The organism is Flavobacterium keumense (assembly GCF_029866485.1).
Lineage (GTDB): Bacteria > Bacteroidota > Bacteroidia > Flavobacteriales > Flavobacteriaceae > Flavobacterium > Flavobacterium keumense.
Genome location: NZ_CP092332.1, coordinates 2,479,870 through 2,537,540, shown reverse-complemented (window position 1 = coordinate 2,537,540; position 57,671 = coordinate 2,479,870). Strand labels below are relative to the sequence as shown.

At 35.2% G+C, this 57,671-nt stretch carries 48 protein-coding genes (2 of these 48 only partly in view); 27 read left to right on the top strand and 21 right to left on the bottom strand.

The features are described from left to right. The 3 genes in view from MG292_RS11295 to ribD are tightly spaced (at most 15 nt apart) and all read right to left on the bottom strand, a layout consistent with a single transcriptional unit that may run on beyond the window. Positions 1-427: the 5' portion of an IMPACT family protein gene (locus tag MG292_RS11295; protein WP_264532622.1), read on the bottom strand. Its footprint begins 200 nt before the window's first position; only the first 427 of its 627 coding nucleotides appear in the window; the start codon lies at positions 425-427; the stop codon falls past the left edge of the window. A 15-nt stretch (positions 428-442) separates the two neighbouring features. After that, positions 443-1,045: an HAD family hydrolase gene (locus tag MG292_RS11290; RefSeq protein WP_264532623.1), complete on the bottom strand. Its 603-nt coding sequence runs from the start codon at positions 1,043-1,045 to the stop codon at positions 443-445. Next, positions 1,038-2,081, bottom strand: a complete 1,044-nt coding sequence (gene ribD, locus MG292_RS11285) for a bifunctional diaminohydroxyphosphoribosylaminopyrimidine deaminase/5-amino-6-(5-phosphoribosylamino)uracil reductase RibD (RefSeq protein ID WP_264532624.1) — start codon at positions 2,079-2,081, stop codon at positions 1,038-1,040. Before ribD ends, MG292_RS11290 begins: the two co-directional genes overlap by 8 nt. Positions 2,082-2,183: 102 nt before the next feature. On the opposite strand from ribD, the gene MG292_RS11280 reads away from it, so the two are divergent. Together MG292_RS11280 and prmC are read left to right on the top strand one after the other, a co-directional pair. Next, a complete protein-coding gene (locus MG292_RS11280; RefSeq protein ID WP_264532625.1) occupies positions 2,184-2,669 on the top strand; it encodes a GNAT family N-acetyltransferase in 486 nt (161 codons plus the stop codon). Positions 2,670-2,690: 21 nt separating this feature from the next. After that, the gene (gene prmC, locus MG292_RS11275; RefSeq protein WP_264532626.1) at positions 2,691-3,545 is read left to right on the top strand and encodes a peptide chain release factor N(5)-glutamine methyltransferase; all 855 of its coding nucleotides are present in this window, start codon (positions 2,691-2,693) and stop codon (positions 3,543-3,545) included. 53 nt (positions 3,546-3,598) lie between these two features. Here the strand turns inward: prmC and MG292_RS11270 are convergent, their stop codons facing one another. Continuing rightward, positions 3,599-4,840, bottom strand: a complete 1,242-nt coding sequence (locus MG292_RS11270) for an ABC transporter permease (RefSeq protein WP_264532627.1) — start codon at positions 4,838-4,840, stop codon at positions 3,599-3,601. A 160-nt stretch (positions 4,841-5,000) separates the two neighbouring features. Between MG292_RS11270 and hisS the strand changes: the two genes are divergently transcribed. From hisS to MG292_RS11200, 14 genes are all read left to right on the top strand, one after another. After that, positions 5,001-6,371, top strand: coding sequence for a histidine--tRNA ligase (gene hisS / locus MG292_RS11265; RefSeq protein ID WP_264532628.1), 1,371 nt, complete (start codon positions 5,001-5,003; stop codon positions 6,369-6,371). 310 nt (positions 6,372-6,681) lie between these two features. After that, the gene (locus tag MG292_RS11260; protein ID WP_264532629.1) at positions 6,682-7,260 is read left to right on the top strand and encodes a nucleotide exchange factor GrpE; all 579 of its coding nucleotides are present in this window, start codon (positions 6,682-6,684) and stop codon (positions 7,258-7,260) included. 16 nt (positions 7,261-7,276) lie between these two features. Beyond that, on the top strand, positions 7,277-8,389 hold the full coding sequence (dnaJ, locus tag MG292_RS11255) for a molecular chaperone DnaJ (RefSeq protein WP_264532630.1): 1,113 nt from the start codon (positions 7,277-7,279) through the stop codon (positions 8,387-8,389). Positions 8,390-8,536: 147 nt separating this feature from the next. Further along, positions 8,537-9,460 (top strand): ABC transporter ATP-binding protein, encoded by a 924-nt coding sequence (locus MG292_RS11250; protein ID WP_264532631.1) that lies wholly within the window; start codon positions 8,537-8,539, stop codon positions 9,458-9,460. A 7-nt stretch (positions 9,461-9,467) separates the two neighbouring features. After that, positions 9,468-10,784: an ABC transporter permease gene (locus MG292_RS11245; protein WP_264532632.1), complete on the top strand. Its 1,317-nt coding sequence runs from the start codon at positions 9,468-9,470 to the stop codon at positions 10,782-10,784. 74 nt (positions 10,785-10,858) lie between these two features. Continuing rightward, positions 10,859-12,022 (top strand): sigma-54-dependent transcriptional regulator, encoded by a 1,164-nt coding sequence (locus MG292_RS11240; RefSeq protein WP_264532633.1) that lies wholly within the window; start codon positions 10,859-10,861, stop codon positions 12,020-12,022. Between the two features lie 15 nt (positions 12,023-12,037). Beyond that, complete coding sequence (locus MG292_RS11235) at positions 12,038-12,670, top strand: DEAD/DEAH box helicase (protein ID WP_264532634.1); 633 nt, start codon at positions 12,038-12,040, stop codon at positions 12,668-12,670. A gap of 16 nt (positions 12,671-12,686) precedes the next feature. Continuing rightward, positions 12,687-12,905 (top strand): DUF2007 domain-containing protein, encoded by a 219-nt coding sequence (locus MG292_RS11230; RefSeq protein WP_264532635.1) that lies wholly within the window; start codon positions 12,687-12,689, stop codon positions 12,903-12,905. Positions 12,906-12,923: 18 nt separating this feature from the next. Beyond that, entirely contained in the window at positions 12,924-13,721 is a 798-nt protein-coding gene (locus MG292_RS11225) for a Cof-type HAD-IIB family hydrolase (protein WP_264532636.1), read from the top strand. Between the two features lie 67 nt (positions 13,722-13,788). Beyond that, the gene (locus MG292_RS11220; RefSeq protein ID WP_264532637.1) at positions 13,789-14,916 is read left to right on the top strand and encodes an acyltransferase family protein; all 1,128 of its coding nucleotides are present in this window, start codon (positions 13,789-13,791) and stop codon (positions 14,914-14,916) included. A gap of 198 nt (positions 14,917-15,114) precedes the next feature. Further along, a complete protein-coding gene (mtaB, locus tag MG292_RS11215; RefSeq protein WP_264532638.1) occupies positions 15,115-16,443 on the top strand; it encodes a tRNA (N(6)-L-threonylcarbamoyladenosine(37)-C(2))-methylthiotransferase MtaB in 1,329 nt (442 codons plus the stop codon). Positions 16,444-16,486: 43 nt separating this feature from the next. Continuing rightward, positions 16,487-17,866, top strand: coding sequence for an MATE family efflux transporter (locus MG292_RS11210; protein WP_264532639.1), 1,380 nt, complete (start codon positions 16,487-16,489; stop codon positions 17,864-17,866). 57 nt (positions 17,867-17,923) lie between these two features. After that, positions 17,924-18,832 carry a prohibitin family protein gene (locus MG292_RS11205; RefSeq protein WP_264532640.1) on the top strand — a complete coding sequence of 303 codons (909 nt, stop codon included), beginning with the start codon at positions 17,924-17,926 and terminating at the stop codon, positions 18,830-18,832. A gap of 24 nt (positions 18,833-18,856) precedes the next feature. Then, positions 18,857-19,084, top strand: a complete 228-nt coding sequence (locus MG292_RS11200) for a hypothetical protein (RefSeq protein WP_264532641.1) — start codon at positions 18,857-18,859, stop codon at positions 19,082-19,084. A gap of 1 nt (position 19,085) precedes the next feature. Here the strand turns inward: MG292_RS11200 and meaB are convergent, their stop codons facing one another. From meaB to MG292_RS11160, 8 genes are all read right to left on the bottom strand, one after another. Further along, positions 19,086-20,174 (bottom strand): methylmalonyl Co-A mutase-associated GTPase MeaB, encoded by a 1,089-nt coding sequence (gene meaB / locus MG292_RS11195; protein WP_264532642.1) that lies wholly within the window; start codon positions 20,172-20,174, stop codon positions 19,086-19,088. A 49-nt stretch (positions 20,175-20,223) separates the two neighbouring features. Continuing rightward, positions 20,224-20,805, bottom strand: coding sequence for an NUDIX domain-containing protein (locus MG292_RS11190; RefSeq protein ID WP_264534584.1), 582 nt, complete (start codon positions 20,803-20,805; stop codon positions 20,224-20,226). A 5-nt stretch (positions 20,806-20,810) separates the two neighbouring features. Next, entirely contained in the window at positions 20,811-21,830 is a 1,020-nt protein-coding gene (locus MG292_RS11185) for a glycoside hydrolase family 5 protein (protein ID WP_264532643.1), read from the bottom strand. A gap of 75 nt (positions 21,831-21,905) precedes the next feature. Further along, positions 21,906-23,177, bottom strand: coding sequence for an adenylosuccinate synthase (locus MG292_RS11180; RefSeq protein WP_264532644.1), 1,272 nt, complete (start codon positions 23,175-23,177; stop codon positions 21,906-21,908). Between the two features lie 48 nt (positions 23,178-23,225). Further along, a complete protein-coding gene (locus MG292_RS11175; RefSeq protein WP_264532645.1) occupies positions 23,226-23,684 on the bottom strand; it encodes a Fur family transcriptional regulator in 459 nt (152 codons plus the stop codon). A 74-nt stretch (positions 23,685-23,758) separates the two neighbouring features. Beyond that, positions 23,759-25,978 carry a RelA/SpoT family protein gene (locus MG292_RS11170; RefSeq protein ID WP_264532646.1) on the bottom strand — a complete coding sequence of 740 codons (2,220 nt, stop codon included), beginning with the start codon at positions 25,976-25,978 and terminating at the stop codon, positions 23,759-23,761. 82 nt (positions 25,979-26,060) lie between these two features. Further along, on the bottom strand, positions 26,061-26,846 hold the full coding sequence (locus tag MG292_RS11165) for a TrmH family RNA methyltransferase (protein ID WP_264532647.1): 786 nt from the start codon (positions 26,844-26,846) through the stop codon (positions 26,061-26,063). Positions 26,847-26,851: 5 nt separating this feature from the next. Further along, positions 26,852-27,535, bottom strand: a complete 684-nt coding sequence (locus tag MG292_RS11160) for a cell division ATP-binding protein FtsE (RefSeq protein ID WP_264532648.1) — start codon at positions 27,533-27,535, stop codon at positions 26,852-26,854. 167 nt (positions 27,536-27,702) lie between these two features. On the opposite strand from MG292_RS11160, the gene MG292_RS11155 reads away from it, so the two are divergent. The 9 genes from MG292_RS11155 (at position 27,703) to secDF (ending at position 43,972) form a co-directional block, all read left to right on the top strand. Continuing rightward, the gene (locus MG292_RS11155) at positions 27,703-30,711 is read left to right on the top strand and encodes a tetratricopeptide repeat protein (protein WP_264532649.1); all 3,009 of its coding nucleotides are present in this window, start codon (positions 27,703-27,705) and stop codon (positions 30,709-30,711) included. A gap of 4 nt (positions 30,712-30,715) precedes the next feature. Beyond that, the gene (locus tag MG292_RS11150; protein WP_264532650.1) at positions 30,716-31,579 is read left to right on the top strand and encodes a PhzF family phenazine biosynthesis protein; all 864 of its coding nucleotides are present in this window, start codon (positions 30,716-30,718) and stop codon (positions 31,577-31,579) included. Between the two features lie 46 nt (positions 31,580-31,625). After that, on the top strand, positions 31,626-33,392 hold the full coding sequence (locus MG292_RS11145) for a TonB-dependent receptor (protein WP_264532651.1): 1,767 nt from the start codon (positions 31,626-31,628) through the stop codon (positions 33,390-33,392). A gap of 12 nt (positions 33,393-33,404) precedes the next feature. After that, complete coding sequence (locus MG292_RS11140) at positions 33,405-33,857, top strand: hypothetical protein (protein WP_264532652.1); 453 nt, start codon at positions 33,405-33,407, stop codon at positions 33,855-33,857. Between the two features lie 378 nt (positions 33,858-34,235). Next, complete coding sequence (locus MG292_RS11135; protein WP_264532653.1) at positions 34,236-34,604, top strand: hypothetical protein; 369 nt, start codon at positions 34,236-34,238, stop codon at positions 34,602-34,604. A 1,461-nt stretch (positions 34,605-36,065) separates the two neighbouring features. Continuing rightward, entirely contained in the window at positions 36,066-37,667 is a 1,602-nt protein-coding gene (asnB, locus tag MG292_RS11130; protein ID WP_264532654.1) for an asparagine synthase B, read from the top strand. 181 nt (positions 37,668-37,848) lie between these two features. Beyond that, positions 37,849-39,792, top strand: a complete 1,944-nt coding sequence (gene gyrB / locus MG292_RS11125; protein WP_264532655.1) for a DNA topoisomerase (ATP-hydrolyzing) subunit B — start codon at positions 37,849-37,851, stop codon at positions 39,790-39,792. A 50-nt stretch (positions 39,793-39,842) separates the two neighbouring features. After that, entirely contained in the window at positions 39,843-40,778 is a 936-nt protein-coding gene (gene mdh / locus MG292_RS11120; RefSeq protein WP_264532656.1) for a malate dehydrogenase, read from the top strand. 221 nt (positions 40,779-40,999) lie between these two features. After that, positions 41,000-43,972: a protein translocase subunit SecDF gene (gene secDF, locus MG292_RS11115; protein ID WP_264532657.1), complete on the top strand. Its 2,973-nt coding sequence runs from the start codon at positions 41,000-41,002 to the stop codon at positions 43,970-43,972. 348 nt (positions 43,973-44,320) lie between these two features. On the opposite strand, the gene lgt is transcribed toward secDF, so the two are convergent. The 6 genes from lgt to MG292_RS11085 form a co-directional block, all read right to left on the bottom strand. Next, positions 44,321-45,238, bottom strand: coding sequence for a prolipoprotein diacylglyceryl transferase (lgt, locus tag MG292_RS11110; RefSeq protein ID WP_264532658.1), 918 nt, complete (start codon positions 45,236-45,238; stop codon positions 44,321-44,323). A gap of 37 nt (positions 45,239-45,275) precedes the next feature. Continuing rightward, complete coding sequence (gene yidD / locus MG292_RS11105; RefSeq protein WP_264532659.1) at positions 45,276-45,524, bottom strand: membrane protein insertion efficiency factor YidD; 249 nt, start codon at positions 45,522-45,524, stop codon at positions 45,276-45,278. Positions 45,525-45,561: 37 nt separating this feature from the next. Further along, complete coding sequence (gene cysS, locus MG292_RS11100; RefSeq protein ID WP_264532660.1) at positions 45,562-47,040, bottom strand: cysteine--tRNA ligase; 1,479 nt, start codon at positions 47,038-47,040, stop codon at positions 45,562-45,564. Positions 47,041-47,159: 119 nt separating this feature from the next. Further along, positions 47,160-47,831 carry a GTP cyclohydrolase I FolE gene (gene folE / locus MG292_RS11095; RefSeq protein ID WP_264532661.1) on the bottom strand — a complete coding sequence of 224 codons (672 nt, stop codon included), beginning with the start codon at positions 47,829-47,831 and terminating at the stop codon, positions 47,160-47,162. A 162-nt stretch (positions 47,832-47,993) separates the two neighbouring features. Next, the gene (locus tag MG292_RS11090) at positions 47,994-49,202 is read right to left on the bottom strand and encodes a pyridoxal phosphate-dependent aminotransferase (protein ID WP_264532662.1); all 1,209 of its coding nucleotides are present in this window, start codon (positions 49,200-49,202) and stop codon (positions 47,994-47,996) included. Positions 49,203-49,384: 182 nt separating this feature from the next. Next, positions 49,385-49,768, bottom strand: coding sequence for a DUF1573 domain-containing protein (locus MG292_RS11085; protein ID WP_264532663.1), 384 nt, complete (start codon positions 49,766-49,768; stop codon positions 49,385-49,387). Positions 49,769-49,985: 217 nt separating this feature from the next. Here MG292_RS11085 and MG292_RS11080 point away from each other — a divergent pair, with 217 nt between their 5' ends. Beyond that, positions 49,986-52,619 carry a valine--tRNA ligase gene (locus tag MG292_RS11080; protein ID WP_264532664.1) on the top strand — a complete coding sequence of 878 codons (2,634 nt, stop codon included), beginning with the start codon at positions 49,986-49,988 and terminating at the stop codon, positions 52,617-52,619. A gap of 68 nt (positions 52,620-52,687) precedes the next feature. Here the strand turns inward: MG292_RS11080 and MG292_RS11075 are convergent, their stop codons facing one another. From MG292_RS11075 to MG292_RS11065, 3 genes are all read right to left on the bottom strand, one after another. Next, on the bottom strand, positions 52,688-53,236 hold the full coding sequence (locus MG292_RS11075; RefSeq protein WP_264532665.1) for a PepSY-associated TM helix domain-containing protein: 549 nt from the start codon (positions 53,234-53,236) through the stop codon (positions 52,688-52,690). A 53-nt stretch (positions 53,237-53,289) separates the two neighbouring features. Beyond that, positions 53,290-55,695, bottom strand: coding sequence for a TonB-dependent siderophore receptor (locus MG292_RS11070; RefSeq protein WP_264532666.1), 2,406 nt, complete (start codon positions 55,693-55,695; stop codon positions 53,290-53,292). A gap of 197 nt (positions 55,696-55,892) precedes the next feature. Next, positions 55,893-56,366, bottom strand: coding sequence for a DUF6265 family protein (locus MG292_RS11065; RefSeq protein WP_264532667.1), 474 nt, complete (start codon positions 56,364-56,366; stop codon positions 55,893-55,895). Positions 56,367-56,600: 234 nt separating this feature from the next. Here MG292_RS11065 and prfA point away from each other — a divergent pair, with 234 nt between their 5' ends. Further along, positions 56,601-57,671, top strand: partial view of a peptide chain release factor 1 gene (gene prfA / locus MG292_RS11060; RefSeq protein WP_264532668.1) — the 5' portion only. 3 nt of this gene lie beyond the right edge of the window; the window shows 1,071 of its 1,074 coding nt (coding positions 1-1,071); the start codon lies at positions 56,601-56,603; its stop codon lies beyond the right edge, outside the window.

Below are 57,671 nucleotides of genomic sequence, written 5' to 3'. Positions count from 1 at the left end.
TCAAAAAATGCATATCGATTGTTTTTTCAATGATTTCAGCTTCCTCTAAAACCAATTGTGCGGTGGTTTTGTACGCAGTAATTAAGCCGCCTACTCCTAATTTGATTCCGCCAAAGATGCGAACCACGACCAAAAGTACGTTGGTCAAACCAAAAGATTGAATTTGTCCGTAAATGGGAGCTCCTGCGGTATTGCTGGGTTCGCCATCATCATTCGCTCTATAACTTATTTTTTCTGTACCAATTTGGTACGCATAGCAATAATGAACTGCATGGGGATGTAGCTTTCGCAATTGGTCAATGATAGGTTTTACCTCTTCTTCTGATTGAATAGGAAAAGCGTAACCAAAAAATTTACTGCTTTTTTCTTTGAACAGAATTTCTTCTGTAGCCTGAGCTATGGTAGTATAGGTGTCTTTGATTTCCAAAAGGCAGTTTGTAGTCTAAATTATTTTTTTGTCCAAAAGGTCAATTACATCTTCTTGACCCACTTGAAGATTCCAAACGTGTAGCCCTAAAGCTTTGGCTGCATCCGTATTGTCTTTTTTATCATCAACAAATAAGGTACGTTTTGGTGAAAGTTCGTGTTGACGAATTAGAGCATGGTAGATTTCGGCATCGGGTTTTCTCATTCCCATTTCGTATGAAAAATATACTTTTTCAAAACATTGGTAAAAATCACCGTAAAATGAAGCGCCTTCTCTTTGTTCAAAATAGTCAATATGAATTGCATCGGTATTACTTAATAAAAAGAGGCGGTATTTTTGAGATAATAGTTGTAAAAATTCCAAACGGTGTAAAGGAAAATCCAATAAGACAGCATTCCAAGCTGCTAAAATATCCTCTATTGTTGCATTAGGAATGTGTTTCTGAATTCCTAATAAAAAGTTATCTCTTGAAATTTGCCCTTTTTCAAACGAAATATTCAATCGGTCTAAATCTTCATTCCAAGAAGATAAACCTAATTTTTTTAGTCCATCAACTGTAGCCTGTTTGTCCAAATTGATGAAAATATCTCCAAAATCAAAAATAATAGTATCAATCATAATTGCTAATTATTAGTAATTCATCTGTTCCAATTTTTTCTTTTTTAGAAGGTGTCTTATTCAATACTGGCGCTTTTATTCCGGTGCCGAATTTACTATTTCCAATAAATACTCGTGCTTCATCCCAAAGGGCGGCATCTATAAAAGTTTGTATTATTTGAGCGCCTCCTTCAATAATTACGGATTGGATTTGGTGTTGGTACAATCGTTCAACAATTTGTTGCGCTATATTCTCTTGAAAATCAATTACTTCAAAGATAGTGTTTTCAGATGAAACGGTAGTTTTATTTTTGGAAAAAACGATAGTTTTTGTCTGATTATCAAGGACATGTGCATTTTTTGGAATACGATTGTTTTGGTCAATGACTACTCGAATAGGATTGTTGCCTTCCCAATCTCGAGCATTTAATTTTGGATTATCATCTATCACGGTTTGTGTTCCTACTAAAATTGCTTGTTCCTCGGTGCGCCATTTGTGTACCAATTGTCTGGAATAGGAATTAGTAATCCAAACGGGTTTTTGTTCTTTTTTTGTTAAAGGAGCAATAAAACCATCTTGTGTTTCCGCCCACTTCAATATTATATAAGGTCTTTTCTTTTCGTGAAACGTAAAAAAACGTTGGTTGAGTTCGTAACATTCTTTTTCTAATACTCCAACAATGACATTCGCGCCAGCTTCTCTCAATCGCTTAATACCATTCCCAGCTACTTTTATATTAGAATCGACTGTGCCAATAACGACATTCGGAATTTTATTTTTGATAATCAAATCGCAACAGGGAGGTGTTTTTCCAAAATGACTACAAGGTTCTAAACTCACATAGATAGTTGCTTTGTTTAATAAAGATGGGTCTTTTACTGAACGGATGGCGTTGACTTCGGCATGAGGTTCTCCTGCTTTTTGGTGCCAACCTTCCCCAATGATTTGACCATTATATACAATCACGCTGCCTACCATTGGATTGGGATACGTAGTTCCAAAACCATTTTTGGCAAGTTCGATGCAACGAGCGATATAGTATTCGTGATTGTTCATGTTACAAAAGTACTACTTTTTAGCTTTCCGATTTAAGGGATAACTTTCGAAAATTGTAACAAACAATAGTTACTTTTGTGATTCAAATTAGCATTTATACAAATGGAGAATTGGCTCATTAGAAAAATAGAGAAGAAAGACAATGCAGCAGTAGCACAACTAATACGCGCTGTTTTTGACGAATTGAATATTCCAAAAGTTGGAACCGCATACGAAGACCCGTATTTGGATTTGATGTATGAGGAATACAACAAACCAAGATCGGTGTATTATGTGGTAGAACATGAAGGAAAAATTAAGGGCGTTGCCGGAATTGCTCCTTTGGAAAATGAAGCTCCAAGTATTTGCGAATTGCAAAAAATGTACTTTTTACCAGAAACTCGTGGGAAAGGCATTGGAAGCAAAATGATGGCTATTTGTCTGCAGTCGGCAAGGGAATTTGGTTTTGAAAAATGTTATTTAGAGACCATGCCATTTATGCATGCGGCACAGAAATTATATAAAAAATCAGGTTTTGAATACATTGATGCGCCCATGGGTTGCACAGGACATACCAGTTGCCCAGTTTGGATGTTACAAGATTTGTAGAATTACTTTGATTTTCAAAACATGACTATAAAACACTACCGAGACCAATTTATTCAAGAACTTACCCCTCTATATGATCCAGGAGAAGCAGAGCGTTTTTTCTATCTCATTTTGGAGGCCAAACATCAGTTGAAGCGGATAGATATTGCCTTGCAGCTTGAATTAGTATTGTCGGTTTCAGAAATGGAAACTTGGAATTCGATTTTGGAAGAACTTAAAAGAGAAATTCCAATACAATATATTTTAGGTACAACTCATTTTTACGGATTGGAATTTGAGGTGAATTCAGCCGTTTTGATTCCGAGACCTGAAACAGAAGAGTTGGTGGATTGGATCGTCCAAAAATCAAAAATCAAAAATCAAAAATCAAAAATCAAAATTCTAGATATTGGAACGGGAAGTGGTTGTATTGCCATTTCGTTAGCTAAGAATTTACCTGATGCGGAGGTTTTTGCTTTGGATATTTCTGAACAAGCTTTGGCTACCGCCCAAAAAAATGCTGAGTTGAATCAAGTGCAAGTACAGTTTATCTGTCAAAGTATTTTGGAAACCGAAGATTTGGGACAGCAATTCGATATTATTGTTTCCAATCCGCCTTATGTGCGCCATTTGGAAAAACAAGAAATCAAGAAAAATGTATTGGATAATGAACCGCATTTGGCACTTTTTGTAGCCGATGATGATGCTTTGATTTTTTATCGAAAAATTGCCCAATTGGCACTGAAAAATCTAAATCAGACAGGTCAATTGTATTTTGAAATTAACCAATATTTAGGACAAGAAATGTTGGATTTACTTCAAGAAATGAATTTCAAAGATACAGTACTTAGAAAAGATATTTACGGTAACAATAGAATGACGAAAAGTACGAGGTAAGATATACGAATTACGATTTTTCGTAAATCTAATATCCTAAATCGTAAATGGCTTTATTCGTAACGTAACGCTTCAATTGGGTCTAATACTGCCGCTTTAATAGCTGGATATAGACCTGAAACAATGGCTACAATAAAGCTGGTGATAAAGGCAGCAATAATAGCACCCCAAGGAATAACAAAGGCAAAGTCTATAGCAGTTGCAATTCCAAAACCAATCAAAATCCCGAAAATAATACCAACTAATCCACCCAATTGACCTATTAATAAAGTTTCAATAAAAAACTGAAAAGCAATGGTCGATTTTTTAGCTCCTAACGCTTTTCGAACGCCAATTTCTCGAGTACGTTCGGTTACTGAAACAATCATGATATTCATCAAAGCAATAGACGATCCTAAAACAGTAATTACTCCAATGAGCCATGAAGCCAATCCAAGGTATTTGGTAATTCCAAGGATTCGGTTAATCAAATCATCGGAACGTACCACGCCAAAATTATTATCTTTTACAGGGCTTAATTTTCTAACACGTCGCATCGTACTCGTTGCATTGTCAATGGCTTGGTCTAGTAATTCTTTCTTGCCCACCATGACGCTTACGGTATAGTTTATTTTTGGTGCTGTAAATAAAGAACGAGCTACTTGAATTGGGATTAAAACACGTAAATCTTGGCTGTTGCCAAAAGTAGAGCCTTTTTCTTTTAGCACTCCAATGACTTTAAACTTGGCGCCACGAATAGAAATGATTTTATTAATTGGATTTACATCTTTCAGTAATCCTTTTTCAAAATCAGAACCTACGACACACATATATGTATTGTTGTCAATATCAAATCCGTTAAAATTGCGACCTAAACTAGTTTCTAAACCAGAATTAGGAATGAAATTTTCATCGACTCCCACAATGGTTATTTCAGGATCGGTTTTAGTCGCACCAAATTTCACTTCTGCTTTGGAAGTAGCTGTAAATGAAAGCGAAGTTTCTGTAAATGGGTATTTGAATTTATTTTGAAAAGCTACGGCTTCAGGGTAAGAAATAATAGGATTGATTATTTCTCGTTCCTCATTTCCACGTCGTCTGGTTGTATTTTCGTATTGGTTGATGTTGAAGGTATTGGCTCCCATCGAAGCAAAATCAGCCGAAATGGTGTTTTCTAAAGCAGCTACAACGGTTAGGATTCCTACCAAAGCAGTAATACCAATAGCAATAATTAATACGGTTAATATGGTACGTAACAACTGGGTTCGAACTGAACCAATTGCAATCTTAACGTTTTCTTTGAATAAATTTAGCATAGTACCAATTTGTCACGAAAATACAATTTTTGTTACAAGTTTGCTCCAGAAGAGCGGATATTTATTTTAAAAATAAGATATTTGCACTGCATTTCTGTATATAGAATTCAAATTATAAATTGCACATCTAATATCGTATATCGTAAATCGTATATTCAAAATGGCATCAAAACCAAGTATTCCAAAAGGGACCCGAGATTTTTCACCTGCAGAGGTAGCAAAACGTCAGTATATTATCCAAGTAATCAAAAGCAATTTTGAGAAATTTGGGTTTCAACCGATTGAAACACCTTCGTTTGAAAATTCAGAGACCTTAATGGGAAAATATGGTGAAGAAGGTGATCGCTTGATTTTTAAGATTTTGAATTCGGGAGATTATTTGGCGAAAGCCAATGCGACTCATTTAGAAGCTAAAGATAGTACTAAATTGACGGCAAGTATTTCCGAAAAAGCCTTGCGTTATGATCTAACGGTGCCTTTTGCCCGTTATGTGGTGCAACATCAAAACGAAATAGAATTCCCTTTTAAAAGATACCAAATCCAACCGGTTTGGAGAGCCGATCGTCCTCAAAAAGGGCGTTTCAGAGAATTTTTTCAATGCGATGCCGATGTAGTAGGTTCAACCTCTTTATGGCAAGAAGTAGAATTAGTGCAATTGTACGATGGTGTTTTTACAGCTTTAGGATTGAATGGTGTCACTATTAAAATTAATAATCGCAAAATTCTTTCTGGAATTGCAGAAGTGATTGGCGCTTCAGATAAATTAATCGATTTTACGGTGGCTTTGGATAAACTGGATAAAATTGGCGAAGATGGTGTAAAGAAAGAAATGATGGAGAAAGGGATTTCGGAAACGGCTATTGCTAAGGTACAACCGTTGTTTAGCTTTACGGGAACTTTTTCGGAGAAAATAAATCAATTATCCGATTTATTAGCTGATTCTGAAGAAGGAATGAAAGGGGTGGAAGAATTGCGTTTCATTTGTGATAAAGTAACAGCACTTGGCTTGGCAACCGCTATTTTAGATTTAGATGTCACTTTGGCTAGAGGGCTGAATTATTATACAGGAGCTATTTTTGAAGTAGCAGCGCCTCAAGGAGTTGCTATGGGTTCTATAGGTGGTGGTGGTCGTTATGATGATTTGACAGGTATTTTTGGTTTAAAAAACATGAGTGGAGTAGGAATCTCTTTTGGCTTGGACCGTATCTATTTAGTTGTAGAAGAATTGGGATTATTTCCAACTACTGTTACAGCGACTTCAAAAGCGTTGTTTATTAATTATGGCGAAAATGAAGCGATTTATGCTATGAAAGCAATTAAAGCATTACGTCAATCAGGCATAAAAGTAGAGTTGTATCCTGATAATGCCAAGTTAGCCAAACAATTTCAACATGCTGATAGAAGAAACATTCCTTATGCAGTAATGGCGGGCGATCAAGAGATGAACTCGAATACCTATACGTTAAAAAATCTTCAAACCGGAGAGCAAAAAGGGCTTGGTTTAGAAGAACTGAAAAAAGTTTTAGCATAAAAAAAAGCTTCGTTTGATAAAAACGAAGCTTTTTCTAATATAAGGTAATATTGAATTAATAATTATGTAGAGACAAACCTTAATTTCTAATTTAGAGATTCAATAGGATCTTTTTTACTTATCCGATTACAAACTTACTCCAATCGAAAACGAAATAGTCTTAAAATTTTATTAAATTTTTGAGGCATTTTCAAAATAGCTTAAAAATGATTGGTGCACTATCAAAGAGTAAAAAAACGGTTATTTAGGATGACAATTTGACATTTTTGAAGATTTGGCAGTACTTTTGTAATTCAAAAAACAGATAAAAATGAAGTTTAAAAATATTTTTAAAAATACAAATACTATGACTACTGAAAAAACAGAAATCGATCAAGAAATAGAAGGAACACCAGTGGAAACACAGGTAAATGAAGAACAAGCGAGTGTCGAAGAATTACCTGTTGAAGAGCAATTAGCCTTAGATTTAGCGGCAGAAAAAGATAAATTTTTACGTTTATTTGCTGAATTTGAAAATTACAAAAGAAGAACTTCTAAAGAGCGTGTAGAGCTTTTCAAAACAGCTAATCAAGAAGTGTTGTTAGCAATGCTTCCTGTTTTGGATGACTTTGACAGAGCTTTGGTTGAAATCAGTAAGTCAGGCGATGAGTCTTTGGTAAAAGGAGTAGAATTAATTCACGAGAAATTAAAATCGACTCTAGTTGGTAAAGGATTAGAAGAAGTTGAAGTGAAAGCCGGCGATGCATTTGATGCTGATTTTGCTGAAGCGATTACACAAATCCCTGCACCTTCTGACAAAATGAAAGGTAAAATTGTAGATGTTTTAGAAAAAGGATACAAATTAGGAGATAAAATTATCCGTTTCCCAAAAGTAGTTATTGGTAATTAAACCAAGTAGTACAATCATGAAAAAAGATTTTTACGAAGTATTAGGTATTTCAAAAAGTGCCGATGCTGCTGAAATAAAAAAAGCCTATAGAAAGGCGGCAATTAAATACCATCCTGACAAAAATCCAGGGGATAAGGAAGCAGAAGAAAACTTCAAATTAGCTGCTGAAGCGTATGAAGTGTTGAGCGATCCTCAGAAAAAAGCCAAGTACGATCAATACGGACATCAAGCATTTGATGGTGCGGGAGGTTTCGGAGGAGGTCACGGCGGAATGAATATGGAGGATATTTTCAGTCAGTTTGGTGATATTTTTGGCGGCGGATTCGGTGGCGGATTCGGCGGTAGAAGCAGTGGACCTCGTCGTGCTAAAGGAAGTAATTTACGTATCAAGGTCAAATTGACTTTGGAAGAAATTGCCAATGGTGTAGAGAAAAAAGTAAAAGTAAAGCGTAAAATTCAAGCGCCAGGAGTAACATACAAAACCTGTTCTACTTGTAATGGTCAAGGACAAGTAATGCGTGTGACTAATACTATTTTAGGAAGAATGCAGTCCGCTTCGACTTGTCCAACTTGTGGTGGTTCTGGACAAATTTTGGATAAAAAACCAGCCAATGCGGATTCGCAAGGAATGATTCAAGAAGATGAAACAGTAGCAATCAAAATTCCTGCTGGAGTAGTGGATGGAATGCAACTGAAAGTCTCTAACAAAGGGAATGACGCACCAGGAAATAGTATTCCGGGAGATTTGATTGTAGCTATCGAAGAAATCGAACATGAGTTCTTGAAACGTGAAGGTGAAAATTTACATTACGATTTATACATTAGTTTTTCAGAAGCTGTTTTAGGAATTTCAAAAGATATTGAAGCAGTAAACGGAAAAGTGAGAATTAAGCTCGAAGAAGGAATCCAATCTGGTAAAATTCTTCGTTTAAAAGGAAAAGGAATTCCAAGTTTAAATGGATATGGCAATGGCGATTTGTTAGTTCATGTTAATGTTTGGACTCCAAAAACTTTGAATAAAGAACAAAGACAATTCTTTGAGAAAAACCTTGGAGATGAGAACTTTGCTCCAAATCCAGAAAAATCAGATAAGTCATTTTTTGAAAAAGTAAAAGATATGTTTTCTTAATTTTTTAACGAGTGAATAAAAAAATATTTTCCCATCCTTGTTTCATATAAGGGTGGGTTTTTTTATGTAACAAAACCAAGTAATTAGGGACTAATTCTTTACTTTTACACACCCAAAGTTCAAAAGTGACTAAAAACCAAATTCAGTATGAGTAGTTTACTTGAAGTTAATAAAATAATAAAGCGATACGGCGATTACGTCGCGCTAAACGAAGTTTCTTTATCGGTACCTAAAGGCAGTATTTACGGTCTGTTAGGACCAAATGGAGCAGGGAAGACCTCGCTAATTCGCATCATTAACCAAATTACCTTACCCGATTCTGGTGAAATTATTTTGGATGGCGAAAAATTACAACCCAAACACGTACAGTACATTGGTTATCTACCTGAAGAAAGAGGGTTGTACAAAAGCATGAAAGTAGGGGAACAATGTTTGTATTTGGCACAAATGAAAGGGTTGACCAAAGCCGAAGCTAAAAAACAATTGGAGTATTGGTTTGACCGATTGGGAATTCAAGGTTGGTGGAATAAAAAAATCCAAGAACTTTCGAAAGGAATGGCGCAAAAAATCCAATTTGTAGTTTGTGTGTTGCACCAGCCGAAATTGTTGATTTTTGATGAACCATTTTCAGGTTTTGATCCTGTGAATGCCAATGTAATTAAAGAAGAAATTTTAGCGTTAAAAGAACAAGGTTCGACCATTATTTTTTCGACACATCGAATGGAAAGTGTGGAAGAATTATGTGATAATATTGCATTGATTCACCAATCCAATAAACTGATTGAAGGAAAATTAGATGAGGTGAAAAAACAATACAGAACGAATAGTTTTGAAGTAGGTATTTTGTCTGACAATGTAGAAGGTTTGATGTATGATATTACTCAAAAATTCACTTTGGCACCTGCCCAATTTAAATCGTTGAATAATGAATTGAAATTAGAAGTTCAGCTTGGAAATGCAAGTCCAAATGAGTTGTTGCATATTCTAACACAACGCGGACAAGTAACTCATTTCGTTGAGAAAATACCGAGTGTAAATGATATTTTTATTCAAACCGTAACCAGTAAATAAAAGTTAAATGAGCATCATTTCATTAATTATTAAAAGAGAGTTCATTGCCAAAGTGCGCAATAAATCCTTTATTGTAATGACTTTTCTAAGTCCGTTATTATTTGTAGGTATCGCTTTATTTGTAGGTTATTTGAGTTCCATGAAAGCAGACACCAAACAAATTGCAATTCATGATGAATCAGGTCGGTTTGTTAATGAGTTTCTAGCCAAAAACAAAACTTCGGAAGAATACAACTACCTTGATTTAACGTCGGTTGCTATAGACACTCTTAAAAAGAGTATTGTAGACGAAACCTACGAAGGTGTTTTGTTTATTCCAAAGACAAAAGACAATGCGGCTTTAGAAAACCAAATTCAGTTTATTTCGAACGAAAGTCCAAGTATTTCGTTTATTGAAAAAACACAAGAAGTTATTGCTAAAAAAATGACCTTGACTAATTTAGAAGCAGCGCATTTGGACACTTTAGCCATTCATCAGGCAGAAGCTAAAGTTACGATTAATTTGAAGAAAGCTTCTGGAGAACAAAGTTTGAAAGGCTTGAATGAAATTAAAATTGCCATTGGCGGCGCTTTTGGTTATTTGATTATGATGTTTATTATCATTTATGGTAATATGGTGATGCGTTCTGTGATTGAGGAAAAAACCAACCGAATTATCGAAATCATTATTTCATCGGTTAAACCATTTCAATTAATGATGGGAAAAATCATTGGAACTTCCTTGGCGGGAATTTTGCAATTCTTTATTTGGGCAATCATAGGATTGAGTTTGATGTTTTCAGCTTCTCTATTTTTTGGAGCACCAATAGGAGCAACTAATCAAATTCCACCCGAAATGGTACAATCAGCGCAACATGAATTTGCTAACACAGCTCAATTGTATATTGCTGAAATTTGGAATTTACCTATTGCTACTATTATAATTAGTTTTGTAATCTATTTTATTGGTGGCTACTTTTTGTATAGTTCTTTTTACGCATCCATTGGTGCAGCGGTAGATAATGAAACCGATTCGCAACAATTTTTATTACCCATTATTATGCCTTTGGTATTAGGGGTTTACATTGGATTTTTTACCGTAGTGAACGACCCACATGGAACCGTAGCTACTGTTTTTTCAATGGTGCCGCTCACTTCGCCAATTGTGATGTTGATGCGCATTCCGTTTGGCGTACCTTTGTGGCAAATTGCACTTTCAATTACTATATTATTTGCTACTTTCTTTTTAGTGGTTTGGTTTGCATCTAAAATTTACCGTGTAGGAATTTTGATGTATGGAAAAAAACCAACATGGAAAGAATTGTATCGATGGTTGCAGTATTAATGCGTATGAGTTTAAAAGATTATTTGTTTAAAATTTTAACCAAATAACCAAATCAACAAATAACCGGTTCAAAAATGAGTAAAATATTAATCATAGAAGACGAAGCCGCTATCCGAAGAGTTTTAGTAAAAATTCTTTCGGAAGAGAATACGACTTATGTTGTGGAGGAAGCTGAAGACGGTGCTGCGGGTTATGAAAAGATAAAAAATACCGATTACGATTTGGTTTTGTGCGATATCAAAATGCCAAAAATGGATGGTGTCGAATTACTCGAAGCGGTCAAAAAAATAAAACCTGAAATTCCGATGGTCATGATTTCGGGTCATGGCGATATGGAAACTGCAATAAATACGATGCGTTTGGGGGCTTTTGATTACATTTCAAAACCGCCTGACTTGAACCGCTTATTGAATACTGTTCGAAATGCGTTGGACAAAAAACAATTGGTAGTCGAAAATAAAATTCTGAAGAAAAAAGTCAGTAAGAACTACGAAATGATTGGCGAAAGCGAGGCAATTAACCATATCAAATTACTGATTGAAAAAGTAGCACCAACTGAAGCCCGTGTTTTGATTACAGGTCCTAACGGAACCGGAAAAGAATTAGTAGCCCATCAATTGCATGAAAAAAGTGAACGCGCTAATTTCCCTTTGGTAGAAGTGAATTGTGCCGCTATTCCATCAGAATTAATTGAAAGCGAATTATTTGGTCACGTTAAAGGCGCTTTTACTTCGGCGGTGAAAGACCGTGCGGGTAAGTTTGAAGCGGCTGATAAAGGAACGATTTTCTTAGATGAAATTGGCGATATGAGTCTTTCGGCTCAAGCCAAAGTATTGCGCGCTTTGCAAGAAAATATGATTACACGAGTGGGTGCCGACAAAGATATCAAAGTCGATGTGCGTGTGGTAGCGGCAACGAATAAAGATCTGAAAAAAGAAATTGCTGAAGGGCGTTTTCGCGAAGATTTGTACCATCGTTTGGCAGTCATCTTAATCAAAGTGCCGGCTTTAAATGATAGAAGAGAAGATATTCCGGTTTTGATTGCTCATTTTGCTGAAAAAATTGCTTCCGAGCAAGGAACTGCGGTTAAGACGTTTTCAAAAGCGGCTATTCAGTTATTGCAAGAATATGATTGGACAGGAAATATTAGGGAATTACGTAATGTAGTAGAGCGTTTGATTATTCTAGGAGGAAGTGAAATTTCCGAGAATGATGTGACACTTTTTGCGAGTAAATAGAATTAAAGCGATACAATGAAATTAAAAAAAATAAATGAAGCTCTTCAAAACGCTTTAATTGAAAAGGGGTTGACCGAAGCCAATGCATTGCAACAAGAAACATTTTCTACCATAAAAAGTGGAGCCGATTGTTTGATTGTAGCGCCAAAGAATAGTGGTAAAACGACTACGATTGTCCTAAATGTGATTCAGCAATTGGTAGGTAAACAAGAAGAGTCACCACGTGCGTTAATTTTTGTAGAAGATAAAGAGAAGGTGCTAGAAATGGAGTCGTTATTTGAGGAGTTCGGTAAATATACTCCTTTAGAGGTGTATGGAGTTCACGACAAAGGCGATATGGACTATGATAAAAATTATATTTCTACAGGGATTGATGTTTTGATTGGTACACCTACAAAATTGAATGATATGTTTTCTTCGGCGGGATTTAATGTAAACCGGTTGAAACTATTTATTTTAGATGATACTGATGCTATTTTGAAATTGCGCCATGATACCAAAGTGATGCGAATTTCAGATAGTATTGCTAAAACACAACGACTTATTTTTACAGATGATTATACTGAAAGAGTTGCTGTTTTGGCTGATAAAATGTTAGTGGAACCGTATGAATTTGATTTTGAAGACTACGAAGAGGAAGAAGAATGAAAAATAGAAAATAATTATGGGATTAATGAAAGTGTTTTCTGGGAGTGAAGTGTTAGCGATGGCCTTGCAGGAAAAATTAGAAGAGGCAGAAGTGGCTACTATGAAGAAAGACAATATTCAATCGGCGCGATTGGGAGGTTTTGGTAATGCTGATTTAGCGGTGGAATTGTTTATTCAAGAAACCGATTTTGCCAAAGCCAATCCTGTGATTGAGGAATTCAGAATGAGTATTTAATTTCGAAACGGAAGTACAATGAAATATAAAATGCTGGTTTTGGATATGGACGACACCTTGTTGACCGATGACCATACCATTTCTGAAGAAAATAAAAAAATGTTAGCTCAAGCCAAAGATTTAGGAGTATATGTTGTTTTGGCTTCTGGCCGACCAACGCCTGCCATGACCGCTTATGCCAAAGAATTGCAATTGGATGATTCGTATATGATATCCTATAACGGGGCTGTGATTACAGATTTGTCCAATGATGAAATTATCTTTGAGCAAACCTTAACCCAAGAACAAATTCATGCTTTGTACGATTATAGTGTACAGCACAAAACCCATATTATCACTTATGTGAATAATCAAATTGTGAGTGAAACGGACTCGCAATACATTGATATTGAAAAAAATATTACAGGTTTGGCACACAATAAAGTCCCTGATTTTAAAGCCGAAGTACAATCTTCAGCCATTAAATGTATTTTGCTGGAAGATCCTGAGTATTTGAAAAATGTGGAAACCCATTTGAAACAGGCTATGCCTCATTTGAGTGTGTGTATGTCCAAACCTTTCTTTTTGGAAGTAGCACAAAACGGAATTGATAAAGCGGCTAGTATTCGGTTTTTAGCTGAGAAATTGAATATTTATCAACAAGAAATTATTGCTGTTGGCAATGCTGGAAACGATTTAACCATGGTGGAATATGCCGGTTTAGGCGTTTGGGTAGATAATGTAACACCTGAATTGCGTGATCGTGCCGATGTTATTGTGGCTTCGAATAACGATCATGGAGTGGCTGAGGTGGTGAGACGGTTTATTTTGGGGTAGGTATGTTGAGAAAATATCTAATTAGTTATAAATAAATTAATAATCGATTTAAATTTCACTAAAGGAATTGAATAAAAATATTCATCAAAAATTATATGGTCTTGACCATTTAAGAGCTTTTGCAATTTTATATGTTTTTCTTTTTCATTATTTTATATTAAGTGAAGGTCAGCCGCAATGGCTACCTGATATTGCAAAATTTGGTTGGACTGGAGTAGATTTATTCTTTGTGTTGAGTGGATTTTTAATTTCATCACAACTTTTTTTTCAAATAAAGCAAGGACAAAATATTTCTTTAAAGCAATTTTTTTTAAAGCGTTTTTTTAGAATTATACCTGTTTACTTGGTTTCACTTGGACTTTATTTTGGTTTCCCATTTTTTCGTGAAAAAGAAAGTTTGCCTCCATTATGGAAATTTTTAACTTTCACACAAAATTTAGGATTAAATTTAAAAGATTTTGGAACATTTTCTCATGCGTGGTCTCTTTGTGTAGAAGAACACTTTTATTTAATTCTACCGTTAATTTTGATTTTATTTCAATTAATAAAATGTTTTAAAGAATCATATTGGTTATTAATTGCATTATTTTTATTTGGTTTTGGGATTAGAATTTATAGTTTTAATCAATTATATCTACCAAAAATTATAGATGATAACAGTTGGTTATATTGGTACAAATTTATTTACTATCCAACTTATAATCGTTTAGATGGACTTTTAGTTGGAGTTTTGATTGCAGGAATTTATTGGTTTAAGCCTTTGATTTGGAGCAAAATATCTAAATTTGGAAATTTATTTATTCTTTTAGGGTTGATAGTTTTGACTGGAGCCTATTTTTTGTGTTATGACCAAATGACTTTTTACGCTTCTGTTTTTGGTTTTCCATTAGTTGCAATTGGTTATGGATTTATTGTTGTTGGAGCAGTATGCCCAACAAGTTTTTTATACAAATGGAATTCTAAATTGACGACATTTATTGCAACTCTTTCTTTTGCTATTTATTTGACACATAAAGGTGTAATTCATATGACACATGAATTATTGAATCATTTTGGGATTGATAGTACTATAATGCTTTTATTATCTTTAGTGATATGTATGAGCTTTGCCTACTTACTACACCTTGTAATTGAAAAACCTTTTATGAAATTAAGAAACCTAATAATTGAACCTAATAAAAAATCAGTTAAATAGGTTTGTTTCAAAATTAAAGACGGTTTTATATGTTGTTTTTTGTACGTATTTTTGTCCCGCGAAAGGGATAGCAGCGGCATCCTTTTGTGAAGCGATTGCGAAGCAAAAGATACAGCGAATAGCCCGACCACAGGCTGGGATAAATGGGTTTTGCCAATTGGATAATCTGCCTGGGGTTTCGCCCAAAAAATCAAAAGAATGTCAGAAAGAAAAAAAGTAGCTTTTTATACGCTAGGTTGTAAACTGAATTTTTCGGAAACTTCGACTATTGCACGTAATTTACAAGACGAAGGTTTTGACCGTGTGGATTTTGAAGAAGTGGCAGATATGTATGTAATTAATACCTGTTCTGTGACGGAGAATGCTGATAAGCAGTTCAAGCAAGTGGTGCGAAAAGCGATGAAGTTGAACGACAAGGCTTTTGTAGCTGCTGTGGGTTGTTATGCACAGTTGAAACCAGAAGAATTAGCTGCTGTAGATGGAGTGGATTTGGTACTTGGGGCAACAGAAAAATTTAAATTAGCCGATTATGTAAACGATTTGTCTAAAAATGATTTTGGCGAAGTACATTCGTGCGAGATTGCCGAAGCGGATTTTTATGTGGGCAGTTACTCTACAGGCGACCGAACTCGTGCTTTCTTGAAAGTACAAGACGGTTGCGATTACAAATGTACCTATTGCACGATTCCTTTGGCAAGAGGAATTTCGCGAAGCGATGCCTTAGAAAATGTATTGAAAAATGCCAAAGAAATTTCGGAACAAAACATCAAGGAAATTGTGTTGACCGGAGTGAATATTGGTGATTATGGCAAAGGCGAATTTGGGAATAAAAAACACGAACATACTTTTTTGGATTTGGTGCAGGCTTTGGATCAAGTGGAAGGGATTGAAAGAGTTCGAATTTCGTCGATTGAGCCTAATTTATTGAAGAATGAAACGATTGACTTTGTGTCTAAAAGCAACACTTTTGTGCCTCATTTTCATATTCCATTGCAATCGGGAAGTAATGACATTTTAAAGTTGATGAAACGCCGATATTTGCGTGAAGTTTATATTGATAGGGTTACTCAAATCAAGGAAGTGATGCCTCATGCTTGTATTGGGGTGGATGTAATTGTGGGATTTCCAGGAGAAACTGACGAACATTTCTTAGAAACCTATCATTTCTTGAACGAGTTGCCTATTTCGTATTTACATGTGTTTACCTATTCCGAGCGTGATAATACCGAAGCGGCGGAAATGGGAGGTATTGTTCCTGCCAATGTACGTGCCAAACGTAGTAAGATGCTCCGCGGATTATCTGTTAAGAAACGTCGTGCTTTCTACGAAAGCCAGTTGGGAACAGAAAGAACCGTTTTGTTTGAATTAGAAAATAAAGAAGGTTATATTCATGGCTTTACTGAAAATTATGTCAAAGTAAAAGCGCCTTGGAATCCTGAATTGGCCAATACATTACGCAAAATTCAGTTGACACAGATTGACGAAGACGGAAGCGTTCGTGTTCAATTTGTGGAAGTCTTAGCTTAATTATAACTAAAAGGCAACTGCCTTACAAAACCTTCAACCTATTTTGAAATTAGCTACCTATACCAAAGAGTTCTCTTATAATATTAAATTGGCTTATCCTGTTATTTTGGGAATGTTAGGCCATACCTTGATTGGAATAGTAGATAATTTTATGGTGGGCAATTTAGGTTCTACTGAATTGGCTGCGGTTTCGTTAGGCAACAGTTTTATCTTTATTGCCTTATCTTTGGGAATAGGTTTTTCTACTGCTATTACGCCCTTAATTTCTGAAGCGGATGCTGAAAAAGACGATAAAAAAATTAGAACTACTTTTCATCATGGCTTGTTATTGTGTACGGTTTTGGGAGTTGCTTTATTTAGTGTAACGGTTTTGTCTAAACCCATCATGTACTTGATGCACCAACCTAAAATTGTGGCAGATATGGCAGCTCCGTATATTGACTGGGTGGCTTTTTCATTGATTCCAGTGATTATGTACCAAGGTTACAAGCAATTTGCTGACGGGTTATCTCAAACTAAATATTCAATGTATGCCATTTTTATGGCGAATGTGGTTCATGTTTTTTTTAATTATGTTTTGATATATGGTTTCTGGATTTTTCCAAAATTAGGTGTTTTGGGAGCGGCTTTAGGGACTGTTATTTCGCGAATTATGATGGTAGTTTTTCTTCATTTGTTGTTGAGACATAATCAGAAATTTAGAAAATACTTTAAGAACTTTAGTTTTAGAGAAATTAAAAAGTCAATGCTGCGAAAAATCATCGATTTAGGTTTGCCTTCGGCTATGCAAATGTTGTTTGAAGTGACTTTGTTTACGGCGGCTATTTGGCTTTCGGGTTCATTGGGAAAAAATAATCAAGCGGCGAACCAAATTGCATTGACTTTAGCGTCTTCTACTTTTATGGTGGCTATGGGATTGAGCGTTACAGCCATGATTCGGGTGAGTCATAGTAAAGGAGTGGCTGATTTTAAAAATCTAGTTATTGTAGCTCGTTCTATCTTTTTATTAGCCATTATCTTAGAAACGATATTCGGAATCTTATTTGTGGTTTTTCATAATTATTTACCGCATTTGTTTTTAAACATGAGTGATTCAGTTCAATATTTAGATAATCAAGAAATTATAAGCATTACAGCACAGTTACTTTTAGTAGCGGCAGTATTCCAATTGTCAGACGGTATTCAAGTAGTGGTTTTAGGCGCATTACGTGGATTGCAAGATGTGAAAATTCCCATGTATATTACTTTTGTTGCCTATTGGTTGATTGGGTTTCCAATCTCATTTTATTTAGGCCGTTACACCGAGTTGAAAGCGGTGGGCATTTGGATAGGACTTTTGGCGGGATTGTCAGTGGCGGCTTTATTTTTGTATATTCGCTTTGCTAAACTTACTAAGAAAATGATTTTCGAAGTAAATAAGTAATAGCATACTATTTTTAAGTACATTAGTACATGAAACTAACCCCCTAAATCTATAAATATGATAGCATTTGTTGTTTTTGGAAGTATATTAATATTTCTAAGTTTTTCATTGAAAAACAGTTTGAATCCTCTTTCAAGATTTACCCACATTTTTAAAATAGCAGGATTTGCACTTCTTGTTGTAGGTGCATTATCGTCAATGTTTAAGCAAATTGATGCAGGAAATGTTGGTGTAAAGTCATTGTATGGAAATGTAGAACCAGATGTTTTAGAAAGTGGATTGCATATTATTAACCCACTTTTGGATGTTACTGATTTTGATATCCAAACTCAAAATTACACCATGTCAGCCATTCATGACGAAGGGTCGAAAGAAGGTGACGATGCTATTCGAGTGTTGTCTAATGATGGATTGGAAGTAGTAATTGATCTGACAGTTTTGTATCGAATTTCGCCCGAGTTGGCACCAAAAATTTTTAAGGAAATCGGAGTGAATTATGCAGACAAAATAGTTCGTCCTGTTACTAGAACTCGTATTCGTGACAACGCTGTTTATTATGATGCGGTGGCTTTGTATTCTACCAAACGAAATGAATTCCAACAACGTATTTTTAAGTCTATTGAGACCGATTTTAAAGAAAGGGGGTTGATCTTGGAACAGTTATTAATTCGAAATATCAATCTTCCTGCTTCTGTAAAAACTACTATTGAAAGTAAAATCAATGCCGAACAAGATGCGCAAAAAATGACGTTCATTTTGCAAAAAGAAAAACAAGAAGCAGAGCGTAAGCGAGTAGAAGCACAAGGTATTGCAGATTATCAACGAATTATTTCAACGGGTTTATCAGACAAACAATTGCAATACGAACAAATTAAAGCTCAGAAAGAATTAGCGGCTTCGCCAAATACCAAAATCATTTTCATGAATGGTAAAAGCAGTGCACCTGTAATTCTTTCGGATAAATAATCAATTAACGTTTAAACACATACAATGGAATTACCAAAATTTTTATTAGGCGACAATACCGATTTTCCAGAAGATATTTTTATCATCCATTTAGATTACCCTCGTTTCATCATTAATTTGAAAGACGATGAGGTGGAGTTCATGGAAGAAGCGGAAGACTTAGATGAAGCCGAATTGAATGCAGAAATGGAAGCCTTAATTGTAGCTGCCAATGAATTTTATGATCGAGAAATTGGTCGATACGAAGAATAAACTATTTAGTAAAATACTTTTCTAACAATAAAGTGGCGGCTGCAAAGGGTGAAATTTCATCATTTTGCACCGCTTTTTTTGTGGATTCAAGCAATTGTTGAATTCCTGTGCTGCTATAAAAATTAGATTTCAGTTGGTCATTAATCGTCTCTAACATCCAAAATTGATTTTGTTCTTTGCGCTTTTCAAAGAAATAGGAATTGGATTGCGTTAGGTTTAAAAATTCAGTTATAGTGTTCCAAACTTCAGGAATGCCTTCAGAGGTAAGAGCGCTACAAGTAGTTGTTTTAGGAGTCCAACCCGATTTTTTGGCTGGAAATAAATGCAAGGCACGATTGAATTCGACTTTAGCAAATTGAGCATTTTTGATATTGTCTCCGTCAGCTTTGTTGATTACAATAGCATCTGCCATTTCCATTATACCTCTCTTAATACCTTGAAGTTCATCGCCAGCACCAGCTATTTTTAAAAGTAAAAAGAAATCGACCATACTATGAACCGCAGTTTCACTTTGTCCAACACCAACTGTTTCAATGATAATAGTATCAAATCCAGCTGCTTCGCAAAGTGTGATTGTTTCACGAGTTTTTCGAGCGACTCCTCCTAATGTTTCACCCGAGGCTGATGGACGAATAAAAGCGTTAAGATCTTTGACTAATTCTTCCATTCGAGTTTTGTCTCCCAAAATACTCCCGTGACTTATCGTACTACTTGGATCTACGGCCAAAACGGCTACTTTTTTTCCAAGGCTTGTCAAGTGTTTTCCAAAGGCTTCAATGAAGGTGCTTTTTCCCACACCCGGAACGCCAGTGATACCAATTCGCACCGATTTATTGGCAAAGGGTAAACAACTATTGATGATGGTATTGGCTTTTGCCAAATGAATTGGATTAGTACTTTCGACCAAGGTAATAGCACGACTTAAAGCGGTTATGTTCCCAGCTAGAATTCCTTCAACGAGTTCCTCGGCTGAAGGCTGTACTTTTCGAGAGTGTTGGATATATTCCACAGACTGACTACTGATGCTTTCGGGTTGCGAAATGCCAGCTTTTTCTTGTAATGCCGAAGAATGTGCTTTTTTAGAAGTCAAGTCAAAAGGATTTGAATAGTAAAAATACTAAAATATACTTGTACCTACTTTACAACGGTAGATTTATTTTAGCATATTGCAACAGCATAATAGTTTTAGCATCTGTAATTTCACCAGAAGCGATCATTTGGTAGGCTTTGTCAAATGAATATTCAAGAACTTCAATATGTTCGTGTTCTTCTTCGAGTCCGCCACCGTTAGAAATTTTCATTTTAGGACTGTATTCGCCAATGAAGAAATGGAGTATTTCGGTTACAGCACCAGGCGACATATAGGATTGAAATATTTTTTTGACAGTTGAAAGTCTGTATCCTGTTTCTTCTTCTGTTTCTCTAATAATGCAGTCTATTGGATTGTCTTCGTCGAGCATTCCTGCACAAGCTTCTATTAACATTCCAGTAGTATTGTTGTTTAAATAGGTTGGTAGCCGAAATTGACGGGTTAAAATAACGGTTTTTTGTGAGGTGTTATATAATAAAATTACGGCTCCATTGCCACGATCATACACTTCACGGGTTTGTGTTTCAGAATCCTCTGTGGATTTTTTGAAATCAAAAGTTACTTTGTTAAGTATATAATGATTGTTTGATAGTAGTTCTGTTTTTTGAATGGTTATTGTTGGATTTTGCATTTGAATCATGGTTTTGGGTTTCTTGGTTTGAGGGCTAGGTTTTTAAAAGTCGTTCCCCAATTGTTATTGTTCATATTATTTGGAAGTCCATCTCGGGTCATTAATGCATCTTGATCGGACTCGTCTTTTTTCCATACCCAAGCACAAACCGAAATTCCCTTGTCGTAAATTAAGTTTAAAAACGGATCGGGATTCATTAAAACGCCCGCATTCATTGGTGCTGTTTCTCCAAAAATGATTGGTAAATTATATTGATTCAATGTGTTTAGGCGGTTGTTTATATTGTTAGGTGAATCTAATAGCCATTTTTCGTAGGCGTGAATGTCAAATAAAATATTGGATTTACCCACTAAAAATTCGTTGCCTTTATTGAGTAATACACTTTCATCTTGTCCTTGTTCAGCACAGGGAATTATTACGATGTTTTTATTGCCTGTTGCTCGAATTATTGCAGTTAATTCGTTCATGTTTTGTAACCAAATAGCATCTGTATAACCATCTGCTCTATCGTATCTGTAAGGTTCGTTCCAAACCTCAATCCATACATCATTTTGATCTTTGAATTGAATAGCCCATGAACGAAGCTTAGCTTTATACTCTTCCAACCAAGATGTAGTTGCAGGCGATTTTCCAGTAAATAGAGTAGAAGGGTTTCCATCCCAACCAAATGCGCAAATCCAACTTATTTTATTTTGTTTTCTATTTTCATCAACTATATTTTGTAGCGAATAAATGTATTTTCCATTGCTATCTTGTATCGGATTTCCTGTCAGAGGTGTTTCTTTGATGTTGCCAATAAACTCTCGAGCAATATCAAGATTCCAAGAATTCATATTGGAACTACCAGCGCCAAATACATGAAAGGTATTAGCGCCAATCAATTGAATGTTTTTTGAGTTGTACGTAAGTTTAGAATTTATTATTTGGTAACCAGAATTAGTATTGATATTACTTTCTTCTTTTTGGCAGGAGCCAAAAAAGAAAAGTAGAACAAACAATTTGAAAATTAAGTTTCGATATTTCATGGAAAATCAATTAAAAAGTAAATGTATGCTTTTTATAAAAAAAACGCTCTGAATTTTCAGAGCGTTTTTAACTATTTATTTCAATATCGTTTGTTTTCTATCTGGTCCAACAGAAACAATTTTAATTGGTACTTCTACTTCTTTTTCAATGAACTCGATGTACTCTTTTAATTCTTTTGGTAATTCATCGTAAGTAGTCATACCTGTTAAATCGGCTTCCCATCCTTTGAATTCTTTATAGATAGGCGTTACGTTTTCTTCTTCAATGTTGTAAGGGAAATGACTGATTTTTTGTCCTTTGTAGTTGTACTCAGTACAAACTTTAAGCGTTTTAAATCCAGAAAGCACATCGCCTTTCATCATCATCAATTGGGTCACTCCGTTAACTTGAATTGCATATTTTAAAGCGACTAAGTCCAGCCATCCACAACGTCTTTGTCTTCCAGTTACCGATCCAAATTCATTTCCAATTTTAGCCATTGTAGCACCGTCTTCGTCAAAAAGTTCGGTTGGGAAAGGGCCACTTCCTACACGAGTTACATAGGCTTTAAAAATTCCGTACACTTCTTTGATTTTGTTAGGAGCAATTCCTAAACCAGTACAAGCACCTGCTGCTGTAGTATTAGATGAAGTTACAAATGGATAGGTTCCAAAGTCAACATCCAACAGCGAACCTTGAGCTCCTTCGCACAAGATTGATTTTCCGGCTTTTTGTGCTTGGTGTAAATATTCTTCACTATCGATGAAGTCTAATTTTTTCAATTCTTCAATAGCTTCAAAGAATTCTTTTTCCATTTCGGCTAAGTTGTATTGAATAGCTACATCGTAGAATTTGATCATTTCTTCGTGTTTGTCAGCCAAAGCACGGTAACGATCTTTGAAATCAGCTAATTCAATATCTCCCACACGAATACCGTTTCTACCGGTTTTGTCCATATACGTTGGTCCAATACCTTTCAAAGTAGAACCAATTTTGGCTTTCCCTTTTGCAGTTTCTGAAGCCGCGTCTAACAAACGGTGTGTTGGTAAGATTAAATGTGCTTTTCTAGAAATAATCAATTTGCTTTTGATATCAATATTGAATTTTTCTAAACCTTCAATTTCTTTTTGAAAAACTACAGGATCAATTACTACTCCATTTCCAATGATGTTCACGGCTGTTTTATGGAAAATCCCAGAAGGAATTGTTCTCAGAACGTGTTTAATTCCGTCAAATTCTAAGGTATGTCCTGCATTGGGTCCCCCTTGAAAACGAGCAATAATGTCGTACTTAGAGGTTAATACATCGACGATTTTTCCTTTTCCCTCATCTCCCCATTGTAGTCCTAATAGTAAATCTATGGTCATTCTGTGTGTTATTTGTGTTGTTTATATTTTTTAGAATTATGGCTAATTCTAATTAGTTGTTTTTTTATTTCCGTATAAATACAGTGAGTGGTTGGTAATCTCAATGTCAAAAATTTCTTCGATGGTTTTTTTGATGGTTTGAATTCGTGGATCGCAAAATTCGATTACTTCTCCTGTATCCGTCATAATAATATGATCGTGTTGTTTGTCAAAATACGATTTTTCGTAATGAGCTTGGTTTTGTCCAAATTGGTGTTTACGAACCAAGGCACAATCCAAAAGCAGTTCAATCGTATTGTACAAAGTGGCTCTGCTGACACGATAGTTTTTGTTTTTCATTTTGATGTAAAGGTTTTCTATGTCAAAATGTTCTTCACTATCGTAAATTTCCTGAAGAATAGCATAACGCTCTGGAGTTTTGCGATGCCCTTTATTTTCAAGATATAGTGTAAATACGTTTTTTACAATCTCTTGATTTTTATTGTTGTCTGTGGAAATAAGTGTCATATCCTGCAAAGATAATTTTTTTTGTTTAATCTCTAAAGTTCCGTTGATAAGTTTGTCTTTTGTTGAAAAATCAATTACGAAGTATATACTCGACTCACTTTTTCAATACCTTCTATTTTTTTAATGTTGTTGATTAATTTTTTCAAAATGGTGTTGTTTTGTACTACTACGGTGACTTGTCCTTCAAAAATTCCAGCTTCTGTGCTCAATGAAATACTTTGAATATTCACATGCATATTGTTTGAAATGACTTTGGTCAATTGATTAGTTAATCCTAGCGAATCCATCCCAGTGATCTTAATAATGGCTTTAAATTCTTCTTGGCTAGAATCAATCCATTTGGCAGCCATGATTCGGTAAGCGTAATTGGATTGTAAACCAATGGCATTAGGGCAATCGCTTTTGTGTACTTTTATACCTTCATTTACGGTTATGAAACCAAACACATCATCTCCAGGAATTGGGCTGCAACAAGGAGAAAATTTATAGTCTAATTTGTCGTGTTCTTTTCCAAAAACCAACATATCATAATTTGCATTGATGATAGGTTTGTTGATTTCTTCGTCTGGTGTGGTTGTGTTACGTTTGATTTTATTTTTGAAGAAACTGATAAATGTATTGCTTTTTTGCGCAGCATAATCTTTAAGTTGTTGGTTTTCAATCGCTCCAATACCAACGCGGTAAAATAAATCCAAACTAGTTTTAAGTTTGAAAAAATTGACCAACTCGTTAACGGTTTTCTCGTTTAAAGTTATTTTTAAGTGTTTTAGTTTCCGACTTAATAATTCTTTTCCTTCTTCTCCTATTTTTTTGGTGTCTTCATTAAGAACATTTTTTATTTTAGTTTTGGCTCGTGCTGTAGTTACAAAATCTAACCAATGTGTTGTTGGTTTCTGGTTAGGAGAAGTAATCACTTCAATTTGATCCCCACTTTTTAATTCGTAGTTAAGCGGAACCAATTTCCCATTAACCCGAGTTCCGCGGGTGCGAATTCCAATTTCAGAGTGAATTCCAAATGCAAAATCGAGAGAAGTAGCTCCTTTGGGTAAGGATTTAATGTCTCCTTTTGGCGTAAACACAAAAATTTCTTTGGAATACAAATTCATTTTGAAATCTTCTACAAAGTCAACCGCATTGGTTTCGGCATTTTCCAAAGCTTCACGCAATAAGTTCAGCCAAACATCTAAGCCGCTTTCTTCGGTAGCTCCGTTTTTATACTTGTAATGGGCAGCGTAGCCTTTTTCAGCAATTTCGTCCATGCGTTCACTTCGAACTTGAATTTCTACCCAGCGTCCTTTAGGCCCCATTACGGTAATGTGGAGAGCTTCATAGCCGGTTGATTTTGGAGATGAAATCCAATCTCGCAAGCGGCTCGGACTTGGGCGGTAATGGTCGGTTACAATGGAATAGATTTTCCAGGCTAAAAATTTCTCGTCGTGCGGATTTGATTTATACACAATTCGCAAAGCAAATTTGTCATAGACTTCGTCGAAACTAACGCCTTGTGCCTTCATTTTTCTACGAATCGAATAAATCGATTTGGGGCGTCCCTTGATGGTGTATTCAATTCCTTCTTCGTCTAATGACTTTTTTAGAATGTCTGAAATGTCTTTGATGTAAGCGTCTTGTTCTTCCTTAGTTTCTTTAATTTTGCTTAATATGTCTTTGTATATAGCAGGTTCGGTGTATTTTAACCCTAAATCTTCCAGCTTGGTTTTGATGTTATACAAGCCTAATCGATGGGCGAGAGGGGCATAAATATATAAGGTTTCTGAGGCAATTTTAGTTTGTTTGTCTTCTCGCATGGATTCCATAGTTTGCATATTGTGCAAACGGTCTGCGAGTTTGATTAAAATCACTCGAACATCATCGTTGAGTGTTAGAATCATTTTTCTAAAATTTTCAGCTTGTATAGAAGCGTTTAAATCTTTTTGAACCAACGAAATTTTGGTCAATCCTTCGACCATTTGTGCTACTTTCGGATTGAAAAGGCGTTCAATATCCTCAACAGTAATTGGCGTGTCTTCTACTACATCATGCAATAAGGCAGCGGCAATCGAAGTAGCGCCCAAACCAATTTCAGATGCCACAATTTTAGCCACAGCAATGGGGTGAAAAATATAGGCTTCGCCTGATTTTCTTCTTTGATCTTTGTGTGCATCAACGGCAACGTCAAAAGCTTTACGAATCAATTTCTTGTCACTATCAGTTAGCGTTTGGTAGCTAATTCGAAGTAACTCCTTGTATTCTTGGGCAATGGCCTTGTTTTCTTTTTCGATATCTATTTCAGTCATGGTAGGCGGGGTTCAATTTCTAAAAATAGAAAAAACCGAGCAATTACACAAGTGAATTAAGAGAATATTTTTGATTGATAATTTAAAAACCTCGTTGTCTTTTGGCTTCAAAAATTAAAATAGCTGCAGCAACAGAGACGTTCATAGAATCAATTTCGCCTTGCATTGGAATAATAATGTTTTGTGTAGCAGCATTGCGCCATTCTTGGGTTAAACCAGTAGCTTCGGTTCCAACAACTAACGCGGTGGGTGTGGTGTAATTTTCTAAATGGTATCCATTAGAATTTTGTAGGGTTGCACAATAAAAACTAATGTTTTTTTCTTTTAAAAAAGTAATGATTTCAGCAGTAGTTCCAGTGGCGATTTGATTGGTAAACAAACACCCTACACTGGAACGGACAATATTAGGATTGTACAAATCGCTTTTGGGATTGGCAATAATAACTGCATCTAAATTTGCGGCGTCAGCGGTGCGCAATAAAGCCCCGATGTTTCCTGGTTTTTCAGGAGCTTCAGCGACTAAAATTAATGGGTTTTCGGATAATTGTAAATCAGATAACAAGGTTGATTTGGTTTTGGCTACAGCCAAAATCCCTTCGGTTGTATCTCGATAGGCTAATTTTTGAAAGACCTCTTTGTTGATTTCTATTAATTCGGCATTTTGAGCCAATTGATATGCTTCTTTTTCAGTGCAAATTTCAGGTAAAAAAAGGACTGTTTCGATTTGGTATCCCCCTTTAATCGCAATACTGATTTCGCGTTGTCCTTCAATTAAAAAAGTACCTGTTTGCTTGCGTGCTTTTGCTTTTTCCTGCAATAGCACTAATGATTTGATAAATGGATTTTGTACGGAGCTAATTTGCTTCATTGGAATTAGGCCGTTTTTTGAACTACTTCAAAAATTTTAGCATCTTCACATTTTAATGTTTTAAAAGGGAATTTGACTAACAATGCATAATCGTGAGTTGACATCAAAACGGTTTTTCCATTTTCATTGATTTTGCGAAGTACTTCCAACACTTCGGCACTGGTTTGTGGGTCCAAGTTACCGGTTGGTTCGTCTGCTAAAATTAATTCAGGGTCATTCAATAAGGCTCTTGCAATAGCAACACGTTGTTGTTCTCCACCAGATAGTTGGTGTGGCATTTTATTGGCAAAATCTTTCATTCCCACTTTATCTAATACTTCGTCTATTTTTTGAAGCATTTCAGTGTTGTCTGTCCAGCCTGTTGCTTTCAAAACAAAAAGCATATTGTCTTTTACGGTACGGTCTGGGAGTAATTTGAAATCTTGGAAAACAATTCCGATTTTTCTTCTCAAAAAAGGAATATCGTCTTCTTTTAAAGTAGCCAAATCAAAATCTACGATATGTCCAGCACCTTCTTTTAGCTCTAAATCGGCATACAAAGTCTTTAATAAACTACTTTTACCTGAGCCTGTTTTTCCAATAACATAAATGAATTCCCCTTGTTTTACTTCAAGGTTTACGTCAGATAAAATGGTTTTTCCTTCTTGATAGATAGTAGCGTTTCGTAAAGATAAAATGGACTGTGACATAATTTGCATTTGTTTATGTGGTAAAAGTAATTATCAATTGGCAATTATCAATTATCTAGCGCAATTTTTTTTATTTTTTGTTAAAACAATTGTTCATAATAAATACTAAAACCATTTCGTTATACGCTATATAATATGATACATTTGAATTTTAAATAAATAGTATAATGCGTACACTCTCTGGGATTTTATTCACCCTACTTTTTTGGGGAACTTTATCGGTTTCAGCTCAAAAATCAACTATATATAATTCTAATTCAAAAGATTTTGAAACGGCAGTTTCGTTATATACTGCGGGTCAATATGCATCTGCAAAATTAGTTTTTGATCGCATCAAAACAAATTCAGCGAATCAAGAAGTCTTGTCGGATTGTTTGTATTATACCGCCATGTGTGCTATTCGCGAACGTCAACCTAGTGCAGGGAGTTTGATGGAACGCTTTGTTTCGGATTATCCAACGAGTACGAAGAGAAATCAAGCCTATGTTGAACTAGGTCATTTTTATTTTCAACAAGAAAATTACGAAAAAGCCTTGTCTTGGTATGAAAAAGTAGATGAAATGTATTTGGGAGCTAACGAAAGCGAAAAATACAATTTCCAAAAAGGATACAGTTTTTTTGTTGCTAAAAACAAAAAAGAAGCCTCAATCTATTTGAATAAGGTATTGAATACGCCAAATTACGGTTCGCAAGCCAAATACTATTTAGGTTTTATGGCTTATGAAGGAGATGATTATAAGCGAGCAACTCAATATTTTGACGCAGTTGCTACCGAAGGGAAATACAAAGAGCGCATGTCGTATTATCAATCGGATATGAATTTTAAGCAAGGAAATTTCCAAAAAGCGATTGATTTGGGAGAACAAGCAATGGCTAAATCGACACTGGCAGAACAATCCGAATTGAATAAAATTATTGGTGAAAGCTATTTCAATTTGAAAGAATATGAAAAAGCAATTCAGTATTTGAAATTATACAAAGGAAAAAATGGAAAATGGACGAATGTTGATTTTTACCAGTTAGGATTTGCGTACTACCAACAAAAAGAGTTTCAGGAAGCGGTTTCGCAATTCAATAAAATTATTGATGGAAAAGATTTTGTAGCGCAAAATGGCTATTATCATTTAGGTCAGAGTTATTTGCATTTGGACAAAAAGCAAGAAGCGTTAAATGCGTTTAAAAATGCTTCTGAAATGGATTTTGATGCTTCGTTAAAAGAAGAATCGAGTTTGAATTATGCAAAATTGAGTTACGAAATAGGTAATTCGTACGAAAGTGTCCCTGCTATTTTGATGGCTTTTTTGGAACGCTATCCTCAAAATTCAAATCAGTCGGCGATTGAAAAATTATTAATTGATTCTTATATTTCTTCTAAGAATTATAAAGAAGCTTTGGCAATTTTAGAGAAAAAAGGCACTCAAGAAAACAAGTTGGCCTATCAAAAAGTGCTGTTTTATAGTGGTTTGCAATCCTTTACCGATGGAGAATACAAAGAAGCGTTAGAGCGATTTGAAAAAGCAATTGGTCAACAAAAAGACGCTTTGATTACAGCAAGAGCTACGTTTTGGAAAGGAGAAACTCAATTTGTATTGGATGATTTTAAAAATGCGTTATTGACATTCAAACAGTTTATAAGTTTTGCTGAAGCGATCAACACTGCTGAATTTAAAAATTGCAACTACAATATAGCTTATGCGTACTTCAAAATGAAAGAATACGACCAAGCAGGAAATTATTTTCAAAAACAAATCGAAAAAGGGACTGACAAGGTGCGTATGAACGATGCCTATTTGCGTTTAGCAGATTGTCGATTTGTAACTTCAAAATATTGGCCGGCTATGGAGGCTTATGCCAAAGTAATTGAGCAGAAGGGTGTTGATGCTGATTATGCTTTTTATCAAAGAGCCATTTCGTATGGTTTTGTAGGTAAAAATGAGAAAAAAATCGAGAACTTGGTGTCGTTTTTACAACTTTACCCTAAATCAGAATACCGAGATGATGCGTTGTTTGAATTAGGAAATACTTATGTGACCGAGAATAAAGACGAGAAAGCCATTGCAACTTACGATCAATTGATTAAAGAGTTTGAAAATGGTTCATTTGTGTCTAAATCTATTTTGAGACAAGGTTTGGTGTATTATAACGCAGATAAAGACACCCAAGCTATAGCAAAATTCAAGCAGGTTGTGGCCGCGTTTCCAAAATCGGCAGAAGCTTTAGAAGCCGTTTCCACCGCTCGATTAATTTATGTTGAAAATGGAAAAGTAGATGAATATGCTTCTTGGGTTCGTACGCTAGATTTCGTAGCTGTTTCGGATGCCGATTTGGATAATGATACGTATGAGTCTGCCGAGAAACAATACCAACAAAGTAACACTAGTCAAGCAATCACTGGATTTGGAGCGTATTTGACCGCATTCCCAAAAGGGATTCACGCCTTGCAGGCTCATTTTTATTTGGCGCAATCCCAATATTCAAATGGGTCAGAGGAAAAATCAATACCCAATTATGAATATGTAATTGCGGAGCCACGAAACGAGTTTACAGAGCCGTCTTTAATGCGATTAGCTGAAATTTTCTTGAAAGCAAAAGAAGTAGAAAAGGCAATTGTAGTTTTATCTCGAATTGAAACTGAAGCGGATTTGTTGCAAAACAAAACCTTTGCTCAAGCCAATTTGATGAAATTGTATTACGATAAAAAGGATTATGCTAACGCGGTGGTGTATGCTGAAAAAGTACTAGAAAATCCGAAGACAGAGGCCGATGTTAAAAGCGATGCGCAAATTGTAGTGGCGCGTTCTGCAATGGAAACAGGCGATGAAGCAAAAGCGAAATCGGGCTACGAAAAATTGATGACTGCTCAAGGAGAATTGGGAGCAGAAGCCTTGTATTATGATGCGTATTTTAAAAATAAAGCAGGAAAGTTTGAGGATTCCAATGTAGCTATACAACAATTGGCCAAAAATTATTCTGATTACAAATATTTTGGTGCCAAAGGGTTGTTGTTAATGGCAACTAACTTTTATGCTTTGAAAGATAGTTATCAAGCCACCTATATTTTAGAAACTATCATTAAAAACTTTACGGATTTTCCTGAGGTTGTGGCTCAAGCCCAAAAAGATTTGGAAACGATAAAAGCGGAGGAATCTAAAACCAATTCGTCAATCACTAATTAATTCTATGAAATTACCATTTTATATAGTAGATGTTTTCGCTGAAGAAAAGTATGCAGGAAATCAATTAGCTGTTTTTGAAAATGCTCACAACTTGACTACAGAACAAATGCAGGCTATTGCTAGCGAAATTAATTTTGCCGAGAGTACGTTTATCACGCAACTGGATGCTGAAAACAATACAGCTGAGATTCGAATATTTACCCCAGAGTTTGAAATGAAATTTGCAGGTCACCCCATTATTGGAACCTCGTGGGTGCTGATGAATAGAATCTATTCCACTAATCCTAACAATATCAACCTTAGCGTTCCGGTGGGGACTATTCCGGTTTCTCAAGAAGGAGATTTAGTGTGGTTGCAATCAGCTCAACCGGAGTTTTTTGACACGTTTCAACCAGAGGGTTTTTTAGAATTTAGTAATTTAAAAAGAACTGATTTCTCTACGGATTTTCCCATTCAAGAAGTAAGCACTGGGAGTGCCTTTGTAATGGTTCCGCTTCAAAATAAAGAAGCATTGGCTCATTTGGAATTGAATACCGCCAAGATGAACGAATGGTTGCATTTGAATTGTAAAACTAATTTTAGGGCGTTGTACTTTTTTTATTTAGAAGACGGAAATTTGTTCAGTAGAATGTTGTATTTGGAAAACAATCAATTGAAGGAAGATGCAGCAACAGGGAGTGCGAGTACTTGTTTACAGGCATTTTTGTTGAAATATTATCAATCTGATTTGCAAATAATAAACCAGCAGGGAGATTATATTGGACGTCCTTCAAGAATATATTTTGATGGAAAATGGAGTCAAGATCATTTCGAAATTAAAATTGGTGGGAAAACACAATTCATCGCAAAAGGAGAATGGGAGGTTTAATTTTTTAATAAAACGGCTATTCACAGTTGGTTTAATAATAAAGAATATGAGAAAAAATAATTTGAAATATACAGTATTGGCGCTTAGTTTAGCATGGAGTTCATTGGCTTTGGCACAAAAAAAACAAGACAAAATGCGAACGGAAGAAGTAAATGTGGTAAAATCATATACGCCAACTATTTCGGATGCGTTTAAAATAAAAGAAACACCTGCTTTAAATGAGGAAGGAATCACTGCAAAAGAAACGGTGAAGTACAGTATTTTTTCTTTCCCAGTGGCTTCTACTTTTACACCTTCAAAGGGTGGTGCTGAAAATGTAGATAAGGAAGAAATTGGTCGTTTTTATAAAAGTTATGCCACTTTTGGAGGAGGTAACTTCGGGACTTTGAATGCAGAGTTATTCGCTACTCAAGATTTGAATTCGGAAGAATATGTGGCGGGAATGTTGCGTCATCTTTCCTCTCAGGGAGGAATAAAAGGCGTAGCCTTAGATAATTCGTTTTATGATACTTCATTAGATCTAACCTATGGTGCCGAAGCAAAAGAATTGTCTTGGAATATTAATTTAGGCTATCAAAATCAGATTTATCATTGGTATGGATTGCCAACTAATTTTATGGACGCATTGACGCCAACTATTCATGATATTATAGTAGCAGGAATCAATCCAAAACAATCGTATAACACCATTACATTAGACTCTAAAATAGAATTTGATGAGAGCATTTTGGAGGCTTCAAGTTTTAAATTTGCTCATTTTTCAGATGCTTTCGGTTCGTCTGAAAATAGATTCTATGCTAAACCGTCGTTTCAATTTCCTGCTTTTGGAAAACAAATAAAATTGAACGCTATTGTGGATTATTTGGGAGGAAAATTTGAGAATAATTACACCCGAACTAATTCGGAACCATTAGAATATGGATATACTAATTTCGGACTTTCGCCAAGTTATGAATTGGAAAAAGACAATTGGACCCTACATTTAGGTTTGGGATTGTACTATAGTTTGGATACCAAAAATAGAAACAACAAGTTATTTCTGTATCCGCAAGTTACAGCCTCTCATAAAATAGTGGGTGATTTAATGATTTTCTATACCGGAGCTGAAGGTGGGTTAGACCAAAATTCCTATTTGAATTTTGTGGACGAAAATCCGTTTTTGTCGCCTACTTTACAAATTGCGCCAACCAACAAAAAGTATGATGTTTTTGCTGGTTTAAAAGGTAAATTGGCAGATAATATAAGCTATAATATTAGAGGTTCTTTTGTAGATGAGAATAACAAAGCCTTGTTTAAAAGTAATGATTTTTCGGCTAATTTCAACTACGGACCCTATGCGTATGGAAATTCGTTACAAGTGGTCTATGACAATGTAAAAACACTACGCTTCTTTGGTGAATTGAAAGCGGATATTACCGAAGCGATTCATTTTGGTGCCAATGGTACGTTGTCTGTTTATAATACAAAAACACAAGCCGAAGCATGGAATTTACCAGCGATACAATTGAATGCGAATCTAGATTATACCATAAACACAAAATGGTACGCTGGTGCGGATGTGTTTTTTGTGGGTTCCCGAAAAGATCTACAAATCAATACTGATTTGATTTATGTTTATCCGCCAACTTATGTTCCAACGACTTTAAAATCGTATATTGATTTGAATGCTCATGTGGGGTACAAACATAGTGAACGATTGACTGCCTTTTTGAAAGCCAATAACATTGTTAATCAAGCGTATCAAAAATGGTTGAACTACCCGGTTCAAGGATTTCAAGTGGTATTGGGTGCGAATTATAAATTTGATTTTTAATACGATTCTACTTTGACCACTTTCAAACAAAAAACGCACACCTATTATTTACAGTTGGTTCAAGATCGAATAGATGTCTTTCGGGATATGATTTCGGCCTTGACGGAAGATTCTAAAAACGATGCCAAAGGTTCTGCTGGAGATAAGCACGAAACGGCTTTGTCGATGATGCATATCGAACAAGAAAAACTGAATCATAAATTGAGCGAAGTCTTAGCTCAAAAAGCTATTTTAGATAAAATGGATCCGTTAAAAGTAACAGAAACGATTGCTCTGGGGAGTTTGGTTAAAGCCAATAGTATTTATTTGTACCTCAGTGTCGCCTTGCCTAAGATTGCTATTGAAGGAGTAAATGTGATTGCCTTGTCGCCACAATCGCCTTTGGGAAGTAAATTGATGGGCAATCCAATTGGGTTTACTTTTGAGATTAATGGGACTCACTATTGTATTGAGAGTATTGAGTAAAAGTTTAAAATTACTACCAACGCAGAACCTACACTTGTAAGGAAAAATAATTATATTTGAGAAATATAAAGCGAAACCAACTTGCGCCAATCTACCCTATATTGGGTGTATATACGAAAGTTTGTTTCGCATATATACAAGTTGGTGGCAAGTTGAGCCGAAATTACGCAGGCAAATCCAATTTGAAAATAAACAGTTGTTTCCGCCAAATGTTTTCAAAGCAGAAGCGTGAAAATTGGAACGTACCAACAGAAACTTAAACAGTTGAAACTTGGAAAACAGAAGCGTGAAAATTGGAATCTACCAACAGACTCGAACAAAAGCTAACAGGCGAAGCAAATCTAAAAAGCAGAAATTAACAATACTAAATATCAAAGAATGAGCATAATTTTATTTTTTTTGCCATTATTATTTCAAATTATTTTTGGCAGAAAAGCTATAGGTGGAGATATTAAATTAAGCTTTGGAACAGTTTGCTTGATTAGTTTTTTAGGCCAAATCCTAACAACCATTTTGGAGCATAACATAATTCTATCTAACCTTCAAAAAAACAGTAATTTTTGTGGATTACCATTAGTTGGACTTATAATGGTTTCATTATTTCTTACTTTCATCTTAATTATTACAATATTTATTCAAGACCGAATTAGAAAGTCTTATGGCTATGTTGAAGAAATTGATGCTAAAGATGATGATGAATATGAAAAGTATCAAGAAGATGAAGAAGATATCACTTTCTTAGAATAAAACAAGTTAAAATGTAAAGTGAAAACAGAAGCGTGAAAAATTTGCGGTAATTCGTAATTTCGACAAAACAACCAGCCACCAACACACGCTACAAGCAAGCTGGGCAATTGGCTTAATTTGAAGATAGTTTGTGTTTGACACATTTGTTTTTAACCGAAAGAATACGCATCTTTAATCCCAGCCTGCGTGTAGCGCGGGAACGTTACCAGCAATACTATTAAAATCGTATCTTAATGATTACAATAATTTCTCTTATGTGGCTTTTTATTCCTGTATTTGTGTATCCTCCAATTCACAAAATATGGAGAAAAAAAAGGAGTTATAATTTATCTTTGATAATAGCTTTAGTTTTGCCAATACTATCTATACTATCATTTCAAAATAGATCCACTACAATTGAAAAGCAAAATCTATTTTTTTCTATATGTCCAATATTATTTTTACTGTTCTACAAATATTATGATAGAATAATTTTAAAAAAATATAATCGACATATTTACTTTTACGTAAATTGGTCTTTAAACTATTTTATTGATGATGAAGAATCTGAAGAATCAACCTCACTTGAGTTTTGGTTAAAATTATCCTTATTTATATTCCCACTTGGCATATGCTTTTTAATAAGCGAAATAATAAATCTGATTTAGTTCTTCTGCTAAAAGCCGTATATCGCAATAGCGAATTTTGTAGTAAATTCACGTTTACATTTCGCAAGAATTTTTGTCTTTAATAGAAAAAATAAAGTTCCGAATTTCGCAACCTCGCCAAGCCACAAATTAGCGGTAATTTGCCCGGGACACTAGAAAAACAAGACCTAAAATGTATGACTTAGAATTTTACTTATATGGAATAATTCCAATGCTTATTGGAATACTAATTATGTTTAAGTCAATCCAAATTTCACTTAAAAGAAAAATGATTTTGAATTGGTTAATGACATTACTGATTTTTGTTTCGTTTGTTTTGGCAGAATATATGTTGTTTATGATATCTTTTACAGAAGCTTGGCCGACATATTTACCGCATATTTTATTAGTTTTAAATTTAATTCTGTTAGGTATTCAGTTGTTGATAAAGAATAGAAAATCGGAAATTATATAATAGGTAAACAACCGTTAACAGTGGTTTCGCGCAATAGCGGGTTTTATTTTTCTTAGACGGAAATTACTCAATTGGGAATTTACATATCTTTACAACAAAGCGGTAAATTGCTGCTACTGCTCAGAGCCGCAGAACGTTAGGTGCAAAGCTTAACAGACTATTTCAGTAAATACTAAAATACCTTCCTTTTTACAGTTTTTAACTTTACCTTTCAATTTCTTTTATTTTAAATTACATTTATACTATAAAATTGATTATTTGGTTTTATTTTATAACTAAAAATACATTTTATGTTTTTCAATCGTAACTTTTAAACCATCTTTGCCGTATCAAAATAACAAAAAGTAAATTTTTAAGATTATGTGCGGAATATTAGCCATCATTGGAAAAGGAAAAGATGAACAATTAGTGAGAGAACTTTCAAAAAGAATGACCCACCGTGGTCCAGATGAAAGTGATTTACATATTACAGAGAATGGACATATTTTAAGTCACGAGCGTTTGTCAATTATTGACTTGCATTCAGGACGTCAACCTATTCAAGGGACTTCAACAGCTTGGATGGTGCATAATGGAGAGGTTTACAATCACCAAGCATTGCGAGATGGTGTTTTGAAAGGGCATACTTTTAGAACCAAATCTGATTCAGAAGTAATTGTTCATTTGTATGAAGAATTCAAATACGATTTCTGTAATATGTTGGATGGAGATTGGGCTTTTGTGGTAGTTGATGGAGACGATTTTATCGCAGGTAGAGACCCAATGGGAGTGAAGCCATTGTACTACGGTTTGGATGATAGAGGAAGAATCTATTTTGCTTCTGAAATGAAACCTATTGCTGACCAATGTAAAACGTTCTCAACATTTCCTCCAGGACATTATTATACACCTAACACTGGTTTTGTAAAATACTACCAACCAGAATACGAAGATTACACTAAAGCAGATCAAGATTTAGATTTGGATCTAATTAGAGAAACGTTAACTGAGGCAACTCGCAAACGTTTAATGAGTGATGTGCCAATTGGAGTATTACTTTCAGGAGGTTTGGATTCGTCTTTAACATCTTCAATTGCGTCACGATTATTGAAAGAAAGTGGTAAAAAATTACATTCGTTTTCAATTGGTTTAGATGCTGATGCGCCAGATGCTAAAGCAGCTAAAAAAGTAGCAGAGTTTTTAGGAACAGAGCACCACGAAGTACACTTTACTATTGAACAAGGTATCGAAATTTTAGACAAATTGATTTGGCATTTAGAAACCTATGATGTAACGTCTATTCGTGCAAGTACACCAATGTATTTCTTGTCGAAAGCCATTACTGATATGGGAATCAAAGTGGTGCTTTCAGGAGAAGGTGCTGATGAGATTTTTGGAGGGTATTTGTATTTTAGAAATGCGCCAACGGTAGAAGATTTCCAAAAAGAAACGATTGAAAGAGTTCAAAAATTATTCACTGCTGATTTATTAAGAGCAGATAAGTCAACGATGGCTCACGGTTTAGAGGCTAGGGTTCCGTTCTTAGATAAAGCCTTCTTGAATATGGCAATTCGTATCAAACCAGAAGAAAAAATGCCAAAAACCTACGATGGTAGAGAGAAATATATTTTAAGAAAAGCATTTGATACGCCAGACAATCCGTATTTGCCAGATGAGGTATTGTGGAGACAAAAAGAGCAATTCTCTGATGGTGTAGGGTACAACTGGATTGACCACTTAATTGAATACTGTTCGTCTCAAGTTACTGACGAGCAATTAGCGGGTGCAGAGGCTGAGTTTCCGTACAACACGCCAACGACTAAAGAAGCGTATTTCTACAGAACCATATTTCATAAATATTATCCACAAGTAAGTGCGGCACAAACCGTGCGAAAATGGATTCCAAAATGGCAAGAGAATCAAGATCCAAGTGGTAGAGCCAATGCGGCTCACGTTCAAGCAGATGTTGAGATTGCTAAATAAGATTAGATTAGTTCAAATATTGTTGATAAAAAGACGTTTTTCGTAAGAAGAACGTCTTTTTTTGTTTGAAATATAAACAAATGTTGATAACTTAACATTTATAAAGGCCAATTTCCTTCTCAAATATCCCCTGTTTTTATATATTTGCTTGTTATACAATTTTACATTTTAGATTAAAAATATGAGTGAGGAGATTAACAAGAATAATTATTCAGCGGATAGTATTCAGGCATTAGAAGGAATGGAGCACGTAAGAATGCGTCCATCAATGTACATTGGAGATGTTGGAGTACGAGGATTACATCATTTAGTTTATGAGGTGGTAGATAACTCCATCGATGAGGCTATGGGTGGTCATTGTGATACTATCAGTGTTTCGATCAATGAAGATGGGTCAATTTCTGTTGAAGACAATGGGCGTGGTATTCCAGTTGGAATTCATAAAAAAGAAGGAGTTTCGGCTTTAGAGGTTGTAATGACCAAAATTGGTGCAGGAGGTAAATTTGATAAAGATTCGTATAAAGTTTCTGGAGGTTTACACGGTGTAGGTGTTTCCTGTGTGAATGCCTTGTCCTCTCACTTGAGAGCGACGGTTCATAGTAGTGATGGAAAAATCTACGAACAAGAATACGAAAGAGGTAAGGCCTTGTATCCAGTAAAACAAATTGGAGATACGACTAAAAGAGGAACAATTGTTACTTTTTATCCAGATCCAACCATTTTTACTCAAACTACAGAGTATTCGTATGAGACCTTGTCGTCTCGTATGCGTGAATTGTCTTTCTTGAACAAAGGCATAAAAATCACTTTTACAGATAAAAGAGAAGTAGATAAAGATGGTAACTTCCTTTCTGAAGTATTTCATTCTACAGAAGGTTTGAAAGAATACATTCGCTATTTAGACGGAAACCGTGAGCCAATTATTGGTCATGTAATTTCGATGGATCACGAAAAAGGAGAAATTCCGGTTGAAGTAGCCCTAATTTACAATACAAGTTATTCAGAGAATATCTTTTCGTATGTAAATAATATTAATACACACGAAGGAGGAACGCATTTGCAAGGTTTTAGAAGTGGTTTGACAAGAACGCTTAAAAAGTATGCGGATGCATCTGGAATGTTGGATAAATTGAAATTCGAAATTTCAGGAGACGATTTCCGTGAGGGATTGACTGCGATTATTTCGGTTAAAGTTTCGGAGCCTCAATTTGAAGGACAAACCAAAACTAAATTAGGAAACAGAGAAGTGGTTTCTCCTGTAAGTCAAGCTGTAGCAGAAATGTTGGAGAATTATTTGGAAGAAAATCCAAATGATGCTCGTGTGATTATTCAGAAAGTAATTTTGGCTGCTCAAGCCCGTCACGCTGCTAAAAAAGCGCGTGAAATGGTGCAACGTAAAACCGTAATGGGTGGCGGTGGATTACCAGGAAAACTGTCTGATTGTTCTGAACAAGATCCAGAAAAATGTGAAGTATACCTTGTTGAGGGAGATTCGGCAGGAGGAACTGCAAAACAAGGGCGTGACCGAAATTTCCAAGCCATTTTGCCATTACGTGGTAAAATTTTGAATGTAGAGAAAGCGATGCATCATAAGGTGTTTGAAAGTGAAGAAATCCGTAATATATTCACAGCTTTAGGAGTGACGGTTGGAACCGCAGAAGATAGCAAAGCCTTGAATGTAGAGAAGTTGCGTTACCATAAAATTATTATCATGTGTGATGCCGATGTCGATGGAAGTCACATTGCGACTTTGATCTTGACATTCTTCTTCCGTTTCATGAGAGAATTAATCGAAAAAGGACATGTATATATTGCTGCGCCACCTTTGTATTTAGTTAAGAAAGGTAATAAAAAAGAGTACGCTTGGACAGAAGATCAACGCGATTTAGCGAATGAAAGAATGGGAGGAAGTGCATCCATTCAGCGATATAAAGGTCTTGGAGAGATGAATGCGGAGCAGTTGTGGGAAACTACTATGGATCCAAATTTCAGAACTTTACGTCAAGTAACCATTGAAAATATGGTGGAAGCAGATCGTGTTTTTTCCATGTTGATGGGAGATGAGGTGCCGCCAAGGAGAGAATTTATTGAGAAAAATGCGGTTTATGCTAATATTGATGCATAATCAGAAAATTTCTCTACATTTAGAAGAAAATAATTTTTAAAAATAAAAACATGAAAGTTACAATTGTAGGAGCAGGAAATGTGGGAGCAACCTGTGCAGACGTGATTTCGTATAGAGGAATTGCTAGTGAAGTAGTTTTGTTAGATATTAAAGAGGGTTTTGCTGAAGGGAAAGCTATGGATATTATGCAATGTGCTACTAATACAGGCTTTAATACTAAAGTGATTGGTGTAACCAATGATTATTCAAAAACTGCTAATAGTGATGTGGTAGTAATTACGTCTGGAATTCCTAGAAAACCAGGAATGACTCGTGAAGAATTAATTGGAATTAATGCTGGTATTGTGAAAACAGTTGCAGAGAATATTTTAGTTCATTCTCCCAATACAATTGTAGTCGTAGTGTCAAATCCTATGGATACCATGACTTATTTGGCATTGAAATCTACAGGTTTGCCTAAGAACAGAATTATTGGAATGGGAGGTGCTTTAGATAGTTCTCGTTTTAGATATTATTTATCACAAGCTTTGGATAAGCCATCAAATGATGTTTCTGCCATGGTAATTGGAGGTCACGGTGATACCACAATGATTCCATTAACTCGTTTAGCCTCTTACAATGGTATTCCAGTTTCTGAATTCCTTTCTCAAGAAGCATTGGAAAAAGTAGCTGCTTCCACTATGGTTGGAGGAGCAACTTTGACAGGACTTTTAGGAACTTCAGCTTGGTATGCTCCAGGAGCTTCTGTAGCATATTTAGTAGATAGTATCTTGAATGATCAGAAAAAAATGATTGCTTGTTCTGTTTTCTTGGAAGGAGAATACGGTCAAAATGATATTTGTATCGGTGTTCCTTGTATTATTGGTAAAAACGGAGTGGAGCAAATCGTTGATATTACATTGAACGATGCTGAAAAAGCATTATTTGCAAAAAGTGCTGATGCTGTTAGAAATATGAATGCTGATTTGAAATCAGTTTTAGCATAATTTTTAAATAAAAATTAAAGAGACTGCGTTTTTTTGCAGTCTTTTTTTTGAGATTAATTGGCAAATAAATTGGTTAATCTTAACCTTAAATTATATATTTGCTCGTTTTTAAAAAATAAGTCTTGCTTTTTAATTGGCGATAGATTTAAAAAGCAAGTTTAACTACTGTTTTACAGTATGTTAAGTAGTATAAATAAAAAAATAATTAATTTTTAGTAATAATGCAGAATAAAGGACTCATTAAATTTTTTGCAATTTTATTTGCATTGGTAAGTATTTACCAACTTTCTTTCACTTTCGTAGCTAATAAAGTAGCAAGTGATGCTAAAGCTTTTGCAGGTGGAAATCCTGAAAAAGAATTAAAATATCTAGATTCAATCGGAAAAGAAAAGGTACTTAACCTTGGTTTTTCTGATTTTACTTTTAACGAAGTAAAAGACAAACAATTGAATAAAGGGTTAGATTTAGAAGGTGGAATTAACGTAATTCTTCAAGTTTCAGTAAAAGATATTTTGAAAGGATTATCTAATAATTCTAAAAATCCAGTTTTTAATAAGTCCTTAGCAGATGCAACTGCAAATCAAAAAGGAAATCAAACCTATATTGATGCTTTCTTTGAAGCGTTTGAAGCCAATTCTAAGGGGACAGTGAAATTAGCATCTCCTGATATTTTTGCCAATAGAAGTTTGCAAGGAGAAGGTGGTGTTGATTTTCAAATGACAGATGCACAAGTTCAAAAGGTAATCAAAAGAAAAGTTGATGAGTCTGTAGAGAGTGCTTTTGGAGTATTGAGAAAACGTATTGATAAATTTGGTGTGACACAACCCAATATTCAAAAATTAGGAGAATCAGGAAGAATTCTGGTAGAACTTCCTGGAGCAAAAGATGTAGATAGAATTAAAAAGTTGTTACAAAGTACCGCTCAATTAGAGTTTTGGGAAACGTATAAAGTTGAAGAAATTGGTAACTTTTTAATGGTTGCAAATGAGTCATTGAAGAAAACAGAAGTTAAAAAAGTTGCACCTAAAAAAGTAGCTAAAGATTCCTTAAGCGCACTTTTGACTGATGCTAAAGATTCTGCTTCAACTAAAAAAGGAAACAACCCGCTTTTAGATAAGATTATCGGTCAAGGTGGAGGTCCTGTTTTAGCTATTTTTGCACCAAAAGATACTGCTGTAGTTGGAGGATACTTAAGAAGACCAGATATTAGAATTTTACTGCCTGGAGATCAACGATATGCAAAATTTGTTTGGGGTAAACCAACAAAAATTAAAGATGCTAAATCAAATGATATTGATGCGGTTGAATTGTATGCACTAAAAGGGAATAGAGATAATGTTGCTGCTTTAAGTGGTGGTGTAGTTACAGATGCTAGTGATACATTTGATCAGTTAGGAAAGCCAGCCGTTTCTATGCAAATGAATGGTAAAGGAGCTAAAGCATGGGAAGAGTTAACAGGTAAAGCCTACACTCAAAAAAGTAATATCGCAATTGTTTTAGATAATGTAGTCTATTCTGCTCCCGGAGTATCTAGTGGGCCAATTGCAGGTGGAAGATCAGAAATTTCAGGAAATTTTGATGTTACAGAGACAAAAGACTTAGCCAATGTGTTGAAAGCAGGTAAATTACCAGCTTCAGCTGATATTATTCAGTCAGAAGTAGTAGGGCCATCATTAGGACAAGCTGCTATTGATGCAGGTACTATTTCATCAATTGTTGGGTTCTTATTAGTTTGTTTATGGATGGTGTTTTACTATGGTAGAGCAGGTTGGTACGCTAATTTAGCGTTGTTGTTAAACTTATTGTTCTTATTTGGTATCATGGCAAGTTTTGGTTTTGTATTGACCTTGCCAGGTATTGCAGGTATCGTTTTAACATTAGGTACAGCGGTTGATGCCAACATCATTATATATGAAAGAGCTAAAGAAGAATTACGTGAAGGAAAATCATTGTCTGAAACTGTAATTGCTTCTTATGGATGGAAAGGGGCAATGCGTTCTATTATTGATGCTAACGTAACGCATATTTTAACTGGTGCCATCTTGTTTACTTTTGGTACAGGATTGATTAAAGGTTTTGCATTAACATTATTAATTGGTATTGTAACTTCATTGTTTACTTCAATTTTTATTGCAAGAATATTTATTGACAGAGATATTGAAAGAAACAGCAATCTGACTTTTTCTACTGCAATCACTAAAAATTGGTTCACTAACTTCCATTTTGATTTTATCAAGATTAAAACAATTACTTATGTGTTTTCTTCAATAGTAGTAGTTGTAAGTTTAGTATCTATATTCTTTGTAAATGGATTAGATCAAGGTGTCGATTTTGTTGGAGGAAGAACTTTTCAGGTGAAATTTGAAAAACCAATTGATGCTTCTGTTGTTTCTGAAGAATTATCAAAGGAATTTGGAACTACTGTAGAAGCCAAAGTATTTGGTTCAGATGATCAATTGAAGATCACAACTAAATATAAAATTACTGAAGAGGGGATGGATGTCGATAAAGAAGTAAACGAAAAGCTATTTAAAGCATTACAACATTATTATTCAAATACTTCTTACGATCAGTTTATTAATTCGTATGACGGTAAAAAAGTTGGAGTGTTACAAGCTTCAAAAGTAGGAGCTTCTATCTCTGAAGATATTAAAACTAACTCGTATTGGGCGGTTTTAGGAGCTATGGCAGTAATCTTCTTGTACTTAATGATTTCGTTCCGTAAATGGCAGTATTCATTAGGAGCGATTGCAGCGGTAGCGCATGACGTGATATTTGTATTAGGAATTTATTCTTTATGTTATAAATTCATGCCTTTCCACATGGAAATGGATCAGCACTTTATTGCGGCTATTCTAACCGTTATTGGTTACTCAATGAATGATACTGTAATTGTATTTGATAGAATTAGAGAGTTTATTATGGGTAAACGTAAAGGAAGTTTTGAAGAAATTGTAAACGCTTCTATTAATACAACATTATCAAGAACGTTGAATACTTCATTAATGATGATTTTAGTATTATTGACCATGTTTGTCTTTGGAGGAGAGTCAATCAGAGGATTTATCTTTGCGATGTTAGTAGGAATTATAGTAGGAACGTATTCTTCATTATTTATCGCTACTCCAGTATTGGTAGATACGATTTCAAGATCAGACAAAAATCAAATTGAAAAAGAGCATAAAGAAGCTTAATTTTCAATAGCCTATATTTCAAAAAGGATTCAACGAAAGTTGGATCCTTTTTTTTGCTCTATGTATTCCTTATTTCTTAAGGTAAAAATCTCGATAAAGTTAGCCAATAAGAATCGTCTGTCTGTCTAAATTATTTGTATCTGAAGTTTTTCTTTTTAGGGGGGAAGTATTATCACTCATTTATTGGTAGGTCCAAAATTAAAAAGGCTGTCTACACTAGTAGACAGCCTTTTCTGTTTTAAATCTCAACCGCAGATTTGCAAATTTTTATTAATTGCTTTTCATCAGTTCGAGTGATTTTATTCCAAAGTTCAGTAAGAAAATTGTATCGGGAACAATTTCGTCTAATTAGACCTTTTTTGCAGTAAATACAAAATAAAAACCAGTTAAGATAAAAGGAATACTCAACCATTGTCCAGTTGATAATAAGCCTAAGGCACTCTCAAAACCACCTTGACTTTCTTTTACGGATTCGACCACTATTCGAACGGAAAATAATAACACTAAAAACAATCCGAATAAATAGCCTGATTTTTTACGGGCTTCAGTTTTCCAATACAAGAAAAACAAAATGGCAAACACAAAAATATAACAGAATGCCTCGTACAATTGCGTAGGATGTTTTGCGGGAACTTGTTCTAAAAGGGTTGCAAATTTTGGGTCAGTAGCAATCGCTTTGTAAGCTTCATTTGGATCTGCAATTTGAGTAGCATTAACAGCATCTCTTGGGCTAAAATAATCACGGATAAATTTAATTCCGAAAGAGGATGTAGTTTCTTTTCCAATAATTTCTGAATTAAAGAAGTTTCCCATTCGAACAAAAATTGCCCCACTTGCAACTGGAATCACAATACGATCTAGAATCCATAATTGAGGTTTTTGTAAAATATTTTTGCTGTAAAAATACATAGCCAATATAATTCCGATAGCCGCACCATGACTCGCTAAACCTTGAAATCCTGTAAAATGAAAGTTAGGCTCGAATTTAACTGGTAAAAAGATTTCCAATAAATTGTTTCTAAAGTATTCCCAATCGTAAAAGAAAACGTGTCCTAAACGTGCGCCAGCCAAAGTAGCCAATACCGTCCAAATGAATAACGAATCTAGTTTTTCAATGGTTTCACCTTCACGCACAAAAATATGCTTCATGATGTACCAACCCAATCCAAACGCAATTACAAACATTAAACTGTAATAACGAATCATGAAAAAACCTAAATCAATTCCTTCTGAAGGATTCCAAACAATGGATAAAGTCTGTGTCATTTTTTATATTTATTTAATGTAAAAATAAAGATTTAATTTATAGTTTGTGTTGGCATTTTTTGGGTGGAACTGGATCATAACCACTTCGTCCCCAAGGATGACAGCTTAAAATTCGTTTAGTGCCTAGAAATAAGCCATAAAATAAGCCGTGTGTTTTCAATGCTTCGATCATATACGAAGAACACGTAGGCTCAAATCGGCAAGCAGCGGGAGTAAAAGGAGAAATAGCCACTTGGTAAAAGCGCACCAACATCAAAAAAGGGAAAATAAGAATTTTAGATACCATTATCGTGTTTTTTGAATGAGGTGCAAAGCGTACAATATTACAAACTAAAAGTGGTTCCTTCCTTGCCGTCTTTCAATTGAATGCCTAAAGCTAATAATTGATCTCTAATTTGGTCTGACAAAGCAAAATTTTTATTTTCTCTTGCTTGTTTACGCATTTCGATAAGTAGGTTTACCGTACCTTCTAATTTGTCGTTGTTCCCGTCGCTTACTTTTTCGTCTTCTAAGCCTAAAACATCAAAAACAAAAGCATTCATTGCGGCAGTAAAAGTTTTCAAATCTTCGGCAGTCAAAGTCTCTTTGCCTTCTTTTAAAACATTCACAAAACGAACCCCTTCAAATAATTGTGCAATTAAGATAGGTGTATTGAAATCGTCGTTCATGGCCTCATAGCACAACTGTTTCCATTCGGCAATGTTCAATGTGCTTTGACTAGCAGCAGGAATTGATTCCAAAATACTCATCGCTTCCATCAAACGTTTGTATCCTTTTTCAGCCGCTACAATAGCATCATCAGAAAAATCCAAAATACTTCGGTAATGCGCTTGTAACATAAAGAAACGCGTTACTGAAGCTGAAAAAGCTTTACTCAAAATCGTATTTTCACCGGTCAAAATCTCTCTAGGTAAAATGTTATTACCTGTCGATTTCGCCATTTTTTTGCCATTCAGCGTTAACATATTGGCGTGAAGCCAATAGTTAACAGGAGTTTGTCCTGTACAAGCCTCATTTTGTGCAATTTCACATTCGTGATGCGGGAATTTTAAATCCATTCCGCCACCGTGAATATCAAAATGATTACCCAAATATTTGGTGCTCATAGCAGTACATTCTAAGTGCCAACCCGGAAAACCATCGCTCCAAGGCGAAGGCCAACGCATAATATGTTGCGGTTCGGCTTTTTTCCATAAAGCAAAATCTTGCGGATTTCTTTTGTCCGATTGACCGTCTAAATCACGGGTATTGGCTAACATGTCTTCAATGTTTCTTCCGCTCAAACGCCCGTAATGATTGGTTTCGTTAAATTTTACCACATCAAAATACACCGATCCATTGGCTTCGTAACCAATTCCAGTTTCGATTATTTTTTTGATGATTTCAATTTGTTCAATAATATGCCCTGTAGCTGTAGGTTCAATACTTGGTGGTAAAAAATTAAAAGCACTCAAAATTTCGTGAAAATCCACGGTGTAGCGTTGTACAACCTCCATTGGTTCCAGTTGTTCCAAACGCGCTTTTTTAGCAATTTTATCTTCGCCTTCATCCACGTCGTCCACAATATGCCCTACATCGGTAATGTTACGCACATAGCGCACTTTGTAATCCAAGTGACGGAAATACCTAAAGATCACATCAAACGACATAAAAGTTCTCAGATTTCCCAAATGCACATTGCTGTACACCGTTGGGCCGCAAACATACATCCCAACATTTCCTTCGTGAATAGGGGTAAAAACTTCTTTTTCTCCCGAAAGAGAATTGTATATTTTTAGTTGTTGACTTTTATATAATGGCATTTCTATTTTTTTTAGGAGCTGTTTCCTGCTGTTCGCTGTATCTTTTCTGCCGAAAATCGGCAGTAAAGGATGCCGCTTCCATCAGGGCTAAGGTTTTATGTTGCTAAAGTCGGTTTTCTTTAAAATCGAGTTTCTAATTTGATGTAATCCAAAAATTCTCTTTTTGTTTGTGCCTCTTTGAATTTACCTCCAAATTCCGAAGTTACGGTGCTACTTTCAATATCACCAATTCCTCTTGAATTCACACATAAATGTTTGGCATCAATCACACACGCTACATCTTCAGTACCTAATGCTTCTTGTAATTCTTGTACAATTTGCATAGTCAAACGCTCTTGCACCTGAGGTCTTTTAGCATAATATTCTACAATTCGGTTCATTTTAGAAAGACCAATTACGGTACCATTTGAAATATACGCCACATGCGCTCTTCCAATAATGGGTAATAAATGGTGTTCGCAAGTAGAGTAGACCGTAATGTTTTTTTCCACTAGCATTTCGCCGTATTTGTAGTTGTTATCAAACGTAGAAGCTTTTGGTTTTCTGGCAGGATTCAATCCTCCAAAAATCTCTTTTACAAACATTTTAGCCACTCGGTTAGGAGTGCCTTTCAAGCTATCATCGGTCAAATCCATACCTAGGGTGGTTAGGATATTCTCTACGTCTTTTTTAATGCGTTCAATTTTTTCGTCGTCAGCAATAGCAAAAGCATCATCCCTTAGCGGATTTTTCGCATTGGTACTAATATGATTGTTTCCTATTTCGTCTTGAAATTCTTCGTTATTTATCATTAAAGCTATTGTTATAAAGGGTATGTCAATTCAAGCGGTAAAGATAATTAATAAAATGCAAAAAAAGGAAACCCTTTTATGATTTAATCATTGTGTGTACTAAAAGCAAAAAGCAATACTTTTTGAGTATTGCTTTAGTTTATATCTTAAAGTGAAGTAAGCTTATTTATTTAGCTTTCTACTCGCGTTATACGCAGGAATTGCTTCTTTCAATACCGCTACGGCACGAATTAAATCTTCTTTGTTTAATACGTAAGCAATGCGCACTTGATTCAATCCCATACCGGGTGTAGAGTAAAATCCACCAGCAGGGGCAACCATCACGGTTTCGCCATTCAAGTCGTAACTTTCTAACAGCCATTGCGCAAAATCATCCGTATTGTCCACTGGTAATTCGGCAATGCAATAAAAAGCAGCTTTCGGAGTACTTACTTTTACCCCTTCAATAGTATGTAAGCCTGCAATTAAGGTATCTCTTCGTTCTCTATATTCAGTAATAACTTCGTCAAAATAACTTTGAGGGGTGTCAATAGCCGCCTCGCAAGCAATTTGTGCAATAGTTGGCGGGCAAAGTCGCGCTTGTGCAAACTTCATAGCAGCTGCAATTACGTCCCTATTTTTGGTTACCATACAGCCAATTCGAGCGCCACACATACTGTAGCGTTTTGAAACCGAATCAATCATAATGACATTTTGTTCTACATCTTTTAAATTCATTACCGAATAATGAATATCGTCTCCGTAAATGAATTCGCGGTACACTTCATCGGCAATCAAGAACAAATCGTGTTTTTTTACTAATTCGCCCAACTGAAGAATCTCGGATTCCGAATACAAATACCCTGTTGGATTATTTGGATTACAAATCAAAATAGCTTTAGATTTGGGTGTAATCAACTTTTCAAAATCAGCAATGGAAGGTAATTCAAAACCTGTTTCAAAACCCGAATTAACTGGAACTACTTTGGCAGCAGATTCGGCAGCAAAAGCACTGTAATTGGCATAAAATGGCTCAGGAATAATCAACTCGTCTTCAGGGTCCATGATACTCCCTAGAGCAAATAACAAGGCTTCAGAACCACCAGTAGTGATTAAAATATCTTCGGTGTTTACGTTTACGTTTTGGTTGGTATAGAATTGGGCTAACTTTTTTCGGTAGCTTTCATAACCAGCAGAAGGGCCATATTCGATAATGTCTAAATCAATATTTTTAATAGCGTTAATCGCTATTTCTGGACTTTTGATGTCGGGTTGTCCAATATTTAAATGGTACACTTTGTGTCCTTTTTTCTTTGCCATATCAGCAAAAGGAGCCAATTTTCTAATTGGCGATTCTGGCATAGAGTGTCCTCGGGTGGATAGTTTTGGCATGATTGTAATCTTGAATTGCAAATTTGCAATTTTTTTTCTTAAGTTATTGTAATTAATCGTTGTATTTGCTCATAAAAACAGCTTAAAATGTTATATTTTTAAGATGTTTTCAGTATATGAATCAAAATAAAAACGCCTTTTGGAGTACAAAAGGCGTTTTCTAAATGGAATTGAAAAGTAAATTATTCGACTACCTCTCCTTTTATTTTTAGAGCTATCCTTCCGCCTTCATAATTGGTGGCGTTTGATTCTACTGTGATTGTTTTACGAATAGGTCCTGTGGCCATATTGTATTTTACCTCAATTTTTCCTTTTTTTCCAGGTAGAATTGGTGCTTCGGGTTTTGTAGGGACGGTACATCCACAAGTAGAAAGTACGTTGGTTATTATTAGAGGAGCGTCTCCAGTATTGGTAAATTCAAAAACACGTATACCAGAATCGGTAGCTTTGGTTACCTTTCCATAATCAATGGTGTTTTCTTTGGCTGAAAATTCAATTTTAGCACTTTGTGAAAAACTAATGTTGCTAAACAAGGTGAATAAAATGAGGGCGATTATTTTTTGCATTTTCAAAAATGATTTAAATGATTAGTAAATTTAGTTTCTTTTATTTACACTACAAATTTTTATTTCGTTTTTTATAGTCTACTTAATTAGTTACTTTTGTTGCTTATTTGGCTTACAAAATAAAAGCCAAAGTATAAAGTGTTATTTCTGAATTTGACATTCAATGTCTCACTCCTGAAAATAAACACCATATAACGATTAAAGAATTTACGATACAATGACAATTCCTGCACAATTCGACGCCAAAACGATTGAACAAAAGTGGTACGACTATTGGATGAAAAATAACTATTTTCATTCGGAACCTGACCATAGAACGCCTTATACGATTGTAATTCCGCCACCCAATGTAACTGGAGTGTTGCACATGGGACACATGTTGAACAATACGATTCAAGACGTCTTGATTCGTAGAGCGCGTTTGAAAGGATTCAATGCCTGTTGGGTACCAGGAACAGACCATGCTTCTATCGCTACCGAAGCCAAAGTAGTGGCTAAATTAAAAGCCGAAGGAATCAATAAAAACGATTTGACTCGTGAGGAATTTTTGGCACACGCTTGGGAATGGACCGATAAATACGGTGGCGTGATTTTGGAACAATTGAAAAAATTAGGAGCTTCTTGTGATTGGGAACGTACCAAATTCACTATGGATCCAGATATGTCAGCCTCTGTAATTCGTTCGTTTGTGGATTTGTACAACAAAGGCTTGATTTATCGCGGTTACCGAATGGTGAATTGGGATCCAGAAGCTAAAACGACCTTGTCTGACGAGGAAGTAATTTATGAAGAACAACAAGGAAAGTTGTATTTCCTTAACTATAAAATCGAAGGAAGTAACGACTTTTTGACTGTGGCAACGACACGTCCAGAAACTATTTTTGGAGATACAGCCATCTGTATTAATCCTAATGACGAGCGTTTTGCTCATTTGAAAGGTAAAAAAGCCATTGTACCAATTTGCGGTAGAGTAGTACCCATCATTGAAGATGAGTATGTTGATGTAGAATTTGGTACCGGTTGTTTGAAAGTGACACCTGCTCACGACATGAACGACAAAACCTTAGGCGAGAAACATAATCTAGAAATTATTGATATCTTCAATGAAGATGCTACTTTAAATAGCTTTGGTTTGCATTACCAAGGACTAGATCGTTTTGTGGTTCGTGAGGCGATTGCCAAAGAATTAGAAACGGTTGGTGCTTTGGCTAAAACCGAAACCCACTTGAATAAAGTAGGAACTTCGGAACGAACCAAAGCAGTAATTGAACCTCGTTTGTCCGATCAATGGTTCTTGAAAATGGAAGATTTGGTAAAACCAGCCATCAAAGCGGTTTTAGAAGATGACGAAATTAAATTGCATCCAAAACGTTTTGATAACACCTATGCGCATTGGTTGAATAATATTCGCGATTGGAATATTTCACGTCAATTGTGGTGGGGACAACAAATTCCGGCCTATTATTATGGCGACGGAAAAGAAGATTTTGTAGTTGCCGAAACCATTGAAGCAGCGCTTGAGTTAGCAAAACAAAGAACCAACAACCCACAACTGACAACTGACAACCTAACTCAAGATGTCGATGCTTTAGATACTTGGTTTTCTTCTTGGCTATGGCCAATGGCGGTTTTTGGAGGTATAATGAATCCTAAAAACGAAGATTTTAAGTACTATTATCCAACGAATGATTTGGTTACGGGACCGGATATTTTGTTTTTCTGGGTAGCGCGAATGATTATTGCAGGTTACGAATACACGGGTAAAAAACCATTTACAAATGTGTATTTAACAGGTTTGGTTCGTGACAAACAACGACGTAAAATGTCAAAATCGTTAGGAAACTCTCCTGATCCTTTAGATTTGATTGATAAATTTGGTGCCGATGGTGTTCGTGTAGGCTTGTTGTTGAGTGCTTCGGCAGGAAATGACATTATGTTTGACGAAGAATTGTGTAACCAAGGGAAAGCATTTACCAATAAAATTTGGAATGCGTTCAAACTGATTAAAGGTTGGGAAGTATCAGATGCTATTTCGCAACCTGAATCGTCTAAAGTAGCCATTGAATGGTATGAAGCTAAATTGCAACAAACCCTTTTAGATATTGAGGATAATTTTGAAAAATACAGAATTTCAGATGCTTTAATGGGTATTTATAAATTGGTTTGGGACGATTTCTGTTCTTGGTTTTTAGAAATGATTAAACCGGGTTACCAACAACCAATTGACAGTTTGACTTTGGCGAAAGCCATTGAAATGTTGGAAAACAACTTGAAATTACTACACCCATTCATGCCGTTCTTGACGGAAGAAATTTGGCAATTATTAACTGAAAGAACGAAAGAAGAAGCATTGATTGTTTCTACTTGGCCAACAATGAAACCATTTAATGCGAGTTTGATTACTGATTTTGATAACATTATCGAAGTGATTTCGGGTATTAGAACGATTCGAAAAGACAAGAACATTCCGTTCAAAGATGCTATTGAATTGAAGGTAGTAAATAACGACAAGTCTTCGACTTATTTTGATGCAGTTGTTAGCAAATTAGGTAATATTGCTACTTTAGACTATGTGTCGGATAAAGTAGATGGCGCGTTGTCTTTCCGTGTGAAATCCAATGAATATTGTATTCCAATCACTGGAAATATTAATGTAGAAGAAGAAATTGCTAAATTGACTGAAGAGTTAAATTATATTAAAGGATTCTTGAAGTCAGTGCAAGGAAAATTATCGAATGAAAAATTTGTGGCAGGGGCTCCAGAAAAAGTAATCGAAATGGAACGCAAGAAAGAAGCGGATGCTTTGGCTAAAATTGCAACGATTGAACAAAGTTTGGCAGGATTGAAATAGGTCTACTTTTGGAATAAAAAAATCCCGTTCTGATTTAGAACGGGATTTTTTATGAATTATAGCGAAAATTAACCTAATAAAAATAAGAAAAGTAGAGGAAAAATAATTCCGGCAACGGCTAGTTTCCAACCGCGCTGTTTCCAACTGAATTTACCTGCTTTGATCATAATAGTTCCAGTTAAGGCAATGATAATTAGGCTTATTGCAAATATATCTGAATAGTAAATCCAAAAATTTGAGGTGTTCTTATGCAATTGCATAGTTTGACTGATAAGTGGAGTTTTTAAGAATGAGATAATTTCACCCTTACCAGTTTTGAGGTCAATTTCTATATCTTGGTTTTCGAAAGACATTCTGAATTCTCCTTTTTTAACCATATGACGTCTCATTTTACCCTCTATACCTAGTTGTTTGCCTAAATCTTCGGCATATTTTTCGTTGATATCACTTTCAGCAGGTAATTTAACTTCAATGGTTTTAGTTTCAATAGTATATTTTTCAGGGTGCCACATTTCACGGTGATTCATTAGAAGTCCAGAAAAGGCAAAGGAAACAATTAGTCCGATATAAAAATACCCTAAATCTCTGTGTAAGTCTCTCCAATTAATTTTTTTCATGTTGTTTAGTTTTTTGGTTTATATATAGACTAAGCGAATATAAAAAGGTTTAATTAGAATTTGTATTTAATGCTAGTCATAATTTGGCGAGGAGCAATTGGATTAACGCTATAATTTTCGTGAACAGTATAGTTAAGTTCGTTTGTGATATTAGAAAGTTTACATAAAATACTCCATTTTTCCCAAGTATAACCTGCTGAAATATCTACTGTTGTATAGCCTGAAAGAGGAATGTCTCTATCATTAATTGTTACAGCACCAGTGGTAGCATTTACTACATATTGATCGTTCCAACCACCAAAACGATCTCCAATATAGTTTCCAATAGCTCCAATAGAAAGTCCTTTTAGTTTTCCTGTAGGAATGTTATAAAAGAAACTTAAGTTAGCAGTATTAACTGGAGTTCGAACTAGTCTATCTCCTTGAATGAAACTACCGTTGCTTATAGAGGTTTTAGTAAAACGACTATCATTATAACTGTATCCAGCATTAATATTTACACCTTCAAATGGTTTGGCTGTAATATCAATTTCTATCCCTTTGCTTTTGGTTGCTCCATTTAATACTTTAATTGTTGTATCGGTATTTCGAGTAACGCCATCGGCTTTGAACTCGGCGGTTTGTGCTAAATTACTATTGGTTATTTGATACACCGTAACATTGGTACTCAATATTCCGTTCCAAAAATCTTTTTTAACACCTATTTCATATTGATCAATAATGGATGCAGCAATTGGTTTTAAATCTACTGTAGTTCCTGTATTTGGAGTAAACGAATTGGAATAACTTGCAAATAATGACGAATTTTTATCAGGTTGGTAGATTAATCCAATTTTGGGTGAGAAGGCTTTGTCTTTTAAATTTATTCCTTTTGTAATGGTTACAGGACTTGCAAGTAAGTTGTGAGTTGCAGCTTGTGCTTCTTGCCACGACCAACGGATACCAGCAAGGATTTTAAATTTTTCATTAAACGAAATCAAATCTTGAGCATATATTCCAAAACGGTTGGTAGTAGTAATGACCTTACGTGTATTAACTGCGTTTGGTTCAGTAGTTGCTTGATTGTTTGGTTCAAATGTAAAGACGTTTATAGTATCATAATTGGCAGGTGAAAATACAAATGTATTAGCCGTTGCTATTGAATTTTCAAAGTCAATTCCTGAAAAAGTTTGGTGTTTGATGCTTCCTGTTTTGAAACATCCTTGCAAACTGATTTGTTCGCCCAAAATAGCTTCTAGGTTTTTATATTGTCCTAAAGGACGGCTCCAAGTCCCGTTTGGATTGGTAATTTGAATGCGTTCTGTCCCTTTCCATTCACGATCATAATTTTGGTAAGACGAATTGAAATTAAGCTTCCAATTTTTGTTTAATGAATGGTTCAATAGGGCAGAGGCGCTGGTTGTTTTTGTGTTTCCATTAGACCATAAAGCCCCATAGTAATTGCTTCTACCTACATTGTAAATTTGTTTTCCAATTAATATTGTTCCAAAATCAGGAGTCCAATTGTCATTCATAAAATCTCCTTGTATGGTAAGCTGTGTTTTTGCATTCAAATTAAATAAGAAAGAAGGATTGATATAATAGCGTTCTCTTTTGACTACATTTCTAAAACTTTCCGAATTTTCATAGGAACCATTGAATCGGTAGGCAATGGATTTGTTTAATGGTCCATAAAAATCAATTGATGGTTTGTAAAAAGCAAAACTTCCTGACTGTATAGCAATTTCACCACCTTTTTTGAAAGTTGGCGTTTTGGTAACCAAATTTAAGATTCCGCCGGGAGCTACATTTCCATACAATAAAGCTGATCCACCTTTTAAAAATTCAACTTTTTCTAGAGAAGACACCTCTGGAATAGAACCTGCATTATATCGAAAACCGTTTTTAAACATATTGTTTGCTGTCATGTCATAGCCTCTAGACCAAAAAGATTCTTGAGCTCCGCCACGAGCTGAACCCACATAAACACCATTGGCATTTTTAATCACTTCGCTTAGTCGAATAGCTTGTTGTTGTGCAATAATTTCGTTATCAATAATCTGTATACTCTGTGGAATATCCATTGGCTTCAAGCCAGAACGTACTGCACTTACTTTTCGTTTATTTGGACTTTCTTTTATTACGATTACGATTTCCCTGAGTGTTTCCATTTGCTCTTCTAAAGTAAATGTCACTTTGTTAATTTCATTGGCGACTACTTTTATGTCTTGTGTTTGTTTTTTTAAACCTTCAGCTTCAATGGTAATTGTGTGTAAACCAACAGGAAAGTTGTCAAATCGAAACATACCTTTATCATCGGTTTTAGAGATTGAGTTTTTCTTCCCTAATTTAATGGAAACGCCCGAAAGAGGATAACCATCTTTGGAAATAATCGTACCTTCAATTGCACCTATTTCTTGTGCGTAGCAACAGAGGCTTGAGATTAATGTGATAATTAGAATGTTGATTTGCTTCTTCATAATCGTTTATTTGGAATAATTAAAAATAACGACGCAAATATAAAAGCAACATTTGTATTATCAAAGTTTATTTAGATTAAATCTTAATAATATTTTTAAAAGAATTTTTGTAATGTTGAAAATCAGTTTTTTAGGGAATAAAAAACCTTGCTTTTTGGAGCAAGGTTTCAAATATTCGATATATAAATGGATTTAATCTATTTTACTTTCGCCATTTTGAATTGCTCAGATACTACTTTTTTAGCTTGAGTTCCTGAGATAGCAATGGTAATAACCGATTTTGAATGATGTTGGTATTTGATTTTTTGTGGATAGTCGTTTTGAAGGTTTTCAAAAACCAATTCATTTTCTGTTTCTGAAATTAATGGGAACAAAATAGGTTTGTCGTTGTTTTGTCCTTTGATAATAGTTTCATAAACTAGCTCTCCCTTTTTTTCTACTAAACGGATGGTTTCAAAATGCAAGGTGTCTTTTCCTTTGATAAAAAATGATTCTGCTGTTAAGGTACTGTCGTTGGATTTGATCCAATTTTCAGTTAAGATTCCTTCTTCTGATCTATTTTCCCATTGACCGATAAGCCATTCAGAAGCTTTTATTTTTTCGTTTTTAGAAGTAGTAGTACAAGAAAATAGTAGTAAACTAAATAATGAAAAAAGAATGAATTGACGCATTTTGTTGGATTTAAAAGTGTTGTTGAAACGAATACAATATTAGGGAAAAGATACGAATTAGCCCAGATGGTAGCGACATCCTTTTTATTTTTTTTGCAGCGTAGCTTCTCGAAGCTCAAAAAAATAAAAAGATATAGCGTACAGCTGGAACTGGCTCCTAAAAAATCTGATTTTCTAAAATTAATTCTGCAATCTTTTTTGTACTTTTGCCCTCCAAATAAAGGAAAAAATAAGATGTTAGATAGACTTCAGATAGTAAAACAACGTTTTGATGAGATTTCGGATTTGATTATTCAACCCGATGTAATTGCTGATCAAAAACGGTATGTGCAATTGAATCAAGAATACAAAGGTTTGAAAGCCTTGGCTGATAAACGCGACGAGTATGTTTTGTTAATGGCTAATATTGACGAGGCTAACGAAATTATTGCTGATGGATCAGATGCTGAAATGGTGGAAATGGCCAAAATGCAATTAGACGAAGCTAAAGAGCGCTTGCCAGAATTAGAAGAAGAAATCAAATTCCTATTGATTCCGAAAGATCCTGAAGATGCTAAAAATGTAATGGTGGAGGTTCGTGCGGGAACAGGTGGTGATGAGGCAAGTATTTTTGCTGGCGATTTGTTTCGTATGTACACGAAATATTGTGAAAGTAGAGGGTGGAGAACTTCAGTGGTGGACATGAACGAAGGAACTTCGGGAGGATTTAAAGAGATTATTTTTGAAGTAACTGGCGAAGATGTGTACGGAACTTTGAAGTTTGAAGCGGGAGTGCATCGTGTGCAACGTGTACCACAAACAGAAACTCAAGGACGTGTGCATACATCAGCCGCTACGGTAATGGTGTTGCCAGAAGCGGAAGAATTTGACGTGCAAATTGATATGAATGATGTTCGTGTGGATTTCTTTTGTTCGTCAGGACCTGGCGGACAATCGGTAAATACAACGAAATCAGCAGTTCGTTTGACGCACATTCCAACAGGATTGGTAGCGCAGTGTCAGGATGAAAAATCACAACATAAAAATAAAGATAAGGCGTTAACAGTTTTACGTTCTCGTTTGTACGAAATGGAATTGGCTAAGAAACAAGAAGAAGATGCTTCAAAGCGTTCTTCACAAGTAAGTTCAGGAGACCGTTCGGCTAAAATTCGCACCTATAATTATGCGCAAGGTCGTGTAACTGATCACCGTATTGGGTTGACTTTATATGATTTGGGTAACATTATGAATGGTGACATTCAGAAAATTATAGACGAATTGCAATTAGTAAACAATACGGAGAAATTAAAAGCCAGTGAAGTTTTT

Excerpts from the sequence above, each read along its gene's own strand:
- MG292_RS11290 (WP_264532623.1), bottom strand. The coding sequence starts at position 1,045 with ATGATTGATACTATTATTTTTGATTTTGGAGATATTTTCATCAATTTG.
- ribD (WP_264532624.1), bottom strand. The coding sequence starts at position 2,081 with ATGAACAATCACGAATACTATATCGCTCGTTGCATCGAACTTGCCAAA.
- MG292_RS11280 (WP_264532625.1), top strand. The coding sequence starts at position 2,184 with ATGGAGAATTGGCTCATTAGAAAAATAGAGAAGAAAGACAATGCAGCA.
- prmC (WP_264532626.1), top strand. The coding sequence starts at position 2,691 with ATGACTATAAAACACTACCGAGACCAATTTATTCAAGAACTTACCCCT.
- MG292_RS11270 (WP_264532627.1), bottom strand. The coding sequence starts at position 4,840 with ATGCTAAATTTATTCAAAGAAAACGTTAAGATTGCAATTGGTTCAGTT.
- hisS (WP_264532628.1), top strand. The coding sequence starts at position 5,001 with ATGGCATCAAAACCAAGTATTCCAAAAGGGACCCGAGATTTTTCACCT.
- MG292_RS11260 (WP_264532629.1), top strand. The coding sequence starts at position 6,682 with ATGAAGTTTAAAAATATTTTTAAAAATACAAATACTATGACTACTGAA.
- dnaJ (WP_264532630.1), top strand. The coding sequence starts at position 7,277 with ATGAAAAAAGATTTTTACGAAGTATTAGGTATTTCAAAAAGTGCCGAT.
- MG292_RS11250 (WP_264532631.1), top strand. The coding sequence starts at position 8,537 with ATGAGTAGTTTACTTGAAGTTAATAAAATAATAAAGCGATACGGCGAT.
- MG292_RS11245 (WP_264532632.1), top strand. The coding sequence starts at position 9,468 with ATGAGCATCATTTCATTAATTATTAAAAGAGAGTTCATTGCCAAAGTG.
- MG292_RS11240 (WP_264532633.1), top strand. The coding sequence starts at position 10,859 with ATGAGTAAAATATTAATCATAGAAGACGAAGCCGCTATCCGAAGAGTT.
- MG292_RS11235 (WP_264532634.1), top strand. The coding sequence starts at position 12,038 with ATGAAATTAAAAAAAATAAATGAAGCTCTTCAAAACGCTTTAATTGAA.
- MG292_RS11230 (WP_264532635.1), top strand. The coding sequence starts at position 12,687 with ATGGGATTAATGAAAGTGTTTTCTGGGAGTGAAGTGTTAGCGATGGCC.
- MG292_RS11225 (WP_264532636.1), top strand. The coding sequence starts at position 12,924 with ATGAAATATAAAATGCTGGTTTTGGATATGGACGACACCTTGTTGACC.
- mtaB (WP_264532638.1), top strand. The coding sequence starts at position 15,115 with ATGTCAGAAAGAAAAAAAGTAGCTTTTTATACGCTAGGTTGTAAACTG.
- MG292_RS11205 (WP_264532640.1), top strand. The coding sequence starts at position 17,924 with ATGATAGCATTTGTTGTTTTTGGAAGTATATTAATATTTCTAAGTTTT.
- MG292_RS11200 (WP_264532641.1), top strand. The coding sequence starts at position 18,857 with ATGGAATTACCAAAATTTTTATTAGGCGACAATACCGATTTTCCAGAA.
- MG292_RS11190 (WP_264534584.1), bottom strand. The coding sequence starts at position 20,805 with ATGCAAAATCCAACAATAACCATTCAAAAAACAGAACTACTATCAAAC.
- MG292_RS11185 (WP_264532643.1), bottom strand. The coding sequence starts at position 21,830 with ATGAAATATCGAAACTTAATTTTCAAATTGTTTGTTCTACTTTTCTTT.
- MG292_RS11180 (WP_264532644.1), bottom strand. The coding sequence starts at position 23,177 with ATGACCATAGATTTACTATTAGGACTACAATGGGGAGATGAGGGAAAA.
- MG292_RS11175 (WP_264532645.1), bottom strand. The coding sequence starts at position 23,684 with ATGACACTTATTTCCACAGACAACAATAAAAATCAAGAGATTGTAAAA.
- MG292_RS11170 (WP_264532646.1), bottom strand. The coding sequence starts at position 25,978 with ATGACTGAAATAGATATCGAAAAAGAAAACAAGGCCATTGCCCAAGAA.
- MG292_RS11165 (WP_264532647.1), bottom strand. The coding sequence starts at position 26,846 with ATGAAGCAAATTAGCTCCGTACAAAATCCATTTATCAAATCATTAGTG.
- MG292_RS11160 (WP_264532648.1), bottom strand. The coding sequence starts at position 27,535 with ATGTCACAGTCCATTTTATCTTTACGAAACGCTACTATCTATCAAGAA.
- MG292_RS11155 (WP_264532649.1), top strand. The coding sequence starts at position 27,703 with ATGCGTACACTCTCTGGGATTTTATTCACCCTACTTTTTTGGGGAACT.
- MG292_RS11150 (WP_264532650.1), top strand. The coding sequence starts at position 30,716 with ATGAAATTACCATTTTATATAGTAGATGTTTTCGCTGAAGAAAAGTAT.
- MG292_RS11145 (WP_264532651.1), top strand. The coding sequence starts at position 31,626 with ATGAGAAAAAATAATTTGAAATATACAGTATTGGCGCTTAGTTTAGCA.
- MG292_RS11135 (WP_264532653.1), top strand. The coding sequence starts at position 34,236 with ATGAGCATAATTTTATTTTTTTTGCCATTATTATTTCAAATTATTTTT.
- asnB (WP_264532654.1), top strand. The coding sequence starts at position 36,066 with ATGTGCGGAATATTAGCCATCATTGGAAAAGGAAAAGATGAACAATTA.
- gyrB (WP_264532655.1), top strand. The coding sequence starts at position 37,849 with ATGAGTGAGGAGATTAACAAGAATAATTATTCAGCGGATAGTATTCAG.
- mdh (WP_264532656.1), top strand. The coding sequence starts at position 39,843 with ATGAAAGTTACAATTGTAGGAGCAGGAAATGTGGGAGCAACCTGTGCA.
- secDF (WP_264532657.1), top strand. The coding sequence starts at position 41,000 with ATGCAGAATAAAGGACTCATTAAATTTTTTGCAATTTTATTTGCATTG.
- lgt (WP_264532658.1), bottom strand. The coding sequence starts at position 45,238 with ATGACACAGACTTTATCCATTGTTTGGAATCCTTCAGAAGGAATTGAT.
- yidD (WP_264532659.1), bottom strand. The coding sequence starts at position 45,524 with ATGGTATCTAAAATTCTTATTTTCCCTTTTTTGATGTTGGTGCGCTTT.
- cysS (WP_264532660.1), bottom strand. The coding sequence starts at position 47,040 with ATGCCATTATATAAAAGTCAACAACTAAAAATATACAATTCTCTTTCG.
- folE (WP_264532661.1), bottom strand. The coding sequence starts at position 47,831 with ATGATAAATAACGAAGAATTTCAAGACGAAATAGGAAACAATCATATT.
- MG292_RS11090 (WP_264532662.1), bottom strand. The coding sequence starts at position 49,202 with ATGCCAAAACTATCCACCCGAGGACACTCTATGCCAGAATCGCCAATT.
- MG292_RS11085 (WP_264532663.1), bottom strand. The coding sequence starts at position 49,768 with ATGCAAAAAATAATCGCCCTCATTTTATTCACCTTGTTTAGCAACATT.
- MG292_RS11080 (WP_264532664.1), top strand. The coding sequence starts at position 49,986 with ATGACAATTCCTGCACAATTCGACGCCAAAACGATTGAACAAAAGTGG.
- MG292_RS11075 (WP_264532665.1), bottom strand. The coding sequence starts at position 53,236 with ATGAAAAAAATTAATTGGAGAGACTTACACAGAGATTTAGGGTATTTT.
- MG292_RS11070 (WP_264532666.1), bottom strand. The coding sequence starts at position 55,695 with ATGAAGAAGCAAATCAACATTCTAATTATCACATTAATCTCAAGCCTC.
- MG292_RS11065 (WP_264532667.1), bottom strand. The coding sequence starts at position 56,366 with ATGCGTCAATTCATTCTTTTTTCATTATTTAGTTTACTACTATTTTCT.